Genomic DNA, 57,671 nt, shown 5'->3' with positions numbered 1-57,671 from the left:
CCGCCCAGCCGCTGGAAGATGTTCATGGCGCTGGAGGCGCGGGGCAGCGCGGCGGGGGCCAGGGAGCGGTAGGCGGCCGCGAGGCTGGGCAGGGTCACCACCCCGATGCCGATGCCGCGGGCCACCATGGCGGCGGCGAGCAGAACCGTGCCGGTGCTGTCGTCGAGGAGGGCGAAGGGCAGCGTGCCCAGCAGGGTGAGCAGGACACCGGCGACGGCGAGTGTGTTCGCCCCCGTCCTGTCGGTGGCCTTGCCGACCAGGACCATGGCGATGACGTAGCCGACGCCCTGCGGAGCGAGCATGAGTCCGGCTTCCAGGACGGTGGCGCCGCGGTCCAGCTGGAAGTACAGGGGCAGCAGGAACATCGCGCCGAACAGGCCGGCGTTGAGGGTGAACTGGGTGGCGACGGCGGCGCGGTAGCCGCGGTCCGCGAACAGCCTCAGGTCGATCAGCGGGGTGCCGGTGGTGCGCAGGGCGTGCACGGCGAAGCCGGTCAGCAGGGCCGCGCCGCCCAGAGTCCAGGACAGGCTGCCGGCGTCGGTGAAGCCGTTGCCGCCGGCCTCGGCCAGGCCGTACAGGAGCAGGGCGAGGCCGGGGGAGAGGAGCAGCAGGCCGAGGGTGTCCAGCCTGCGGTCGGTCTGCGGGCGGCCGGCGGGGAGCTTGATCCAGGCGAGGACGATGGCGGCCAGCCCGATCGGGATGTTGATGAAGAAGATAGAGCGCCAGTTCAGCTCGTCGACGAACACCCCTCCCAGCACCGGGCCGATGATCGGGGCGAGCATCGCGGGCACGGAGACCATGGCCATCACCCTGCCCAGCCGGGCGGGCCCCGCGGCGCGGGCGAGCATGGCTTGCGCCATGGGCATCACCATGCCGCCGCCGAGGCCCTGCACGGTGCGGAAGACCACCAGGCTCTCCACGGACCAGGCCAGTCCGGAGAGGGCTGAGCCGGCGAGGAAGAGAACTTGGGCGGCCAGCCATACCCGTTTGGCGCCGAAGCGTTCCATGGCCCAGCCGGCGAGCGGGACGACCAGGGAGAGGGCCAGTAGGTAGCCGGTGACGCTCCACTGGACGGAGTCGAGCGGGGCGTCCAGCTCGTGGGTGAGGGTGTCGACGGCGACGTTGACGATCGTGCTGTCGAGCAGGGTGGCCAGGGCTCCCAGGACCAGGACGCCGCACAGCCACCACAGCTCGCGGTCGACGCGGGTGTCCTGCTCCGCGGCGCCGGCCGCGGGCATGGGTGGGTTCATGGCAGGGGTGCCCTCCGTAGGCGTGGCGAAGCAGAAACATGGACTGGAGCGTCTAGTTTTGAATAGTAGACTAGGCCGTCCAGAAATCAAGGCGGTAACTCCGGCCCCCAGAAGGAGCAGCAGTGGCGAAGACCGATGAGGCGGGCCGGCCCCGCCCGCGCCGTGTGCACGGCGGGCGGAACCGCAGGGCACAGATCCTCCAGGCGGCGGCCGCGGTGTTCGTCCGCGACGGCTTCGCGCGAGCGAGCCTGGACACCATCGCCGCCGAGGCGAACGTCGCCAAGCAGACCCTCTACAACCACTTCGGAGACCGTGACTCCCTCGTGGCCGAAGTGGTGGCGGCGGCGATGGACCCGCTGGCCGGCCAGTTCGACACATTGGTGCGCGAGACCATCGCCGCCCATGACGGCACCGACCTGCCGGCCCAGTTTCTGGACTTCGGCCGGCGCTGGGTGCGGCTGATGCTGGGCGACACCGCCGCGCTGCGCTGGCGGATTCTGACGGAAGCCCAGGTGGAGGAGCCCCTGCGCAAGGCGCTGCGCGGCCTGGACCGGGACGCCGGTCTGCGCTCCGTGGCCGAACAGCTCGCGCTGCTCGCCCGGGCCGGCCACCTGGACATCGTCGACACCGAAGTGGCAGCCCGGCAGCTGCGGGCGCTACTGGTCGGCGAGGCGCAGCTGGAGTCGATGCTCGGTCAGGTCCCGTTGCGCGACGCCGAGATCGATGCCGTCGTGGAGCGTGGCATCGGCATGTTCATGAAGGCCTACGGCCCGCGCTGACCGACGGAGCGCCATAGGGGCAACGGTCGTCCGCCGCACTCGCTCGGTACGGGACAAGCGCGAGGCCCGCCATGCACTGCTGCGCGCAAGGCTGCTGACGTTCCTGCGCTGCTGGTGTGCACACCCCTGATGTGGACAGCGTGGGTGACCGTATGGGCGTGCGGGACCGTCGCCGACCGAGGTCGGCGGGTGCCGCCGCGGGGTCCGCCGGAGAGCGTGCACCTTTGGGAGGCTGTGGCGAAGATGTGTGCACCTCGGTGGAATGTTGCACAGCGAGGGGCGCATAGGGGAACGTTGCCGTGAGACAACATTTTTCTCTCCGCAGGAAGGTGGTGGGGTGCGCAGGACGCGTCCCCCCTGCAGTGACTCCTTCGCACGGAACACACGTTCAGTCGACCGGCGAGGTCGCCGGTACAGGCACGGCGGCTGACGCCCCCTACCCCGTCGTCGTCGTGGACCAGGACGGGATCCTGGTCGAGGCGAACGGCACGGCACGAGGTCTTGTGCCGCAGGCGCGGCCCGGTGCCCGGCTCGAGCAGACGGTGCCGTGGCTCGCCGGCGCCCATGCCGGTCTCGATCACAGCGCCCGCGCTCGCCACTCCGCCCCCGGCTCCGCCGCCTTGGACGGGCCGGCCTCGGGTGAGATCGCCGGTCGTTCCTTCGAGGCGCATCCGACTCCGGCCTCCGGCGGGAATGTCGTCTGGTGGCTGGTCGACAGCACGGATCTACGGCTGGCCGAGCAGGCCCTGGACAGTGAGCGGGAGCGGACGCGGCTGCTCGCGGACATCTCCAGCGCGCTGCTGTCGACCTTGAACGTCGAGCGCTGCACGGAGGTGACCGCCCGCATGGCCGCTGACCATCTGGCGGACGCGGCGGTCATCGTCGCCCCCGCCCACGGCCCGCGCCACCCGCTCACCTACGCCCAGGTCGGCGGGGACGTCTCGCAGACCAGCGCCCGGATCGACCCGGGCACCGTCCCCGGCCTGTCCGAGGCGCTGCAGGGCTTCCCGCCGGTGCCGACCCGCTGGATCAGCCCCGACGACATCCCCGCCTGGGCCGTCCCGCCGGGCTTCGAGGGCCCCATCGGCTCGGTCATCGTCACGCCGCTGCCCGGCCACGGCATCCCCGCGGGCGCGCTGATCCTGCTGCGCTCCAGCACCCGGCGCGCCTTCTCCGAGAGCGAGGAAGTCTTCGCCCGCCTGTTCGCGGCCCGCGCCGGGGCAGCCCTGTCCGCGGCCCGCCTGTACAGCGAGCAGGCGTCGATAACGGCCACCCTGATGCGGGAGCTGCTGCCGCCGAAGCTGAAGCGGGTGCACGGGGTGGAGTTCGCCGGGGCGTACCGCGCCGCGCAGGACCACGAGCGCGTCGGCGGCGACTTCTACGACGTCCATCCCGGCGCCGACCCGTCCCGGGAGACGTTCGTCGTGCTGGGTGACGTCGCCGGCAAGGGACTGGAGGCCGCGGTCCTGACCGGGAAGATCCGCAGCGTGCTGCAGGCCCTGCTGCCCCTGGCGGACGACCACCAGAGGGTCCTCACGCTCCTGAACGACGCGCTGCTCAACTCCCACCACACCCGATTCGCCACCCTGGTGCTGGCCTCCGTGCGACGCCAGGCCGGGCAGGTCCGTCTGCGGCTGACCAGCGCGGGCCACATGCCGCCGCTGATCGTGCGCCGCGACGGCCACGTGGAGGAAGCCGACACCGCCGGCCAGCTCGTGGGCGCCCTGCCGCAGGCACTGGCGCGTACAGCCGAGGTCGTGCTGGCCCCCGGTGAGACCTGCCTGCTGTACACGGACGGCATCACCGAGGCCCGCGGCGGGCCCTTCGGAGACGAACTCTTCGGCGAGGAGCGGTTGCTGCAGACCTTGCGGGAGTGCGGGCGGATGCCGGCCGAAGCGGTCGTGGAGCGGGTGCAGATGGTGGCCTCGCAGTGGCTCGGCAGCAACAACCATGACGACATGGCGGTCCTCGCCATCGCCAACCCCACCAGCGCCCACAGCCCTCTGCACCTGGTCGACCAATCCGACGAGCAGTCCTGACAGACCCTCACCCGTCAAAGACGGCGGCCCAAGGACCGCCGGGAAACCAAGAGAAGGTTCACTCACCCCATGAGCACCCGTACCACCGTGGCCTGCGATGCCGACGACGGGCCGGTTCGGCACGACCTCGGCGTCCGGTTCACCGCGCCGCACCGTGACAACCGGGCCGCCCCGTGGACGGACCTGATCCCCACCCGCCGGAGAAAGAACTCGTGACCACCTCTCCCGACGCCCAGCCCGTCGCAGCCACCCCGTCCGCCGGCGCGCACACCGTGTACCTGTCCTTCACGGGCGACCTGGACTACGACACCTACGGGGAGCTCCTCCAGCTGGTGCACGCCCGGCTCTGCGACCGCCCGGACGTGGAACACCTGCGCCTGGACTGCCGGGAGCTGGACGTCGTCGATTCCATGGGCCTGGCGGCCCTGCTGCAGATCCACCGCACCGCCCGCCAGAACGGCTTCGGCTTCCATCTGGACAACATCGGGCCCGTACTGCAGCGCCTGCTGGAGGTCACCGGCACCTACGAGTACCTGACCACCCCCGACTAGAGACCCGCACCACGGCCGGCCGGACTCCACCTGCCGCCCCGGTGTCCGCGATCCGGCCACCACGGTTCCCCGTGCGCGGGGTCAGGGTGCGCTTTCTCGGCCTCCCCGCCCCGGTCACCGGCCCGTCACAGGTTGTCCGCACGCCCCCCGACCCGCGACTGCCCGGCCACGCGGCCGGAACCGCCGCCCTGGCCGCGGCCGCCGGCGCCTTCGCCCAGTCACCGTCGGCACGCACTGACTGAGCGAGACCTCACCAGTTCCGCACTCTTCGCGAAACCTCAAGCGGCTCGCTTCACCGGTGGACGCTCATGTCGCACGACGCTTTCGGGTTCGTGCGGCTCGTGCGCGTTGGTCTGTTCGGGGGAGATCCGCGTCCGTCGTGGAACCGCCCTGGGCCGGGCGGTGTCACTGCGGGAGTCAGCGAGATCCGACTCCACTGGAGGGCCTGCCCATGACGGGAACGGCTGCCCCGGCCGGCCGCTGGACGAACCCGTACCGCCCGATGAGGCTCTGCACCTTCAGGCGGTAACTCTGCCCCGGGACAGACGGCCGTGCCGTCTCAGAGCCAGCCGTCTGTCCCGGCCCTCCCATCCCGTGCGGGATCAGAGGGAGATCATCAGTATGAGGTCCCGCACGTCAGAGCCGTTTAGTCGCGGGGGCGCGGTTCTTCATGGCACGAGTATCCCCGGCCTTCCCCCAACCTCCGCGCGACAGGGAGCCAGTCACAAAATCCACACATCTGCTTTCCGGCCCGGCTCTCGTCGCCAACGGCTTGTACGGATCCAGCCGCGTGGCCCACGAAGTCGTTCAGCTCAGGCACCGGCTGCCCGAGATGCCACTGCCGGCCGCCGCCCCGGCTGGTGCTTGACGGTGATGCCCTCTACGCGATGCGTTCCAGGACGAGGGCCATGCCCTGACCGCCGGCGGCGACGACACTGATGAGGGCGGTGGTGAGGTCGTCATGGCGCAGGGTGGTGAGGGCGGTGGTGGCCAGCCGGGCTCCGGCCGCGCCGTAGGGCTCGCCCAGCGCGATCGAGCCGCCATGCGGGTTCATCCTCTCGGGACCCAGGTCGAGTTCGGCGCAGTAGGCGAGGATCTGAGCGGCGAAGGGCTCGTTGCCGGCGACGGTGCCGATGTCGGTCAGGGACAGGCCGGCGCGGGTGAGGACGGTACGGGTCGCGGCGACCGGGACGGGGCCCTCGGTCTCCGGGGTGCCGGCCGAGACCGCGGTGGCCAGGATCCTGGCCAGGGGGGTGTGGCCGTGGGCGCGGGCGTAGTCCTCGGACATCACGACGAGCGCGGCGGCTCCGTCGGACAGCGGGGCGCTGTTGCCCGCGGTGACGCGTCCGTCCGGGCGGAAGCGCGGGGGCAGCTCGGCGAGGCTTTCGGTGGTGACCCCGGTGCGCGGGCAGTCGTCGGTGGTGGCGGTTGTCCCGTCCGAGAGCTTGATGGGGACGATGTCGCCGAAGTGGAAGCCCTCGCTGAGGGCGTGCTGGGTGAGCTGGTGGGAGCGGACAGCGTAGGCGTCCATGTCGGTTCGGGTGATGCCGTACAGGTCGGCGGTGTTCTCGGCGGCCAGCCCGACGGGGATGTAGGGGTCGGGGAGCTCACCTTTCTCGCGTGGATCGCCCCATGGCAGCCCCGCGCCTGGCCCCGACCGCTGCCTGGTGCGCTCTCCGGCCTGCCGGAAGGCGGGGTTCTCCGTCCCCGGCCAGGTGTCGGAACTGCCGTACGCCAGGCGGGACTGCGACTCGACGCCGGCCGCGACGACCACGTCGGCGTCGCCGCAGCGCACGGCCTGCGCGGCCATGCGAATGGCCTGGAGGGACGAGGTGCAGAAGCGGTTGACGGTCACCCCCGGCACGTGGTCCCAGCCGAGCAGGACGGCGGCGATCCGGGCGATGTTGAAGCCCTGCTCACCGCCGGGCAGGGCGCATCCGACGACCAGGTCATCGACGTCCGCCGGCTCCAGGCCGGGGGTGCGGGCGAGGGCTTCGGCGACGGTCCGGGCGAGCAGGTCATCGGGACGCACCGCGGCGAGCATGCCCTTGTGGGCGCGGCCGATCGGGGTGCGGACAGCGGAAGTGATCACGGCGTGCGGCATGACGGGACGTCCTGGGGGATGTGGTGACGAGGGGCGGGTGATCAGAGGTGCAGGGCGGGGCGGTGGGTGCGCAGCCACTGGTCCAGGTCCAGGACGAACTCCAGTCCCTCACGGGGAAAACGGTCCGGGCCACAGGGCTCCAGCAGCAGGCTGCGTACGGCCTCGGTGTCCAGGAGGTCGGTGGCAGGGCTGCCGCTGCCGGCCAGGAGGCGGCCGACCTGCTGGGTGAGGGTGGTGCGGTAGGCGGGATCGCGGACCATCGGATAGGGGCTCTTGCGGCGTTCCAGCACCGGTGCGGGGAGCAGGTCGGCGACGGCGGCGAGCGCTGTCGCGCGGACCGCGAACGCCTGGTCAGGCAGCCGATGGTCGCCCTGCTCAACGAGGTCGCGGACACCGATCCCCGATACGAGGACTTCTCCGTCTGGCATTACCGCACCGACTCCTGGTGGTGGCAGCACCAGAGCGCGGTGATCCGCCTCGGCCGCAAGATCGAGATCGGTCTCCGGTTCTCGCTGGACGGCCTGCGGATCCAGGGCGCCTGGTGGTACCCCGACCCCGGCCAGGTGGACATGTTCCGCAAAGCCGTGGCAGCCGAGGGGAGCGGCCGCGAACTGTCCGCCATTGTCGAGGACTTGAGGAAGAAGGGCTACGACATCCCCGGGGACGTGATGAAACGCCCCCCACGCGGCTATCCGGCGGACCACCCCCGTACGGACCTGCTGCGCCACCGTTCCCTGATCGCCGCCCGCTCCCTCGGCTGCGAGGAGTGGCTTCACACCCCCGAGGCAGTCGACCGGGTCCTCTCGGCCGCCGCGGACCTGGACGCTCTCCTGCTGTGGCTGGTCCGCCACGTGAAGCACGTCGCATGACGTCACGAGGGTGCTGTGCGGCACGGGGGGAGCCACACCTGTTCCGCCGACTTGGCGTCGCTGCACCGCGAGCCGAGACAACCGTACGAAGACGCGCTCCAGGAGCTGAGGGCAAGGGGAGCGCTCACGTAGCCCATTGGCCCTTTCCCGGGCAGCCGCTGTCCGGCCTTGGGATGGAGCGGCCGCAGCCCTGTCCAGACGCCGCCGCTCGGGCAGCAGCTTGCCGGAACACTCCGGGGGGAGAACTGCTGGACGCCTCCAGCGCCATCGTCACCGACGAGGAACGCGAATTCTCCGCCTTTCTGCCTAGACGGAAAGCCACGCCTGCCGAGGCGGTTGACGTGGCCGACCGCACGGCTGGCGACGGTCTGCGGATCTGCCAGGCCTGGACGGCAGACTGCCCAGCAAGGGGCACGAATGTGATACAGAGCGTGGCGATTATCCAGTCAGCGGGGACCGCGCCGTGGCGGGCGCGACAAGGCCCACATGGCAACTATCCGGGCGACGCCTTGAACCGTTCGACGAGTCGCTCGACGTGCGGGGCGGAGCAGCGCTCGTCGGGCTTGGTCGTAGAACCGGCTATGCCATCGGTTCCGCCGCGCTCGGCGGGAGCAACGACGACGACCGCACCGCTGCCTTCGAAAACGACCTGCTGTGGGGAGCTGTCGGAGCCACTCCGGCAGGAGGCTGGATCGCAGGTTTGATGCGGTAGGAGAACAGGCCGGGCAAGGGCTTGCGGGGCTCACCACTTCGCGGGCCCTCTCCAATTAAGGAATGTGTTGTGAGGAGAACGTGGCCCATGATGCGGCAGCGCTGGCGTGGTGCGTTCTTCACCGCCCTGTTCGGGTGCGTCGTGGCAGGCCCGATAGAACTTCTGGACTCTGGTGTCACCTGGGACGCTGTTCTGGTCATGCTGGTCGGGGGTGTCGCAGGAGCAGCCGTGGGTTTCGCATTCCCCTTCTTCCTGGCTCGCGGCCCGAGGAAACGTCCGGCTTCGCCTCCACCACCTCCGCCCCATCCGCCGCCTCCCCCACCGAAATGACGGTAGGGGACTGTTGCCTCGATCCCCCCCAGGTGCGCATCCGTCGGCGTCGGGCCTCAGGACTTCCTTGACGGTGTGAGCGGCTGACACCGTTGGCCGTGCAACTCCTCGTAGCGTGGACGGGCAGGTTCATGCAGCCGACCTACCTCGCTGGGGCCTCACACGCCGCGTGTCATCCAGCTCGTCCCACCGCTAGGCCGGTGCGTTGAATCACTTCCGTTGGCGCAGGGTGTCGTTGATGATGGCCGTGTGACTCACCGCATCAGCGCTCTGATCTCGGCCTTCGGCGTCCTTGCCGGCGCGATACTGCTCGTTGCTTTCGTTCGTGAGTACAGCTCTGGGGCGTCGGCCCTCTGGCTCGTGGCTGGAGCTGTGATCTTCCTCAGCGCTTCGTACACGCTCGTGCGGGACGTGCGACGGCTCCACGCTGGGCCGACGGCCTGATAGCGGCGCCGTTCCAACCAGCCCTGTCGGTCGTCGTTCGTGTGTGCCGGTGACTGACGCGTCATGGGTGTGAATCGAGCCGCAACTCCGAGATCTCTGCGCCGTTTCGGAGGATCCGCGCTGGGTGGCGTGGTGCCGCGGCCGCACTCACGCGTTCCACGCCGGCTGATCCCGTAGCCGACCGACAGTCTGTCGGGGCTCCAGTGGCGGCTGGGCCGCCGGGGACGGTCTTGCTCCGCACCCGTCGGTGCCAGCCCGGCGGCTGTCCAGGCCGGCTGGCGGGGTGACGTCACGCAGGGGCGCCCAGCGGCGGGTGCTCGAGCACGCGGGGCTTGTACTCGACCAGCTGGATGCGGCCGTCGAAGGTGCGGTGCTCGATCATGTCGAGGGCGACGTCCGGATAGCCGTCGTAGATGCGTTCTTCGCCCGTGGCCCCGGTGATCACGGGGAACATGACGACCCGAAGGCGGTCGACGAGTCCGGCTCGCAGCAGGGACCGGCACAGGCTGAGGCTGCCGATCGTGCTGAGAAGCCCCGAGCCACTAGACTTCATGGCGCGGACCGCCTCGACGGCGTCATTGCGGACGAGCGTGGAGTTGGCCCACGCCAATGGCTCCCCGAGTGAGGAGGAGAACACCACCTTGGACGCTTGCGTCAGCTCGTCGACGGACGCCTCTTCCTCGGGCCTGAACTCGTTCTGACCGCTCGGGACCTCGCCTGCGGCGAAGCCCGACATCAGCCGGTAGGTGTTCGCTCCCATGAGGTAGGTGGACTGGGGCTGCTCGCCGAGCCATGCGAGGTACTCGGGGCCCTCGAGGCCCCAGAACCCGGGCCATCCCTCTCCCGATGCGTAGCCGTCGAGGGAGGTGATGAAGTCGACGAGAAGCTCCGACATGGCGGTGTCCTTTCCTGAGGTCTCACGAGCTTGGACCGGCCGGGAGCCACCAACTCATCGGCCACGCTGTGGAGTGACGAAAAAACCCACGACGGTGCATCCGATCAGGTGGGCGGGCGCAACAACACCCACACCCGTAGCGCCGCGTATCCGCGCGGCACCCCCCGTCGCCTTCCCGGTCCGCCGACCGTGACGGATGCTTGACCCCGGTCGTGCGGCCCGACGAGGATCACGCCAGGGCACGGCGGACGAAGGAGCAGGTCATGACGGCGGGACGAAGTGTCACGGTCGACGGGGTGCTGCGGCGCAGCGCCCGGCGGACCCCTGAGCGCGTCGCGGTCCACTACCGCGACCGCTCCTGGACCTACGCCGAACTCGACGAGGCGGTGTCCCGCGCCGCGAGCGTCCTGCTCGGCGCCGGACTGGAGCGCGGCGACCGGGTGGGCGCCTACGGCCACAACTCCGACGCCTACCTGATCGGCTTCCTGGCCTGCGCGCGCTCCGGCCTCGTGCACGTACCCGTCAACCAGAACCTGACGGGCGACGACCTGGCCTACATCGTCGGCCAGTCCGGCTGCGGACTCGTGCTGGCCGACCAGGACCTCGCCGCGAACCTGCCCGACGGCACCCGGGTCCTCCCGCTGCGCGACACCGACGACTCGCTCCTCGCCCGGCTCCCGGCGGCCCGGCCGTACGAGGGCCCCGAGCCCCGCGGCGAGGACCTGACGCAGCTGCTCTACACCTCGGGCACCACCGCGCTCCCCAAGGGCGCGATGATGACCCACCGCGCCCTGGTGCACGAGTACCTGAGCGCGATCACCGCCCTGGACCTCCAGGCAGGGGACCGGCCCGTGCACTCCCTGCCGCTCTATCACTCGGCCCAGATGCACGTGTTCCTGCTGCCGTACCTCGCGGTCGGCGCGGAGAACGTCATCCTCGACGCGCCCGACGCCGAGCAGATCTTCGACCTGGTCGAGCGGGGCAGGGCCGACAGCCTGTTCGCGCCGCCCACGGTGTGGATCGGCCTGTCGAACCGCCCCGACTTCGCCACCCGTGACCTCAGCGGTCTGCGCAAGGCCTACTACGGGGCGTCGATCATGCCGGTGCCCGTGCTGGAACGGCTGCGGGAGCGACTGCCGAGGCTGGCGTTCTACAACTGCTTCGGGCAGAGCGAGATCGGCCCGCTCGCCATGGTCCTCGGGCCCGACGAGCACAAGGGCCGGATGGACTCCTGCGGGCGGCCGGTGCTCTTCGTCGAGGCGCGCGTCGTGGACGAGTCCGGCAAGGATGCGCCCGACGGCGAGGCGGGCGAAGTGGTGTACCGCTCACCGCAGTTGTGCGAGGGGTACTGGGACAAGCCCGAGGAGACGGCGGACGCCTTCCGGGACGGCTGGTTCCACTCCGGGGACCTCGCCGTGCGGGACGCCCACGGGTACTTCACGGTGGTCGACCGGGTGAAGGACGTCATCAACTCCGGTGGCGTGCTGGTCGCCTCGCGTCAGGTGGAGGACGCGCTGTACACGCACGAGAAGGTCGCCGAGGTGGCGGTGATCGGGCTGCCCGACGAGCGCTGGATCGAGGCCGTCACCGCGGTCGTCGTCCCGCGCGGCCAGGTCACCGAGGACGAACTCCTCACCCACGCCCGGGAGAAGCTCGCCCACTTCAAGGCCCCCAAGCGCGTGCTGTTCGTGGACGAGCTGCCGCGCAACGCCAGCGGCAAGATCCTCAAGCGGGAGCTGCGCGATCGGTTCGCCGACGCCTGACGTTCAACTCCCTTTCTGTGCGTCTCCTTTACGCTCATCGGTGGTCACCGGGCGGCCCGTGAACGCGTCCAGCAGCAGCCGGTCGCCCAGCGGCCGGTCCAGCTTCACCGTCACTGCCTGCAACCGCAGATCGGACGTGCAGGGACCGTCATCCGTTCCCTTGACGTACCCGGACAGCACCACACTGCCCTTCGTCTCCAGGACGTCCACGGCGGGTCCGTCGTCGCAGGAGCCGTGCCCGGCGGTCACGGTGACAGACCGCCCGTCCCGGGCCGTCCCCACCAGGCCGTGGAGCGGCGCGAGTTGATCGGTCGGCACCTCGCCGGCAGCGCCGATCGGGGGGCCGGGCGTCTTCGAGGAGTCCAGGGCGACCCGCCTGAGCGGAGTGTCGTACCCCTTCAGGGTGAACAGCCAGGCCGGGACGGTGGCCGGACCCCGGGTGGTGGCCACCGTCATCTCGCCCAGCCTCGCCCCGGTCACGGTGAGGTGCGGCTCCTCGTCGCCGCCGCGCGCCACCTGCTCGTAGGCCCTGCGCGCGCCCAGTACCGGCAGGGTGAGCGAGTCGCCGTTCTCCCATTCCACCCGCCCGGGCTCGCGCGGCGCGTCGGGCAGCTCGCCCTCCAGCACGAAGGTGCCGCTGCCGTACGCACGCTTGTCGGCGTCGCTGCGGAAGGCGTGGTCGGGCAGCTGGACGAGGTCCCCGACGGGGTGGTAGCCCGTCCTCCACACCCGCGCGGCATCGGACCCGTCCCAGGCCTCGGCGACCTCGCGGGCACGGGCCTCCGACGCGTGGGCCGGGTGGGACCCGGCGCGCGGTCCACCGCCGCAACCGGCGAGGGCACCGGCCGTGGCGGCGCCCAGGGCCAGCACGAGGAACAGGTCGACGGTGCGCCGGGTGTACGTACGCATGGATCCCCCAGGGACGACGGGACGGGCGCATCCTCCGCGAGGGACACGCCCGGAACACCACTTCGACGTGCCGGGCGCGCCGGACGTTCGCCCCAGTCGTCCTCCCGGCACGGTCGTTGCCGGTTCGTGATGGCGGTCAGCGGGGACGCAGATCGACGATCCGCTTGATCTTTCCCACCGACCGCTCCAGGGACTCCGGTTCGACGATCTCCACCGTCACCGAGACCCCGATCCCGTCCTTCACGGCCCGCGTGATGGCCCGGGCCGCGTCCTCGCGTGCCTCCGGCGAGGCGCCGGACCGGGCCTCGGCGCGTACCGTCAGCGCGTCGAGGCGGCCCTCACGGGTGAGGCGCAGCTGGAAGTGCGGTGCGACGCCGGGGGTGCGCAGCACGATCTCCTCGATCTGCGTGGGGAAGAGGTTGACCCCGCGCAGGATGACCATGTCGTCGCTGCGCCCCGTGATCTTCTCCATCCGGCGGAAGACCCGCGCCGTGCCGGGCAGCAGCCGTGTCAGGTCCCGGGTCCGGTAACGGATCACGGGCATGGCCTCCTTGGTGAGCGAGGTGAAGACCAGCTCGCCCTCCTCGCCGTCCGGCAGCACCTCGCCCGTCAGCGGATCGACGATCTCGGGGTAGAAGTGGTCCTCCCACACGTGCAGGCCGTCCTTGGTCTCCACGCACTCCTGGGCCACGCCGGGGCCGATCACCTCCGACAGGCCGTATATGTCGACCGCGTCGATGGCGAACCGCTCCTCGATCTCGCGCCGCATCGCCTCGGTCCACGGCTCGGCGCCGAAGACGCCCACCCGCAGCGAGGTGCTCCGCGGATCGACGCCCTGCCGCTCGAACTCGTCCAGGAGCGTCAACATGTACGAGGGCGTCACCATGATGATCCGCGGCTCCAGGTCCTGGATCAGCTGGACCTGACGTGTCGTCATGCCGCCGGACGCGGGGATCACCGTGCAGCCGAGCCGCTCGGCCCCGTAGTGCGCGCCGAGGCCCCCGGTGAACAGGCCGTAGCCGTACGCCACATGGACGACGTCCCCGGGGCGGGCACCCGCGGCCCGCAGTGAACGGGCCACCATGTCGGACCACATGGACAGGTCGTTCTCCGTGTAGCCGACGACCGTGGGGCGCCCGGTCGTGCCGCTCGACGCGTGGAGCCGGCGGACCCGGTCCCGCGGCACGGCGAACATGCCGTACGGATAGTGCTCGCGCAGGTCCGCCTTCGTGGTGAACGGGAAGCGGGCCAGGTCGGCGAGGGAGCGGCAGTCGTCGGGACGCAGGCCCGCCTTGTCGAAGGACTCCCGGTAGAAGGGCACGTTCTCGTACGCGTGCCGCAGCGACGCCCGCAGGCGCTCCGTCTGCAGGGCCCGCAGGGCCTGTGGGTCGAGCCGCTCGGCCTCGTCCAGCAGGCCCTCCGGGTCCGCCGGAACCCTGGAGTCCATGGAATCCGCCACGGGACCTCTCCCTCGACAACCGCGTCATTACGGGCGACCGATCATTCGGTCGTGCTGTTCGGGATCAGTAATTCAGGGGCCCGGGCGGATCGTCAAGGTGTGTGCGGCGCCGGCCACGGCACGCGTGCGCCGGTCAGGGCTTCGTGGCCGGGGCGGCAGAACCGGGATGAGGGCCGTACGCCGTCAGGAACCGGTCGCGGAACTTGTCCATGCCCCACCTCGGCGCGTCCTCGGCGGGCTTGAGGCCCTCCGTCCAGTTCCACCCGGAGATCTTCTCCAGCACCTTCGGGTCGTGGGCGACGACCGTGACCGGCACGTCCTTGCCCGCGCCGCTGCCGGTGACCGTCGGGTTCGGCTGGTGGTCGCCGAGGAAGACGAGCACGGTGTTCTCGTCGCCGTACCGCTCCACGAACTCGGTCAGGCTGTGCAGCGAGTACTCGATGGCCCGCCGGTACTCGGTGCGCACGTCCTCCGGGTTCTTCCAGACCTCCTTGGGGTCCTTGCCCTCCTTCTTGATCTGCTCGAAGAGCGATCCGTCGCCGAGGTCGTCCCAGTCGACCATGCGGGCGATGGGCGCCCACGGGTTGTGGCTGGAGGCCAGGATGATCTCCGCCATCATCGGCTTCCGGTCCTTCTTGCCGTGCTCCAGCCGCTCGAAGGCCTCCAGGCTGAACTGGTCCGGTACGGGCGTCCAGCTGAAGTATGGGCCCTTGTAGCCGAGGTGCTCCGAGTCGTAGATGTGGTCGAGGCCGAAGAACTTGCCCTCGGGCCAGGCGCGACGGACCCCGGGCACGATGCCGACCGTGCGCCAGGCGCCGGTCTTCTGGAAGTAGCTGGTCAGGGTGGCGCGGTCGCTGGAGGTGAGATTGCGGTAGCGCTGCTGGTTCTTGATCCAGAGACCGGACAGGAACGTGGAGTGGGCCAGCCAGCTGCCCGCGCCGGCGATCGGCGACTTCAGCCAGCCGCTGCGCGAGGAGAATCCGGCGGCCTTCAGCGACGCGGTGCCGTCCTTCAGTACGGCGTCGACCTGCTTGGCCATCGCCGGGTCCTCGATCGCCGAACGCCCGTAGCTCTCGATGAACGTGAACAGGACGTCCTTGCCGCGCAGTCCGGTCAGCAACTGGTCCGGCGGGGTGTCGGCGAAGGCGTCGACGCGGGCCTGCTCGGCGAACACGCGGCCGTCGCGGATACCGGCCCGCACCTGGTGCGCCCGGTTCTCCAGCAGGTTGGCGTTGAGCTTGGCGGCCACCGGCACGTCGGTGAACTGCACGCCGAGCGTCACGCAGGTGATCCACGCGGTGCCGAGGACGAGGGTGGTCCGGGCGGCGACCGTGCGGTGCGCGGCCATCAGTGTGCTGACCCGCACGACGGCGAGGGCCACCAGGACGAGCAGGACCACCACGAGGGCGACGACCGCGACCACGGCGAGCAGCGCGCCGGTCCGGCCGACGGACTCCTTCAGGAACTCCGCCGCGTCGTCGAACAGGATCCAGTCGAGGACCAGGTCGAACGGCCGGTCCAGCACCGAGTAGAAGCCCATGTCGATGAACTTCAGGACGGTCAGCAGGCCGAGGCCGATTCCCGCGCACCACGCGGTGATCCGCCGCGCCCGCGGCGGCAGCACGAGCAGCAGCCCGGCGAGGAGCACGCCCTCGGCCGGGATGCGGAGGAAGGCGCCGAAGCTGAGGCGGTCGAGGTGGTTCGGCACGAGGAGGGCGAACAGCACCAGGGCGCCGGCGAGGACGGTGGTGCCGACGGTCACGGTCCGGGCCGCCCGCGGGTACCTGCGACGCCAGCCCCACCAGCCGGCCCGGACGGCGTCCCCGTCCCCCTCCCCGGCACCGGCGGCCTCCTCGGGCGTGTCGCCTTCGGCGGGTTCCCGGAGGCCGGGGGTGTCGTCGCCGGCCTCGGCATCGGGGCCCTGGTCGGCGGCATCGCTTTCGCCGGGCTCCCCGGGTATCGCGCCGTCGTCGTCCGCTTCCACGGCGGAGGAGTGCGGGGTGGTGACGCCGTCGCCGGAGTCCGGGGCGCGGTCGCCTTCTGCGCCGGCGGCTTCGAGGTCCGGGGCGGCGTCGCCCCTCGCGCCGGCGGTTTCGCGGCGCGAGGTGCTGTGGCCCTCCGGGGTGGGGTCTTCGGGGTGCGGGGTGCCGTGGCCATCCGTGGCGAGGTCTTCGAGGCCCGAGGTGTTGTCGGCCTTCGTGGCGGCGTTCTCGGCACCCGGAACGCCATCGCCCGCCTCGCGGGCTACCCCGGCATCGCGGGTGTCATCGTCCGTCGCGGTGTCCGCGTCACCGCCAACGCCACCGCGGTCCGGCTCCTGCGTGCCGGGCCGTCCGTCACGCCCGGGCGCCCGCTGGGAGCCGACCCGGCCGGCGTCCGCCGGGGTGTCCGGTCCGGGGACGGCGTCCGCCGTCGCGCCGGGACCGGCGGCAGCCGCCTCCGCTCCGGTGTCCGGCTGTTGCGGCGAGCGCGTGATGTGCGACACGCGAAGGTCCTTCCGTACGAAGCCCGTGCTGACGCGGCGGAACCGCCCCGAGGCCGGGACCGCCACCCTCCGTACGGCCCGCCTTCACCCGCAGTTCAATCCGCACGGTCAACCGCGCGCAAAGACTACGCCGGGACCCGCCGACCACTCCGTACACGCGGCCCTAGATGTCCGCCCGCACCGCGACCCCGCGCGCCCACCGGTAGTCGGCCTTCCCGCTCGGCGAACGCTGGATGCTGTCCGTGATCACCAGCTGTCGCGGCACCTTGTACCCGGCGAGACGGGAACGGCAGTGCGTCTGGATGTCCTCCAGGGACGGTTCGGCCGCTCCCCGGCGCAACTGGACCACGGCTGCCACGTGATTGCCCCACGTGGCGTCGGGCACCCCGGCGACCAGTGCGTCGTAGACGTCCGGGTGGGCCTTGAGGGCCTGCTCGACCTCCTCCGGATAGACCTTCTCGCCCCCGGTGTTGATGCACTGGGAGCCCCGGCCGAGGACGGTGACGACGCCCTCCTCGTCGACCGTCGCCATGTCACCGAGGAGGACCCACCGCTCACCGTCCTTGTGGAAGAAGGTCTCGGCCGTCTTCTTCGGGTCGTTGTAGTAGCCGAGGGGCACGTGACCGCGCTGCGCGATGCGCCCGGGCTCGCCGACCGCGACCGGTTCGTGGGTGGCCGGATCCACCACCCGCGTACGGTCGTTGACGCGCACCCGGAAGCCCCTGTCCGGGCCCGAGTCCGGTGTCGCCGTGCCGTTGAAGCCGGACTCGGAGGAACCGAAGTTGTTCAGCAGCATCACGTTCGGGACGAGCGCCTGGAACTGCTCGCGGACCGTCTCCGACATGATCGCCCCGGACGAGGACACGCTGAACAGCGAGGAGCAGTCGGTGCCCTTGAGGGGGCCGCCGAGCGCGTCGATCAGTGGCCGCAGCATGGCGTCGCCGACCAGGGACACGCTGGTGACCCGCTCCCGCTCGATGGTGCGCAGCACCTCATCGGGCACGAACTTGCGGTGGATCACGACGCGTTGGCCGAAGTTGAACCCGATGAACGCGGTGAGCGTGGAGGTGCCGTGCATCAGCGGGGGAGTCGGGAAGAAGGTGATGCCGTCGCCGCCCGCCGCCACGCGCTCGGCCAGCTCCTGCGGGGAGGCGACCGGCTCTCCCGTCGGCGCGCCGCCGCCCAGCCCGGAGAAGAACAGGTCCTCCTGGCGCCACATCACGCCCTTGGGCATGCCGGTCGTGCCGCCCGTGTAGATGATGAACTGGTCGTCCGCCGACCGCGACGGGAATCCCCGTGCGGGAGAGCCCGCGGCCTCGGCGTCCCTGAAGTCCACCCCCGGCGCGGCGACGGCACCGGGCCCGGGGCTCCCGACGCGGACCAGGTGCCGCAGCGCGGGAGTACGCGGCAGGGCCGCCGCCACGCGGTCGGTGAACTCGGCGTCGTAGACCAGGGCCACCAGATCGGCGTCCCGGTAGAGGTAGACCAACTCCTTCTCGACATAGCGGTAGTTGACGTTGACCGGCACGATCCGCGCCTTCAGGCAGGCCAGCACGGTCTGCACGTACTCGACCCCGTTGTAGAGATGGAGTCCGAGGTGCTCGCCGGGACGGACACCGGCGTCGATCAGGTGGTGGGCGACGCGGTTCGCCGCCGTGTCGAGCTCGGCGTAGGTCAGACGGCGCTCGGCGCCGGTGCCGGGGTGGTCGATGTACACGAGTGCCTCGCGGTCGGGGACCACGTCGACGACCGACTCGAACAGGTCGGCAAGGTTGTACTCCACCGCTCCTCCTGACCCCGGGCAGGCCCGGTATCCCTCGGCTCGTCGGTCATCAGAGCAAAGCGGGACCCAACAGGGAAGGGCCCGGGGCGAAGAAATCTGACTGTCTGTCAGAAAACCCTTGTACTGGCCCGGCGCCTCCTGCAACCTGTTCTCGTTCCTGAGACGGGAGGACGGCAATGGGTGGGACGGAACACCTCACCGTGCAGCGCGAAGGCGCCACACTGGTGCTCACGCTCAACAGGCCCGAGGCCAAGAACGCGCTCTCGCTGCCGATGCTGGTCGGCCTGTACGACGGCTGGACCGAGGCCGACGAGGACGACACCGTCCGCTCGGTCGTCCTCACCGGAGCGGCCGGCACGTTCTGCGCCGGGATGGACCTCAAGGCGCTCGCGGGCGGCGGGATGGACGGGCAGCAGTACCGGGACCGGCTCAAGGAGGACCCGGACCTGCACTGGAAGGCGATGCTGCGCCACCACCGCCCCCGAAAGCCGGTGATCGCCGCAGTCGAGGGCCACTGCGTCGCGGGCGGCACGGAGATCCTCCAGGGCACCGACATCCGGGTGGCCGGGGAGTCGGCGACCTTCGGGCTCTTCGAGGTCAGGCGCGGCCTGTTCCCGATCGGCGGGTCCACGGTCCGCCTCCCGCGGCAGATCCCGCACACCCACGCCCTGGAGATGCTGCTCACGGGGCGCCCGTACAGCGCCGAGGAGGCCGCCGCCATAGGGCTGATCGGCCGGGTCGTCCCCGACGGCACCGCGCTCACCGAGGCGCTGCAGATCGCCGAACGGGTCAACGCCTGCGGCCCGTTGGCCGTCGAGGCCGTGAAGGCGTCCGTGTACGCGAACGCCGGCCTGAGCGAGACCGACGCACTGGCCGCCGAACTGGAGCGCGGCTGGCCGGTCTTCGACACCGCCGACGCCAAGGAGGGCTCCCGGGCCTTCGCCGAGAAGCGCCCGCCCGTCTTCCGGCGCGCCTGACCTCCGGCAGGAGACGCGGCGCTCGACCCCCGAAGGAGCCACCCGGGATGCCCGAAGTCCTCAAAGCCCCCCTGGTCCTCGAATTCCCCTTCACCCGCTCGCTCGGCCCCGTCCAGAGCGCCTTCCTCACCGGTCTGCGCGAGCGGGTCGTGCTCGGGGTGCGGACGACCGACGGCAGGACGCTCGTCCCGCCCGTCGAGTACGACCCCGTGACCGCCGAGGAGATACGCGACCTCGTCGAGGTCGCCCCCACCGGCACCGTCACCACCTGGGCGTGGAACCACGCGCCACGACGCGGCCAGCCCCTCGGCACCCCCTTCGCCTGGGTGCTCGTCCGCCTCGACGGAGCCGACACCGCCCTGCTGCACGCCCTCGACGCCCCCGGACCCGAGGCCGTCCGCACCGGCATGCGCGTCCGTGTGCGCTGGGCGGGGGAACGCTCCGGCGCCATCACGGACATCGCCTGCTTCGAACCGCACGAGGACCCGCCCGGCGTCAGCGCCCAGTCGCCCGGACGGGCGGGCGCGGCCGAACCGGCACCCCACGACGGGCGGTTCGACGACATGGTGACCGGCATCGTCGCCCCCGCCCGCCTCGACTACGTGTACTCGCCCGGCCGCGCCCAGACCGCCTTCATCAACGCCCTCGCCGACCGGCGCACGGTGGGCGAACGCTGCCCGTCCTGCCGCAAGGTGTACGTCCCGCCCCGGGGAGCGTGCCCGACCTGCGGGGTCGCCACGTCGGAGCAGGTCGAGGTCGGCCCGCGCGGCACGCTCACCACGTACTGCATCGTCAACATCAAGGCGAAGAACCTCGACATCGAAGTGCCCTACGTCTACGGGCACATCGCCCTCGACGGCGCCGACCTCGCCCTGCACGGCCGCATCGCGGGCATCCCCTACGACCAGGTGCGCATGGGGCTGCGGGTCGAACCGGTCTGGACGGACGGGGGCCGGTACCCCGACCACTACCGGCCCACCGGCGAACCCGACGCGGACTACGAGGCGTACAAGGAGCTGCTGTGATGCGGGACATCGCCGTCGTCGCCTTCGGGCAGACCGACCACCGGCGCACCAGCGACGAGCTCTCCGAGGTGGAGATGCTCCTCCCGGTCCTGCACGAGGTCCTTGACCGGACCGGCCTGCGGACCAGCGACATCGACTTCACCTGCTCGGGCTCCTCGGACTACCTCGCCGGCCGCGCCTTCTCCTTCACCATGGCGCTCGACGGGGTGGGTGCCTGGCCGCCGATCTCGGAGTCCCACGTGGAGATGGACGGCGCGTGGGCCCTGTACGAGGCGTGGACCAAGCTGCTGACCGGCGACGCCGACACCGCGCTCGTGTACGGCTACGGCAAGTCGTCGCCCGGCTCCGTACGGGACGTCCTGACCCGCCAGCTCGACCCGTACTACGTGGCGCCTCTGTGGCCGGACTCGGTCGCCCTCGCCGCGCTCCAGGCGCAGGCGCTCATCGACGCGGGTGAGACCGACGAGGGCGCCCTCGCCGCCGTCGCGTCCCGCAGCCGCGCCTCCGCGGCCCACAACCCCCATGCCCAGCTGCGGGGTTCCGTACCGCACGGCGACTACGCGGTGCGCCCGCTGCGCACCGGCGACTGCCCGCCCGTCGGGGACGGGGCCGCGGCGGTCGTCCTCGCGGCCGGCGACCGCGCCCGTGAGCTGTGCGAGCGGCCCGCCTGGATCCGCGGCATCGACCACCGCATCGAGGCGCACTCCCTCGGGGTACGCGACCTGACGGACTCGCCCTCCACGCGCCTCGCCGCCGAGAAGGCCGGCGCCTTCGAACGACCGGTCGACACAGCCGAGTTGCACGCCCCCTTCACCTCGCAGGAGGTGGTCCTGCGCAAGGCGCTGCGGCTCGGCGACGACGTCCGAGTGAACCTCTCCGGGGGCGCGCTCGCCGCCCACCCCGTCATGGCCGCCGGGCTCATCCGCATCGGCGAGGCCGCCGCCCGCGTCCACCGCGGGGAGTCGGACCGCGCGCTCGCCCACGCCACGTCCGGGCCCTGCCTCCAGCAGAACCTGGTCGCCGTACTCGAAGGGGACGCCCGATGAGCAAGGAGCCCGTGGCCGTCGTAGGCATCGGCCAGACCAAGCACGTGGCCGCCCGGCACGACGTGTCCGTCGCCGGCCTGGTCCGCGAGGCCGCCCGGCGGGCCCTCGACGACGCCGAGCTGACCTGGGCCGACGTCGACGCCGTCGTGATCGGCAAGGCGCCCGACTTCTTCGAGGGCGTCATGATGCCCGAGCTGTACCTGGCCGACGCGCTCGGCGCCGTCGGCAAGCCGATGCTCCGGGTCCACACCGCCGGTTCCGTCGGCGGCTCGACGGCACTCGTCGCCACGAACCTGATCGCCGCACGGGTCCACGGCACCGTCCTGACCCTGGCCTTCGAGAAGCAGTCGGAGTCGAACGCCATGTGGGGCCTGTCCCTGCCGGTCCCCTTCCAGCAGCCCCTGCTGGCCGGCGCGGGCGGCTTCTTCGCCCCGCACATACGTGCCTACATGCGGCGCACCGGCGCCCCCGACACCGTCGGCTCGCTGGTCGCGTACAAGGACCGCCGCAACGCGCTCAAGAACCCGTACGCGCATCTCCACGAACACGACATCACCCTGGAGAAGGTCCAGGCCTCGCCCATGCTGTGGGACCCGGTCCGCTACTCGGAGACCTGCCCGTCCTCGGACGGGGCCTGCGCGATGGTCCTCACCGACCGGGCCGGCGCGGCCCGTTCGCCGCGCCCGCCCGCCTGGCTGCACGGCGGGGCGATGCGCAGTGAGCCCACGCTCTTCGCAGGCAAGGACTTCGTGTCGCCGCAGGCCGGCAAGGACTGCGCCGCCGACGTCTACCGGCAGGCGGGCATCGCGGACCCGCGCCGGGAGATCGACGCCGTCGAGATGTACGTCCCCTTCTCCTGGTACGAGCCGATGTGGCTGGAGAACCTCGGCTTCGCCGCCGAGGGGGAGGGCTGGAAGCTCACCGAGTCCGGCGTGACGGAGCTGGACGGCGACCTGCCCGTCAACATGTCGGGCGGGGTCCTCTCCACCAATCCGATCGGGGCCTCCGGCATGATCCGCTTCGCGGAGGCCGCGCTCCAGGTGCGCGGACAGGCGGGAGAGCACCAGGTGGACGGGGCCCGCCGGGTGCTGGGGCACGCCTACGGCGGCGGATCCCAGTTCTTCTCGATGTGGCTGGTCGGCGCCGCGCCTCCGGTCTCCTGAACCCGTCCCCCTCACGTGGCCTGTCCGCCACCCGAACCGATCGCTAGGCTGGCGGCGGACGACGAACCGGGAGGAGCACGGACGTGGCCGAAAGCACCATCGAGCAGCACCCGCTCGCGGGCTGGGACAAGCCGGAGCTGGATCTCAGCAACGCCGAGTGGCAGTCCAGCAGCCGAGGACGGGGAGACGTCCAGATCGCCTTTGTCGAGGGCTTCATCGCGATGCGCAACAGCGGCCGCCCGCAGAGCCCTTCGCTGATCTTCACGCCCGCCGAATGGGGCGCGTTCGTGTCGGGGGCACGCGAAGGCGAGTTCGACCTCACCTGACAGCCCGGACTCCCACTAGAGAGCCCGGCCCTCACCTGAGAGCCTGCCCCGCCACCCCCTCCCGCCGGCCGGGAGGGGGTCGGCCGGCCCCCTCCCGCGCGCGACTGTCCGGCGCCACCGCCGCTCCACCGCGGACCGCGGCCGGCCGCCACGCCCGCCGCCGTCCTGCCCGCCCGCACACGGCGAGGGCATGTACGCGAAGACGTCCAGGGCCCCGAGGGTGCGCGTCGGCCGGACGGGAGTGACCGGCGGTGCGCCGTGGGCCGGGGTGACGTCCCGGCCGTGTTCCCGGCCGCCCGCCCCGGCGCCCCCAGGGCCCCGCACCCGCCCGGGCACGTACCATGGCGGCATGTCCTTCCTCCGCCGCCGCAGCGCCACACCCGCCGGCCCCGACTTCGACGTGCTGGCCATGGACCCGGGCGACTGGCCGGGCAATCTCGGCGCCGGCCTGCTCCCCGCCCCCGACGGCAGCTGCCAGGGCGTCTTCCTGCGCTACGACCTGTTCGGCGGACGCGGCCCCGCGATGATCATCGGCAATCTGCCGGAGGGCTCCCCGGCCCGTGACATCGAGGAGGACGAGGTCCCGTTCGAGGTGGCGCAGCTCCTGCTCGCGCTGGAGAACGAGGAGGAGGTCACGGTCGTCGGAGCCGAGGACATGCCGGTGATGCAGGGGGACAACCTGCTGATCGTGCGCCGCCTCAAGCTCTCCGAGAGCCGTATCTCGTGCGTCCAGTTCGACCGCAGTGACAACGTCCTGGTGACCATCGCCGCCTGGGACCGCCCCATCACCGACGACCTGTACGCGCTGCTGAAGCCGCTGCCGGCGGAACTGTTCCAGCAGGGCTGAGCCCAGGACGGGACTCCCGGTGCCGGAGCGCAGGCACCCCCGGAGACGACAGGGCCGGGCCCGCGGCGACGCGGACCCGGCCCTTTCCGTGCGCGGCGCTACGAGGCGGAGCCGGTGAGCTCCACGTCGGCGGCCCGGACGAAGGCCACCCGGTGGCCGAACTGGATCTCGTAGTACTTGTCCTTGCCGATCACGACCTTGTGCGGGGCCGTGTCGAAGGTCGGCGCGTAGAAGTACTCGCCGGCCACCGTGGCGCCGACCGCGTAGCGCTGGCCCGCGAGCAGCTTGTACGGCAGCGGGGAGACGGCCTGCACCGGCACGCCCGCCGGATACGCCTCCTTCTCGGGGTACGCGCGTCCGTACACCGGGACCTCGCTCAGACCGGCCTTCGGGGTCGCCACCCGGCCCGTGGCGTCCACCGCCGTGGGCTGCTTCCTCGGGTTCTTGAACCAGGCCTTCTGGCCCAGGTACCAGATCGCCGTCCAGTCGCCGTCACGCTCCGCCACCGCGTACCGCTGGCCGGTGGAGACGCGTGAGCCGATGTCGTTCACGTCGGTCGTGGAGTCGCCCCCGGAGGGCCGCAAACCGATGTCCTTGATCAGCGGCGAGCTCTCGTCGGGCAGGCTGTACAGCCGCACCTCGCTGGAACCGTGGGCCGCACAGGGCTCGCCCTTGGTGACGCAGCCCGTGTAGAGCGGCTTGTGCTCGGCGTACTTCGGCAGCACCGTCACCAGCCCGCCGTCGGCCTTGGCCGTGCGGTGGAAGGGACGGCCCATCAGCGCGAAGTAGTGCTGCCAGTCCCAGTAGGGGCCCGGGTCCGTGTGCATGCCGGGCACCGTCGACGCGGTCGGGCCCGGCACGTTGTCGTGCCCGAGGATGTGCTGGCGGTCCAGCGGGATGCCGTACTTCCTGGCCAGGTACGTCACCAGCCGCGCCGACGAGCGGTACATCGCCTCCGTGTACCAGGCGTCCGGAGAGGCGAGGAAGCCCTCGTGCTCCAGGCCGACCGACTTGGCGTTCACGTACCAGTTGCCCGCGTGCCAGGCGACGTCCTTGGCCTTCACGTGCTGCGCGATGTGGCCGTCGGTCGAGCGAAGCGTGTAGTTCCAGGACACGTACGTCGGGTCCTGGACCATGTTCAGGACGCCCTCCCAGGCGCCCTCGGTGTCGTGGACGACGATGTACTCGATGCGCTGTGCCGCGGGCCGGTCGCCCAGGTCGTGGTTGCCGTAGTCGCCGTCGCCGAATTCCTCGTAGGGCGCCGGGATCCACTCGCAGGACACGTTCGCCGGGCATTCGGTGCCCTCGGCGGAGGCCTGGCGCAGACCGGCGCGGCGCAGCTGCGCGGTGTCCGGCCGCAGCGCGGGCCGCGCGGCGAGCGTCACGCGCTCTCCGGTGTCGGTGGTGCGCCGCTCGCCCCCGCGGATGACGTCGTACACGTCGTCGGCGTACGCCGCCGCGGTGGCGCTGTCGTCGGCGGCCGAGAAGTGGGCCACCGCCCCGTACCAGTCGGCGGGGTCACCGCTCAGGGGTTCACCCAGCTGCCGCTGGGCGGCGGCGAGCAGCGCGGCGCCGCCCGCCACGTTGGCGGCGGCGTCCGTGCGCAGCCGCTCGGGCGAGAGCCCGGTCAGCTCGGACGCCTTCCTCAACGTCGTGAGCCGTGCGGGCAGTTCAGCGTTCCGCGGCACCTTCGTGCCGGGCAGCAGGGGCGCACGCGAGCCGTCGCCGCGGGCGTCCTCCGTGCCCTCGGAGTGGTGGCGCGCACCGCTCTCGGCGAGCGCGGTGCGGGCATCGGTGAGGTGCATCGGCCCGTAGCCGCCCGAGACGCTCGGCGCTCCGCCGTGCGTGTCCCAGCGGGACTGGAGGTAGGAGACGCCGAGCAGCACGCTCTGCGGGACCCGGTACTCGGCCGCCGCGGCGGCGAAGGCGCCCCGCAGGCTCCCGGCGGGCTCCGGTGCCGAGGTGCCGGACGGGGCGGCGCCGAGCAGCGGCAGCAGCAGAGCGGCCGAGGCGACCGCGACCGCCGTCCTGCGTACGCGTCCGGATGTGCCGGGGGCGTTGGGGTAGGTGGCGGTTCCTCGCAATGCGGCCTCCTGGGACGGTCGGGCGCGGTGGGTGGGGCGGGCCCGACGTGGGTCAGTGGTACCCGCTCTCCGACGATCCGTCAATCATGCCCAGCAGAGGCCGCTTTCCCATGTCAGAGGCGGTCGAAGGGAGTTTCGTGGCGGCGGCGTGGCGGCCTGCGGGGCGTCAGTGGCGTGGACCTCTGGACCCGGTTCGCGCCCGGACATGACGAAGGTCCGCGGTACGCCCCTGTCCCGGGCGTACCGCGGACCGCCATCCCCCGTCAGCGAGTGCCGACCGCCGCTCGGACGGCCTTGCGGGCCATCTGGCAGTCGTCGTGCAGCCGCCTCAGCAGCAGCCGCTGTTCCTCGCCGGACGGCGCAGCACCCGGATGGGCCGGTCCCGGTGCCGCCGGGGTCGTGTCGTGCATCGAACGCTGCACGGCCGTCTCGTAGGTACGGATCTCGCGGGTCAGTACCAGCATCAGGTTGACCAGGAAGGCGTCGCGTGCCGCCGGTCCCGCCGCCTGGGCGAGCTGACTGATCTGGCGCCGCGCCATGGGGGCGTCACCGAGGACCGCCCACAGCGTCGCCAGGTCGTAGCCCGGCAGGTACCAGCCCGCGTGCTCCCAGTCCACCAGCACCGGACCGGCCGGTGAGAGCAGGATGTTCGACAGGAGGGCGTCGCCGTGGCAGAACTGGCCCATGCCCTGACGGCCCGTGGAATGCGCGATGCCGTGCACGAGCTTCTGGAGATCACCCATGTCCCGGTCCGTGAGCAGACCCAGCTCATGGAAGCGGGAGATCCGCTCCGCGTAGTCCAGCGGGGCATGGAAGGTCCCCGCCGGCGGCCGCCACGCGTTCAGCCGGCAGATCGCGCTGAGTGCCGCCCGGATGTCCGCGCGCGGCGGCGTCTCCAGAGGGTGGCGCTGCAGCGCGGCGACCCGACCGGGCATCCGCTCGATCACCAGGGTGCAGTTGTCCGGGTCCGCCGCGATCAGCCGGGGCACCCGGACCGGCGGCCGGTGCCGGACGAACGAGCGGTAGGCAGCTATTTCGTGCCGGATCCGCTCCGCCCAGATGGGGGAGTGGTCCAGTAAGCACTTGGCGACGGCGGTGCTGCGGCCGGTGGTGCCGACCAGGAGCACGGAGCGTCCGCTGCGGCGCAGTACCTGCACCGGAGCGAACTCCGGACAGATCCGGTGCACCGACGCGATCGCCGTGCGCAGCTGCGCGCCCTGGGGGCCGGACAAGTCGAGTCTCCCGCTGAGCGGTTGGGCACCTGGCCCCGGAACACGCCGCGTCCTGCCGGCGCCGAGCACGGGGCCCGCCGCCTGGCGCGCGGGGTCGAGGTAGGGGCCGCTGCCCGCCGGGCGGGAGTGGAGCGACCGGGGCGGAGCGGACACGGAGGACGATGCTGTGTACATGGGCGATACAGATCCCTTCGTGTGCCTGCGAATTGCGGCGTCAACCCGCCCGGTCGCCCTGATGCACCCTGGGGAGTGCCCCAGCGGCAACCGGGTCGGGGTGGCGCGTTCCTACCTGACACCCGGGGGTCACTGGCACACCATCTGGCGCACCCTGGCGAACCCTGGCGAATAGTCGCTCAGCAACTGACAGGCGGTTACTGTCGATTTCAGCCGAGAACCTGGGGGCTTGACGTGAACGGACAACCCAACACCCGCCTGTCGGACCTGTTCGGCCTGGCCGGCTGGTCCAAGGGTGAACTCGCGAGGATGGTCAACAGGCAGGCGGCGGCCATGGGCCACCCCCAGCTGGCGACCGACACCTCACGGGTGCGGCGTTGGATCGACATGGGAGAGATCCCGCGCGATCCGGTGCCGCGGGTGCTGGCGGCGCTGTTCACCGAGCGACTCGGCCGTGTCGTGACCATTGAGGACCTCGGCCTGGTCCGGCACGGGCGCGCGGGGAAGCGGCAAGGCGACGGGAACGTGGAACATCCCGACGGAGTGCCGTGGGCGCCCGACCGTACGGCTGCGGTCCTCACCGAATTCACGGGAATGGACCTCATGCTCAACCGACGCGGCTTGGTGGGCGCGGGTGCCGCGCTCGCCGCGGGATCAGCACTCAGCAGTGCCATGCATGACTGGCTGCACACCGATCCGGCCCTGACCGCCGACGCTCCGGAACTCGACAACCCCCTGCACGCCGACCCCGCTGGGTTCGACCGCTATGAGGCCGCCCCCATCGGGTCGCAGGAGATCGAGGAACTGGAGCGCTCGGTCGAGGTGTTCCGGGCCTGGGACGCCGCCCGCGGTGGCGGCCTCCAGCGCAAGGCTGTGGTGGGCCAGCTCAACGAAGTAGGGGGCATGCTCTCCTACCGGCACCCCGACCATCTGCAGCGGCGCCTGTGGGGCGTCGCCGCCAACCTCGCCGTCCTCGCGGGCTGGATGTCGCACGACGTCGGCCTGGAGCCCACGGCTCAGAAGTACTTCATCATCGCCACCCACGCGGCCCGCGAGGGCGGAGACCGGCCCCGTGCCGGCGAGGCGCTCTCCCGGGCGGCCCGCCAGATGGTGCACCTGGGCCGGCCCGACGACGCACTCGACCTCATGAAGCTCGCCAAGTCCGGCTCGGGCGACGAGATGCTGCCCCGGACGCAGGCCATGCTCTACACCATCGAGGCCTGGGCACAGGCGTCGATGGGCAAGGGCCAGGCCATGCGGCGCACCCTCGGCGAGGCGGAGGACCTGTTCGTCTCCGACCGTGGGGACGTGCCGCCGCCGAGCTGGATGCAGATGTTCGACGAGGCCGACATGCACGGGATGCAGGCGCTCGCCTACCGCACCCTCGCCGAGCACGAGCCGTCGGCGGCCGCCACCGCGCAGCGTCACGCGAAGGAGGCACTCAAGCTGCGCGGGTCCGGACGGGAGCGCTCCAAGATCTTCGACCACATCTCCCTGGCGTCCGCCTGCTTCATCGCCGACGACCCGGAACAGGCCGACCGCTACGCGCGACTGGCGCTGACGTCGATGGGGGCCAACTCCTCCCAGCGCACCTGGGACCGACTGCGCGAGATGTACCGGCTCACCGGGCAGTACTCCAGCTACCCGAAGATCCACGACCTGCGTGAGGAGATCAAACTGTCGCTGCCCAAGGGCGCGTTGAAGCCCAGGGGAGGCAACAGCTCCCGGGCGTGAGGGGCCGGGTCAGGACATCACCCTGGCGACGAGCACGCAGGCGTCGGCCTCGCGCTCCGTCTCGCCGCACTCCTCGACGACCGTTCGTACGCAGTCCAGGGCCGTGCGTGCCGCGCACAGGCGCGGGGCCAGGCCGAGCAGTCGCCGCACGGCGGCCGTCCCGGTGCGTCGCGGGACCAGTCCGTCGGTGCGCAGGAGCAGCACGTCGCCCTCTTCGAGGGTTTCCTCGGCCTGCCCGTACGCGGCGCCGGGGGTCGCTCCGAGCAGCACACCCTCGGGCGCCGTCAGGGCGCGTCCCGTCCCGCCGCGGAACAGCAGCGGGGCGGGATGTCCTGCCCGCGCCCAGGTCAGGGTGCGGGTCTCGGGGCGGTAGCGGCAGCAGACGGCGCTGCCCAGCGCGGGCTGGCCGGTGGCGTCCATCAACTGGTTGAGCCAGGACAAGAGTTGCCCGGGCCGGGTGCCCGCCATGGCCATGCCGCGCAGGGCGCCGAGCAGTGTGGCCATGCCCGAGGCCGCGGCGACCCCGTGGCCCGTGAGGTCGCCGACGCTGAGCAGCGTCTCGTCCCCGGGCAGCTCCATGGCGTCGTACCAGTCGCCGCCGATCAGGGTCCCCGTGGCGGAGGTCAGGTGGCGGCCGGCGAGGTCGAGCGCCCCGGGTCCCTCGTGCAGGGGGCGCGGGGAGCCGCGCAGGGAGGGCAGCACGGATTCCTGCAACTCGGCCGCGAGCCGGCGTTCGGTCTGCGCGAAGTGCCGCTGGCGTTGCAGCGAGTCCCGGGTCTCGCTCACGGTGCGCTGGCTGCGGCGGAGTTCGCTGACGTCGCGCAGGACGGCCCACATGGAGGCGGTGCTGCCGTCGGTGTGCAGGACGGGCTCGCCCATCATGTGCACGGTCCGCACCCCGCCGTCGGGACGCCGGATGCGGAACTCCCCGTCGATGGGTTTGGCGTCGATGAGGCAGTCGGTCACCATCGCCGTGAGCATCGACCGGTCCTCGTCGTGCACGAGGGCCGGGAGCTCGTCGAGGGTGAGCGGGGGAGCGGCGGGGTCGCGGCCGAGGATCTGGTAGAGCTCCCCGGACCAGCTGGCCTCGTCCGTCAGCAGGTTCCATTCGGCGCTGCCCACCCGGCTGAGGAGGGAGCCGTGCAGGGGTGTGTCGGGCTCGGCCCGCTCGGGGCGGACCGTTGGGGGCGCGGGCACGGGCGGCGGCCCGTCGCGCAATTGCGCCAAGTGTGCGTCGAGGTCGTTGAGTTGGTGCATCGCCAGGTCGCAGAGGGCGCGCTGCCAGCGGCCCTGCGGATCGGTGCCGTCGGCGGGAGCGTCACGTCGTACCGCGTCCATCTCTCCGCGCAGCCGCCGCGTCTGCGAGATGAGCGCGTCGACCGTGCCGCTCGGCGGCGGCTGGGCGGCGGGGCTGTCCGCAGAGAGATGGGGGGACATGACGTACTCCGATGCGGGGACGGTGCGACCCGGGAAGTCGGAAGGACCATCACGACTGTGGCACAGCGCACGACGCCCTGTAAGGGATTTGGCGACACCCGACGCGGTCGTGCATCTGGCATATGCCGCAGTCCTCCCGGCCGATGCGGCTCGACCCGATCGCGTACGCTCGTACCGGATCAAGTCGTAGACAGAGTACGCGACTTGACGGCTCATCGGGAGACGTCGGACCCTCGTCCAATCTGTTGTTCGAGGGTCATCTGTGCGACTGCCTTCGGGCGGGTTCCGCGTCCTTACGCCCGCACGGGACGGGACCCGCCCGAAGACGTCCGCGGGCTCCCCTCGGCTCAGGCGTACAGGCCGGGGCGCGGGGCCGCTTCGACGGCCGTCCGCGCGCCGCTCTCCTGCGCGCGGACACCCGCCTCGGCGACGACGGCCGCCGCGTAGCCGTCCAGGCGCTCGGTCCTGCCACCCGGCCCTCACGGGTCGCGTCCACCCACGCCTGGACCTCGCGGTCGTAGGCGTCCGCGAACCGCACGAGGTAGTCCCGCGCCACGTCCTCCCGCGCACCGCCGGCGTCGGTCACGACCATCGTGTGCTCGTCGCCGATCCGCGCGCTCCCCGTCTCGCAGACCGCCTCGCAGCGCACCTGGTAGCCGAATCCGCAGTTCACGAAGATCTCCACGTCCACCAGGGCGCCTTCCGAGGTCTCGAACAGCACCAGCTGGGGATCGCCCAGCCCCTCGGGCGCCCCCGACGAGGGCCGCGGCCGCAGCACGGTCACGGCCGTCAGCTCCTGGCCCAGCAGCCAGCGTGCCGCGTCGATCTCGTGCGACACGGAGCTGTTGATCAGCATCGCGGTCGTGAAGCCGGGCGGCGACGCCACATTGCGGTGCGTGCAGTGCAGCATGAGGGGCCGGCCCAGACGGCCGCTGTCCAGCAGGGACTTCAGGCGCAGGTACTCGGCGTCGTAGCGCCGCATGAACCCGACCTGCGTCAGCCGCCGCCCGAGCCGCGCCTCCGCCTCCACCACCCGCAGCGCTCCCGCCGACTCCGGCGTCAGCGGCTTCTCGCACAGCACCGGCAGCCCGCGTCCGAGCGCGGCCAGCACGGCCTCCTCGTGGGCGGGACCGGGTGAGGCGATCAGTACCGCGCCGACTCCCGGCGCGTCCAGCGCGGCGGCGACGTCCGCGTGCACCGACACCCCGTCGATGCCCGCGACGGCCTCCTTGGCCCGGTCGGTGTCCGGGTCCGCCACCGCGGCGACCCGGGCACCGCTCACCGTCCGGTCCAGGCGCCTTATGTGGTCCGCCCCCATGTGTCCCGCACCCAGAACCGCCACACCCAGTAGTCCGCTCACGCGCTCCGCACCTCTCACGCCGACAGTCCGGTCTTCCGCTCAGATTGTCGGCCGTGGATCAGTAGCGCAGAACCCCCGCGATGCGGTCGGCGTCCGTCAGCGCGCCGTCGGCGAGGAAGCGGACCTCGGCTCCGGTCTCCAGGCACTGCTCGACGATCTCGTCCACGATGTCCTCGCGGGCGTCCAGATCACCGCTCTCGGCGGGCACGAGGTGGTCGCCGTCGTCGCGCACCGTAGCGCGGTAGTTCTCCTCGACGGCGAGCAGCCGGACCCGGCCCTCGGTCGCGCTGCGCCACAGCTCGTCCAGCCCGGCGGCGAACTCCTTGCGCCCCCGCGCGTTCTCGAGTTCCTCCGCCACACCGTCGGCCGTCTTGCGGTCGTGGGCGTCGACGAGGGGGCGGATCGCCTGCCACACGGCGTCGGGCGTCGCCTGGGCGAGCCCGCCGTGGGAGAGGTGTTCGGCGTCCTTGGTGACGGTGCCGATCTCGTCGACGAGGGAGAGCGCGGCGGTCTCCCCGGTGACGTACAGCGTGCGCGGACGCTCGCGCAGGACGGCGCTCATGGCGCTGTCGGCCTCGCGCAGGAAGTGCCGGGTGTCCTCGTCGCGGAAGATGCTGGGCTGGTCGCCGATCCGCTCCTGGCGCTCGGCGTCGAAGTTCTCGCGGTCGCGGGTCATCGGGAAACCATCGCCGTGGTGCTGGGTGACGCGGTCCGTGCCGCCGTTCCACAGCGTGACGTGGTCCGCGGAGAGGGACAGCACCCAGAACGGCCGCTGTGCGGCATGGGCGGCGACGAGGTTGCGGGTCAGGAAGGTGTCCGAGAGCACCACCCGCTCCGGCACGCTGCGGGCCAGTGTCCACACCTGGTGCTCGCCCGGCGCCGCGAAGATCGCGAGTCCGTCCTCCGTGTGTGCCAGGTCGACCTCGGCGAGCGCCTGGTCGAGCTGCTCGACGACGTCGAGGCGGCGTTCGCGGGTGACGGCGGGATCGGCCTCCAGCTGCTTCTTCGCCTCGGCCACCACATTGCGCAGCCGGACGGCGTCCTGGGCGTTGTCGGGTCTGCGGCGGTGGGTCGGCGTCAGCACCGACACGGCCGGGTAGGGCCGCGGCCGGCGCAGCTCGGCAAGGGTCGCGGGACTGAGAGCATGCTCCATATCTGCACGATAGGACCGATTCATCCGGCGGGCATTCGGTACGGGGCCGCCTGGATGCCGGACCGGACGAGACGGGCCGACCCGGTACCGAGGTGGTGCGGCCGCCTCGGACCGTGGCTCCCCGTCAGGGGCCGAAGGAGTCGGGGTGGGCCGCCGCCCAGTCCGCGGCCCAGGAGGCGGGCGGCTCGTGGAGCAGGATGCCGGGCGCCAGCCACTCGTGCAGCCGCGTGTACGGCACGACGGTCGCGGAGTCGGTGCGCCGCACCAGATGGGCGGGCGTCAGCTCGCCCGGGTCGCGCACGCCCATGGCGGCCATCAGCTGCGCCGCGCTCTTGACCGTGGCCCGCTGGTAGCGGTGGACGCGCTCCGCCTTGTCACCGACGTCCAGGGCGCGGACCCGGCGCGGGTCCTGCGTGGTGACCCCGACCGGGCAGGTGTTGGTATGGCAGCGCTGGGCCTGGATGCAGCCGACCGCGAACATCATCGCGCGGGCGGCGTTGGTGTAGTCCGCGCCCTGGATCAGCCGCTTGACGATGTCGGCCCCGGTGGCGATCTTGCCGCTCGCGCCGATCCGGACGCGGTCGCGCAGCCCGGTGCCCACGAGGGCGTTGTGCACGGTGATCAGGCCCTCGGTGAGCGGCATCCCCAGATGGTCGGCGAACTCCAGGGGCGCGGCTCCCGTACCGCCCTCCGACCCGTCGACGACGATGAAGTCCGGGGTGACGTCCTCCGCGAGCATGGCCTGGCACACCGCGAGGAACTGGCGCCGGGACCCCACGCAGAGCTTGAAACCGGTGGGCTTGCCGTCCGCGAGTTCCCTCATGTGCGCCAGGAACAGCACCAGTTCGCGCGGCGTCGAGAACTCCCGGTGATACGGCGGCGAGATCACCGTCTCGCCCTGCGGGACGTCCCGCGTCCTCGCGATCTCGGCGTTCACCTTGGCGCCGGGCAGCACCCCGCCGATGCCCGCCTTCGCCCCCTGCGAGAGCTTCAGCGACACGCACTTGACCTCGGGCAGCGCGGCCTTGTCCGCGAACTCCCGTTCGTCGAAGCCCCCGTCGGAGGTCCGGCAGCCGAAGTACCCCGTCCCGATCTCCCAGACGAGGTCGCCGCCGCCGCGCAGGTGGTACTCCGACAGACCGCCCTCGCCGGTGTCGTGGGCGAAACCGCCCATGGCCGCGCCCTTGTTGAGCGCCAGGATCGCGTTCGAGGACAGCGAACCGAAGCTCATCGCGGACACGTTGAGCAGCGCCATGTCGTACGGCCGGGTGCAGCCGGGCCCGCCGATCCGCACCACCGCCGGCTCCTCTGGCGGCTCCACCGGGCGCATCGACGGCACCAGGAACTCGTGCCCCTCCGCGTACACGTCCAGTTCCGTGCCGAAGGGCTCCTCGGCCTCGACGCCCTTCGCCCGCTCGTACACGATGCTGCGCACGTCGCGGTCGTACGGGCGGCCGTCGTAGTTCCGCTCGATGAAGTACTGCTGCAGCTCCGGACGCAGCGCCTCCATGAGGAAGCGGAGATGACCGAGCAGGGGGTAGTTCCGCAGCACCGAGTGCCGGCGCTGCGCCAGGTCCCACACCCCGAGCCCGGTCAGGGCCAGCAGCGCGCCGGCCGCGATCCACCACCACGGCGACAGGGCGAGGGCCAGGACGGTCGCCCCGGCCGAGGCGAGGGCGACCACGAGGAGCGGGAGGAGTCGGCGCACACCACGAGTCAAACGCACGGGAGGGGAGTCGGCGACGTCAGGCATGCCTCCCGGGTGCCCCCGACGCGGGGTGCCGCCGCGTTCTTGGCGGAATCTTGATCGAATCCATGCCGTGCGGGGAGGATCACCGCCGGTCCCGTCCCGTCCGGGTCGGTCCGGCGCCCGACAGTCCGGGGCCGAGCCCACCCGGAGCCGGAGCCGGAGCCGGAGCCCGTCGGGCCGGGACGGCGTCCCGGTGTCTGCGTCCGACGGCCATCGTCCCGTCCTCCGGAGTGGGCCGGCCTCCCCGGCGTCAGGCCGTCCGGTCGCCCTGCCGGCGGGACCCGTGTTCAGTCGCGGGTGTCGGAACCGCAGGAGCTGCCGTCGTCCGGCAGGGAGCCGTACAGCAGGAAGTCGTCGACCTTCTGGTGCACGCACTTGGAGGACGCGTAGCCCGTGTGCCCGTCCCCCTTGTTGTCGAGCACGACGGCCGAGGAGCCCAGCCGGTCGGCGGTCTCCTGGGTCCAGCGGTACGGGGTGGCCGGGTCGCCGCGGGTGCCGACGAGCAGCATCTTCGAGGTGCCGACGTCCCGGACCTCGTCGCGGATGAAGTCGGTGCCCGGCGGACGGCCGTAGCACATCAGCACCTGGGTGAGCCGGTAGCGGCCGAACACCGGTGACGCGTCCTCGTACTCGTCGCGCAGCCTGCCGATCTCCCGGGTGACCTGCTCGGCGGTGGGCCGGTCGGGGTCGTCCGCGCAGTTGATCGCGATGAGCGCGGCCGGGAGGTTGTCGAAGGGGACCTCCATCGCGTCCACGAGGTCGCCGTCCCGGCGCGGGCCCGCCGCACGGCCGTCGCGGCGCGTGTCCGGCAGGGCGGCGCCGCCCGACAGCTGCATGAGCCCCTGGCTGTCGCCGTCCTGGACGAGGGAGGACAGCGCCTGTTCGAGTGTCGGCCACAGCTGTCGGCTGTACAGCGCCTGACTTATCGCGCCGACGAGGTCCTGACCGGAGAACGCCTGCCCGAAGTCCGTCGGCACCGGGTCCTGGTCCAGCGAACGGATCAGGTCCACGACGTCCTCGCGCGCCGACCGCGTGTCCTCCCCGAAGGGGCAGGTCATGTGCGCGGTGCACCACTCGAGGAAGTCCTCCAGCGCCGTCTGCTGTCCCTCGGCGCCCACCACGCCCTGTTCGGCCAGCGGCTCGGTGAGCGTGTCGACCCCGTCGAGCACCATCCGGCCGACCTTCTTCGGGAACTGCGCCGAGTACACCGCGCCCAGGCGCGTTCCGTAGGAGAAGCCGAGGTAGTTGAGCTTCTTGTCGCCGAGCGCGTCCCGCATCACGTCCAGGTCGCGCGAGGCGTTGACGGTGCCTATGTGCGGCAGGACGGGGCCGGAGTGCTTCGCGCACGCGTCCGCCATCTTCCGCAGGTCCTCCAGGGTTTCGAGCGGATCGCTCTCCTCGGAGCTCGCGGCCTCGGCCTCGGCGGCGCCCTCGCCGCAGCTGACGGGGGAGGACCGGCCGACCCCGCGGGGGTCGAAGGTCACCACGTCGTAGCCGTTCGTCAGACCCATGAAGTCCTTGCCGCCGGCCGCGAGTTCGCTGACGCCCGAACCGCCGGGACCGCCGAAGTTCAGCAGCACCGAACCCCGTTTCGGGCCGGTCGCGCGATAGCGGGCCAGCGCCAGGTCCAGCGTGCCCGCGCCGGGGCGCGCGTAGTCGAGGGGGACGGTGACCTTCCCGCACTGGAGGTCCTCGGGTGCCTCCTCGTCCTCGCAGGCGGACCACTTGATCCTCTGGTCGTAGAAACGCGTCAGGTCGGGGCCGTCGGCGGCGCCCGCCGCGGACGGCAGCTCCACCGCCAGCAGGGCCAGGGTCGCGGTCGCGGCTCCGGCGAAAACGCAGCGTTGGTGCACGGACAGCATGCAAGCCTCCAGGGACGCCCGGCTGCGGACCGGGGGGACCCCACGACCATGTGCCGGGGGCACCCCCTGGATCACGATAAGCGGGCCCCCGCGAGCGTGCCTCCGGACGAGCGGGGCGGGCCGGCCTGTCGTACCCTGCCCGCCTTCTCCTCCGCTCCCGCGCCGCCCGCCCGGCGCGAACGGGCCGGTCGGAGGGGCGGGCGCGACCGGACACGGGGGCGCGCGGCTCCGCGCGCACGGCGGGTCGCGCCGACCGGTCCCGGACAACAGGAGTGAGCGAGTGGCTGGTTGCCGACCCGGGAGCCGCGCCGGGCGTGCCCGGGGCCGTCCCGATCGGCGAGGATGCCCCGGTGCGGCCGACCACCGCGCACCACACGACCCCCACGAAGTGGAGCGCTTCGATGACCTCTTCCGTCTCCCACGACCTCGCCGTGAGCCGGGCCTCGCTGGACGACTGGACGGTGATCACCGAATGGGCGGCGGCCGAGGGGTGGAATCCCGGGCTGTCGGACGCCCCGAGCTTCTTCGCCCAGGATCCCGAGGGCTTCTTCGTCGGGAGGATCGACGGGGAACCCGTCTCGGCGGTCTCGGTGGTCACCTACGGCGCCGACTACGCCTTCCTGGGCTTCTACCTGGTGCGCCCCGATCAGCGGGGCCGCGGCCACGGGATCGCCACCTGGAGGACGGCGCTCGCCCACGCCGGGGACCGCACCGTCGGCCTGGACGGCGTGGTGGCGCAGCAGGACAACTACCGCAGGTCCGGCTTCGCCCCCGCCCACCGGACCGTCCGCCACAGCGGCGTCGCACCGCAACTGCCCGTCCCGCACGGCGTACGGCCCCTCACGGACCCCGCCGTCGTCGCCGCGTACGACAGCGCGTGCTTCCCGGCGGACCGCCCGCGCTTCCTGCGCCACTGGCTCGCCGAGGACGGGCACCGCGCCGTGGCCCGTGTCGTCGACGGGCGGCTCACCGGCTACGGCGTGATCCGCCCCGGCCGGGACGCCCTGCGCGTCGGCCCGCTCTTCGCCGACACCGCCGAGGACGCCCGCGCCCTGTTCGCCGGACTGACCGCCACGGCCCCCGGCCGCGAGGTGGCGATCGACGTGCCCGAGAACAACGCGCCCGCCGTCGCCCTCGCCGAGGACCTGGGCCTCACCCCCTCCTTCGAGACGGCCCGCATGTACACCGGCCCGGTCCGGCCCTTCGCGGCCGAGCGCGTCTTCGGCGTCACCACCCTGGAGCTCGGCTGACCGTACGGCGAGGCCCCCGGGGTTCCGGTCGACGGCACCGTGGCCCCCGGACCCCGGCGGGCTTAGGCTGGAAGTACGGCGATGTGCACGACGGCGTGATCTCGATCATGAACAGACCCATCGAGGATTACGCCCTTCTCAGCGACCTGGAGACGGCCGCGATGCTCGGCACGGACGGGTCCGTCGACTGGCTCTGTCTGCCGCGCTTCGACTCGCCGGCCTGTCTGGCCGCGCTGCTCGGCGGGGCGGACAACGGATTCTGGCGGGTCGCACCCGTCGGTGCCGCAGGACGGTCGTGCACCCGCCGGGCCTACCGGCAGGACACCCTGGTCCTGGACTCGGAGTGGGAGACCCCGGCCGGGACGGTACGCGTCACCGACTTCATGCCGCCGCGCACCCGCTTCCCCTGCATGGTCCGCATGATCGAAGGCCTGTCCGGTGCTGTGGACATGCGCAGCGAACTGCGGCTGAGATTCCACCACGGCCGGGTCGTACCCTGGACCCGGCCCACCGACAGATGCACGGTCGCGGTCGCCGGGCCCGACGCCGTCTGGCTGAGCGCCGACGGCCCCGTCGAGACACTCCGCGACGAGACGTCCACCGTCACCGGCTTCACCGTCACGGCGGGCCGGCGGCTGTCCCTCACCCTGGCCTGGGCGCCCTCGCACCAGGCCGGCCTGCCCGACGTGCTCGGCGTCCCCGCGGAAACGGCGCTGAAGGAGACCGGCGACTTCTGGCGGCGGTGGACCGGCCGATGCCGCTACCGGGGCCCGAGGCGCGACGCGGTGACGCGGTCGCTCATCACACTCAAGGCCCTCACGTACGCGCCCACGGGCGGCATCGTCGCCGCTCCCACCACGTCCCTGCCCGGACATATCGGGGGTGTCCGCAACTGGGACCACCGGTACTGCTGGCTGCGCGACTCCACGCTCACCCTGTCCTGCCTGCTGCGCAGCGGCTACCGGGAGGAGGCGGCGGCCTGGGTCGAGTGGCTCGTGCGCGCCATAGCAGGGGACCCCGCCGAACTCCAGGCGGTGTACGGCGTCGCGGGACAGCGGCTCCTGCCGGAGACGGAGGCCCCCTGGCTGCCCGGGTACGCGCAGTCGCAGCCCGTGCGCTTCGGGAACGCCGCGATGGGCCAGTTCCAGCTCGATGTGTACGGGGAGGTCCTGGACGCCCTGTGGCTGTCCCAGCGGGCGGGCATCGAGCTGCCACCGCACGTGTGGAGCCTGGTGAAGTCCCTGATGCGCCACCTGCGACGGCACTGGGGCGAAGCCGACCAGGGGCTGTGGCAGGTGCGCGGCCCGGCCCGGCAGTTCGTCCACTCCAAGGTCATGGCGTGGGTGGCGGCCGATCGCGCGCTGCGGCTCGGCGGCCTGCTCGGCGTCGAGGTGCCCGACGCCTGGCGGGTCATGCGCGACGACGTGGCGCGCCAGGTGTGCCGGTACGGATGGGACGGCCGCCAGGGGTCGTTCGTCCAGGCCTACGGGTCGTCCGCGCTCGACGCCTCGGCGCTGCTGTTGCCGGGATCGGGATTCCTGCCCGCCGGCGACCCACGGGTACGGGACACCGTACGGGCGCTGAGATCCCTGATGCGGGGCGGATTCATGCACCGCTACACGCGCGGTGACGGCGTACCGGGCGAAGAGGGCGCCTTCGTGTCCTGTTCGCTGTGGTACGCCAACGCGCTGGCGGCCGTGGGGGAGACGGCGGAGGCGTACGCCGTCTTCGAGCGGGTGCTCTCGGTCCGCAACGACGTCGGCCTGCTGTCGGAGCAGTGGGACCCCGTCGAACGGCGCCAACTGGGTAACGCCCCGCAGGCGTTCAGCCACATCGCCCTGGTGGAGACGGCGCTCAGGCTTCAGCCCGGGAGCGCCGACACCGCGCTGAGCAGCACCATCCCCGAATCGCCGTAGTCCGGCAGGGTCGGGTCGGTGTCGATGCGCCCGACGCGCAGCCGCCGGGTCAGCGGAGCGAACACCGAGGTCACCACGTCCGGGTCCACCGGGCAGCCCGGCCACCGCGAGGCGGGCCCGATCCGGTAGGTCGGCATGTTCTCCATGAACGCCGCGACGAGCCAACCCCCCGGAACGACGGAGCGTACGAACAGCCGGCAGAAGTCCCTGAACTCGTCGAAGTCCTCGGTGACTCCCTCGGCGACGAAGTTCATCGAGGCCAGGTCGTAGCCGCCGGGCGGGAGCGCGCGCACGTCCTGGTGCACCACGCGCACCCGCGACAGGGCCTGCGCGGGGTCCGCGGGCAGACCGGGATTGAGCCGCCTGCACAGCGCGTGGAAGGGCAGCCAGCTGGCGTCGGGCCCGCCGTCGAGCTGCCGGCTGAGATAGGCGACGTTCGCCGTCCCGGCCTCCACGGCGTCGATACGGCGGCTCGCGGCCCCCGCGAGCATCAGTGGATAGAGGTTCGGCCCCGCCCCGAACTCCACCGAGCACGCGAGGCTGCCGGGGGCGAACCGGCGGTAGACCGCGGAGTGGTGGGCGATGACTGCCGCGTCGGAGGGGTGCAGCTCGCGGTAGTTCTCGGCGAGGTAGTCCTCGACGGGCCAACTGTCCCAGTTCACGTCGTCGTTGAGGGTGGACATGCGGGATCAGCTCCTGGGCCGCAGCGGGTGGCGCTCGGTCAGCCGGGTCAGCGTGCCGATGAGCCGGCCGATGTCGTCGTCGGAGTTGAGCGCGGTGATCTGCACGCGGAAACCGACCCGGTCACGCGGGACGAGCGGATAGGCCGCGAGCGTCACGTAGATGCCCTCGTCCCACAGGAATTCGGCGACCGCTTCGAGATCGCCGGCGTCCGCGAGCGGGATCTCCACGATCGGCAGCCCGTCGGTGTTGAGCGTGTCCACTCCGAGGGCCGCCAGATGGTCGAGCACCCGGGCGGTCTTGCGGTGCAGGTCAGCGCGGACGGCGTCGCCGCGCCGGTCGTTGACGTCCAAGCCCGCCATCGTCGTGGCGAGGGAGGCGGTCGGCGAAGGACCCGAGTAGAGGTAGGGCGCCGCGGCCGTCTTGAGCCGGTCCTTGAGGTCCGAAGGCAGGGCGAGGAAGGCCAGCAGCGACGAGTACGCCTTGGAGAACCCGCCGACGAGCACGATCCCCTCGTAGGTTTCGCCGGTGTGCCGGACCACGCTGTTGCCGCGCAGGCCGTACGGGCAGGGCTCGCTCGGACCCCGTTCCCCGATGACACCGAAGCCGTGCGTGTCGTCGACGTACAGCGTCGCGTCCCGGCGGCGGCAGACGGCGGCCAGCGCGGGCAGGTCGACGACGTCGCCACTCATGCTGTTGACGCCGTCGACGCAGACCAGCCGCGGCAACCCGCTCGGTACGGAGCACAGTTGGGCCTCCAGCTCGTCGGGCCGCTCGGCGTGGAAGCGCCGCAGCGTCGCCCCGTGCCCGCGCGCGAAGACGCACCCGTCGTACACGGTCCGGTGCGCGGTCGCCTCGACGAACACGTGTCCCCGGTCGGCGAGTACGGGGATCACCGAGGTGTGGATGAGGGTCGCCGTAGGCAGCAGCAGCGTGTCAGGTGCGCCGAGCAGGGCGGTGAGCCGTTCCTCGATGTCCGGATAGAGGCGCGGGCTGCCGATCAGCCGGGACCAGCTCGGGTGCGTTCCCCACCGGCGTACGGAAGGCTCGATCGCCGCGATGATCTCCGGGTCGAAGTCGAAACCGAGGTAGTTGCAGGAGGCGAAGTCGATCAGCCAGTGGTCCCCGCTGCGGATGTGCCGCCCGCGCACCTCGTCGAGGACGGCGTCGCTCATGCGACTGGTCCGTCGCAGGCGTTCGAGGTCGTCCCCGCCGGGCCGCCACGGCGCCTCGGCGGAAGCGGGCCGGGAGGCGGGGGACCGCGAGGGGCGGAGCGCGGCGGGGGCGGTGTCGTCCGCGTGACGGGAGGCGGGTGGGGCGGGGTCGAGCGGATGGCGGCGGGTGGCCGGTGCCACCGGCCCGGCCATGGGCGTGTCGGCCGCGGTGCGCTGCGGCCCGGGTGTGCTGCGGTCGGCCACGGTGTCTCCCATGTCATGTGTGCGGCGGCCGGTCGCGGGGGTCCCCGGACCGGAGGTGCGGGGTGCCGGACGCGGCCCGGGTTCGTCCGCACGGCGGGCGGTCGGGCGGGTGGGGGGCTGCGTGTCCGGGAGGGGCCGCCCGCCTGGGGGCGCCGGGGTCGCCGCCGTCGCCCGGCCGTCCCGGTTTCCGTTCGCCGCCGGGCCGTACACCGACGCGGGCGTCCGCTTCCCGTCTCGGCGCCGTAGCAGGAACTCGCTCTGTTCCAGAGTCATCGGCCGCGCGAACAGGTACCCCTGCCCGAACCCGCACCCCATCCCGGCGAGCAGATCACGCTGGGCGGAGTCCTCGATCCCCTCGGCGACGACGTCCAGGCCCAGTGTCCCGGCGAGGTTCACGATCCCCTGGACCAGCGCGACTTGACGGGGGTCCACGGCGATGTCGTCGATGAACGTCTTGTCAATCTTGAGCGCGTCGACGGGGAACTCCCGCAGATAGCGCAGCGAGGAGAACCCGGTGCCGAAGTCGTCGACGGCTATCTGCACGCCCATGTCCTTGAGGGACCGCAGCATCGCCTGCATCTGGGCGTCCTGCCGCATCAGCACCGTCTCGGTCAGTTCGAGCTGGAGTGTGCCGGGGGCGAGGTCCCGCAGCGCCCCACGCACCACGTCCAGGAAGCCGTTGTCCCCGAGCTGGCGGGCGGACACGTTGACGCTCACGTACGGCGGACGCTCCGTCTCCCCGGCCAGGCGTTGCAGGCCGGCCATGTCGGCGGCGGCGTTCTCCAGGACCCAGGCACCCAGCGGCGCGATGTGCCCGGTCTCCTCGGCCAGCGCGATGAAGTGCTCCGGCGGGACCGGCGCACCCCGGCCACGCGGCCAGCGCGCCAGCGCCTCGAACCCGACGACCTCACCCGCCTCGATGCCCACCACCGGCTGGTAGCGCAGGGCGAACTCGGCGTCGTCGATCGCCCGGTCGAGGCGCGCCCGTATGTCGTGCCGCTCCACCATCCGCACCCGCAGCCGGGGCTGGAACCGGCGCCACTGACGCTTGCCGGCCCCCTTCGCCGCGTACAGCGCCAGATCGGCGTGGGTGAGCAGTTCCTCGGCGTCCGTGCTGTCCCGGGCGGTGGCGACGCCCACGCTGGCGGACACGCTCAGCGGACCCCCCGGCAGGCTGAACGGCCTGCCGAGGGTCTGGATCACCTGCGCGGCGAGCAGCTCGGCGTCGAGTGGCTGCCGCGCGTCCTCCATCAGCACCGCGAACTCGTCACCGCCGAGGCGGGCCGCCGTGTCGCTGCGCCGCAACGCGCCCGAGAGCCGTTCGCCGACGTCCGTGAGCAGCCGGTCACCCGTCGCGTGCCCCATCGTGTCGTTGACCATCTTGAAGTCGTCGAGGTCGACGAAGAGCAGGCAGGTCAGCGTCGACTCCCGCCGGCCGCGCAGGAGCGCGCGTTCGATGCGCTCCAGCAGCAGGGTCCGGTTGGGCAGGCCGGTCAGCGGGTCGTGGAAGGCGCGCTCCGTCAGTTCGTGCTCCAGTCGGCGCTGCTCCGTGACGTCCCGCAGCGTGATGACGAGCCCTCGCACCGTGGGGTCCTCGCGCAGGTCGCTGCACCGGACCTCGACCTCGATGCGGTCCCCGTCGCGCAGCACCCACCAGTGGTCGTGGGTCTCGGGCGACCCGCCGCGGCGCATGGCCGTGAGCCCTTCGGTCACCCGCCGCCGGTCGCGGGAGCCCACCAGCTCCGGCAGGGCGGCGCCCGTCAGCGGCGCCCCGCCGAACACGGCCCGCGCGGACGGGCTCGCGTACCGCACCGTGTCGTCGTCCTCGACGATGAGGATGACGTCGGAGGCGTTGCGGACCAGCGTCCGGAAGTACGCCTCGCTCTCCGTGCGGATGATCTCCCGGCGCAGCGCGGTCCGTTCGAGGGTCAGGGCCGCGTGCGAGGCGAGGATCTGCAGGGAACCGCGGATCTCCGCGAGCTTGTGCTCCGGGCCCGCGGCCAGCAGGGCGCCGGGCAGCTCTCCGGCGGGCCGGTCGGGCGGGACCATCGGACACACCAGGGTCGTCGGCAGATCGCCCAGGGCGGCGGCGATCTCGGGGCCGAGCCGGCCGGTGGGCACCAGGTGCGTCCGGTTCGTCGCCAGGCCGACGGCGCGCTCGGCGGGCAGCAGGAGGGTCCCGTGGGCGACTCCCGGCCCGAACAGCGTGCTGACGGCCCGGTCGCAGGCGGCCGTGACCTCCTGGGGCCGGGTGGCCTCCATCAGCGAGGCCGCCGCGGTGCGCAGGGCCAGCTCGCGTGCCACCGCCTCGCGGTGGGCCACGACCATGCCCGCGAGGCGGAGGATCACCAGCAGGAACAGCACCCCGGAGAAGGCGGCGATCGCGGCCGCGTCCTCCGGGTGCCCGGCGAGTCCCTCGTAGAGCAGGATCCCCGGTGCGACCAGCGTCGCGAGGGCGAGGCTCAGCAGGCGCCGGGGCCGGGGCAGCAGGGACTCCCGCTGGGGGACGGACGCCGTCAGTTCCGCCATCGAGGGGTGCAGCGCGGCCAGCCCCCACGCCGTGTAGAAGACGATCCAGCCGGTGTCGACCAGCGTCCCGGCCTGCCACATGCCCTTGAGCTGGAGGATCCCGTACGCGATGTCGAAGATGAGCAGCGTCGCCGTCCCGGCGACGAGGAGCCGCACGGCGCGGTTGCGCTCCCATGCGGGACGCGGCGCCAGCAGACAGGCCAGCAGGGCCAGGACCAGCACGTCGCCCAGCGGGTAGGCGATGCTGATCGCGCGCTGCTGCCAGGTGATGCCGGTGACGTGCGTGAGGGGCTGCACCAGCAGCACCCACACGGGCAGGGCGAGGCCGGCGGTGAGGATCAGGGCGTCCAGCAGGCTCGGCAGGTCGCGGCCGGCCCACCGGTAGCGCACGAGGCCGAACAAGCCGGCGGCGAACAGCGGATACGTCGCGAGGTAGCAGGCGTCCGCGGGGGACGGGAAGGGGTTGGAGGCGTCGAAGTACGCCTCCAGCACGTTGTAGTACGTGTCGCCGGTGGCGAAGGCGAGCAGACCGGTGGCGAGCAGCAGCCACGGCCAGCGGTGGGCGGGGCGGTGCACGAGGACGCCGGTGACCACGGCGGCGGAACCGCCGAGCCCGATCACGGCCCACAGCGGGGTGCGCAGGACCGGGACGGACAGGTAGACACCGGTGACGATCAGCACCAGCGCGGCGTATCCGGCCATCAGCCGGTGTGCCTGCAGCAAGGGCAAGCGCCTCCCAGCGTCGCGGGACACGGAGTGCTTCACCTGGATCCGGGGCACCTTCGATCGTAGGCACGGGGGCGGTGGAGGTGCATCTCGTCCCGGGCGCGTCAGGGCTCGACGGCCCCGACGGCCGGCGGGTCTCCGGCGTCCCGGCCGAAGTAGTCGACGCCGCCCGCGTCGGTGCCGAAGAGGGCGTGCAGGTCGAGTCCGTCCCGCGGGCAGCCGGGGACGACCAGCCCGGCGTCCTCGGGCGTACGGAGACCCGGCAGCGCGCCTCCCGCGAAGCAGGGGTCGGCCACCGCTCCGGTCGCCTTCCCGCCGACCCGCTCCTGTCCGGTGCCGGCCCGCCAGGCGGCCAGGTCCGAGTAGGTGCGGTCGCCCCACTTCACCGCCCACTCGCCCTTGGTCGTGTGGTAGACGTTGCCCTGCAGCACGACCTGGTCCGTGGACAGCGCCGCGTCCGCCGAGACCAGCGGATCGCCCTCGGTGACGAGGATGTTGTTGCGGATGCTCACCCCGGAGTTGCCGTCCCGCAGGAGCACCGCTGGCCCGCGGCCCCCCGGGGAGTGGGACATGACCACCGTGTTCTGGTAGACGGCCAGATCCTGGATGCGCTTGCCGTAGACGGTCAGCGCGCCGTGCAGGGGCAGTTTGCGGGCGTCGTCGGTGCTGATGTTGTAGCGGATGGTGTTGCCCGTGTGGGTGCCGTCGCGGTTGCGGGAGAACACGTAGTAGCCCGAACCGTCGTTCTCGTACGACACGTTGTACTGGATCTTGGAGTCGGAGACGTTCGAGTCGAAGCCGAATCCGGAGCCGTCCACGGTGGAACGGGTGTGATTGCGGTAGGAGGAGCTGTGCTCGATGAGCACGCGGGTGGAGTCGTACGCCCACAGCCCCACCGGCCCGGCCGTCGCGTGGGTGGCCGAACGGCCGCCGTTGTCGTGCGCACTGGAGTTGCGCAGGGTGGCCCCGCGGACCCCGCCCAGGATGATGCCGTCACCGGTGTGCCGGTCGACCGCCGCCGGGTCGCCGTGGTTCTCGTAAGCCTCCACGTCCTCGATGTCCACGTTCTCGTGGGCGTAGGCGCGGCGGGCCGGGTCGAAGTCCGCTCCGTAGGTGAGCAGCCCGGCGTCCCTGTTGTCGTGCAGGTGGGTCTGGCGCACCGACACGTCCTTGAAGCCGTTGTCGTCCTCGGTGGCGCCGACGGCGATGCCGACCCGGAAACCGGAGACGTCGACACCCGAGACACTCACGTGCTCCCGCCGGCCGTCCGAGCGGCGGTCGGAGTAGAGGTTGACCCCGGCGTCCTTGCCGGCGGCCGCCCCCCGGCCCCGCAGGGTGAGGTCACGGATGTCCACGCCCGCCGTGTTGTGCACGGAGACGCCGGGGGAGTCGGCGGAGTCGATACGGGCCCTGCCGGTGCCGTACGACCCGATCACCACCGGCCGCCCGGCCTCACCGGCCTCGTCGGCGCCGACGGTGACGGTCCCGGGGAAGCGGGCACCGCCTTGGAGCAGCAGCTTGTCGCCGGGCCGCAGCTTCACTTGGTCGGCCCGTGCCAGGGACCGCCAGGCCTTGCCGGGCGACGAGCCGTCGGCGGAGTCGTCACCCCCGGGACTGACGTAGTAGGTGCCGGCGGCGGCAGCGGAAGGGGCGTAGTGGGGTGTGGCCGCGCAGGCGCCGCCCGCGGACACGAGCAGCGTGGCGGCGAGGGCGGCGAGCACGGTGCGGGGCATCGATCAGGCCTCCACCGGATCGTCGAGGAGCCGCCGCGGCTCGGGCGACTGCGCCCTGAACCAGGCGACCGTGTGGCGCAGGCCTTCTTCGATCGGGACCCTGGGGGCCCAGCCGAGCAGGTCGCGGGCGCGGGTGACGACCGGCCGGCGGCGGACCGGGTCGTCCACGGGCAGCGGGCGGTGCTCGACCGGCGACGTCGACCCGGTGGCCTCGATCACCAGCCGCGCCAGCTCCCGCACGGTGTGCTCGGCCGGGTTGCCCAGGTTCACCGGCCCGGCGTGGCCGCTGTCCAGCATGGCGACGAGGCCCCGGACGAGGTCGTCGACGTAGCAGAAACTGCGCGTCTGGCTGCCGTCCCCGAAGAGCGTGAGCGGACTGCCCGCCAGCGCCTGCCGCACGAAGGTCGACACCACCCGCCCGTCGTGCGGGCGCATCCGGGGACCGTAGGTGTTGAAGATCCGCACGATGCCGGTGTCCACGCCGAGGCTGCGCCGGTACGCCATGGTGAGGGCCTCCGCGTACCGTTTGGCCTCGTCGTAGACGCTGCGCGGCCCCACCGGGTTGACGTTGCCCCAGTAGTCCTCGGGCTGCGGGTGCAGCACCGGGTCGCCGTACACCTCGCTCGTGGAGGTCAGCAGGAAGCGGGCCCCGCGCCGCTCGGCCAGCCGCAGGGCGTTCTCCGTGCCCCGGCTGCCCACCGACAGCGTCTGGAGCGGCAGCCGATCGTAGTCGGGCGGCGAGGCGGGGCTCGCGAGGTGGGCCACCGCGTCGACGCCGCCGGGCACGTCGAACGCCGAGGTGACGTCGGCGTGCACGAGCCGGAAGTGCCGGTGGCCGGTCAGCCGGGTCACGTTCAGGGGCTCGCCGGTGCAGAAGTTGTCCAGGCACCAGACCGTGTCGCCCCGGCGCAGCAGGGCCTCGCACAGATGGGATCCGAGGAATCCGCCGCCGCCCGTCACCACCACCTTCATGACGCGCCTCCTCGGGCGGACACGGCCGCTGACCGATCCGGGCGGCCCAGGGCGTGCACCGACCATCCGGCGGCCCGCCAGGACGGCTCGTCGAGTCCGCCGCGGGCGTCCAGCAGCAGCGGCTCGTGCACCACGGCGGCCAGGCCGGCCGGATCGATCCGCCCGTACTCCGGCCAGCGGGTCAGGTGCAGGACCAGGTCGGCGTCCTCGCAGGCCTTGGGGACGTCCAGGGTGTAGGCGAGGGCGGGATGCGCGGCCCGCGCGTTGTCCAGGGCCTCCGGGTCGTGTACGCGGACGGCGGCGCCCCCTTCCTGAAGCGCCGACGCGACGGCGAGGGCCGGCGAGTCGCGCACGTCGTCGCTGCCGGGTTTGAAGGCGGCGCCGAGCACCCCGACGCGGCGGCCGGCGAGGGACCCGCCGAGCAGCCGCCGCGACAAATCGACGGTGCGCCGCCGCTGCCGGGTGTTGATCCGGTCGACCTCGTGCAGGAACACCACCGAGGCGCCGGCTCCGAGTTCCTCGGCGCGGGCCGCGAAGGCGCGGATGTCCTTGGGGAAGCAGCTTCCGCCGAAGCCGAGTCCGGGCTCCAGGAAGCGGTCGCCGATCCGCGAGTCCGCCCCGATGGCGCGGGCCAGGACCGTGGCGTCCGCTCCGGCCGCCTCGCACACCTCGGACATCGCGTTGATGAACGAGACCTTGGTCGCCAGGAAGGAGTTGGCCGCCACCTTCACGAGTTCGGCCGTGGCCGGGTCCGTGCTGAACCACGGCACCCCGGCGCGGAGCAGGGGCCGGTACACCTCCCGCAGCACGTTGTCCGCCCGCTCGGACACGACACCCACGACGATCCGCTCCGGGTGCATGGTGTCCTGGACCGCCGAGCCCTCGCGCAGGAACTCGGGGTTCCACGCGACCTCGCAGTCGCGGGTGCTCACGGCGAGCCGCCGGGCGAGCCGGGCGGCCGTGCCGACCGGGACCGTGGACTTGCCCACGACCAGGCTCCCCGGGCGCAGGTGCGGGGCGAGCCCGTCGATCACGGCGTCCACGAAACGCAGGTCGGCGGCCTGGCCGTCGGGGCGCTGCGGGGTGCCCACGCACACGAAGTGGGTACGGGCGAACGCGGCGCCCTCGGCGAGCGACGTGGAGAACCTGAGCCGTCCCGAGGAGACGGTGCGCGCGAGCACTTCCCCGAGTCCGGCCTCGTGCAGCGGGGCGCGACCGGCCGAGAGGGACGCGATCCGCTCCTCGTCGATGTCGATGCCGAGCACCTCGTGGCCGAGGTCGGCCATGCACGCGGCGTGCACCGTCCCGACGTATCCGGTACCGATGACTGTGATCCGCATGGCGTCACTCCTTAGGGGCCGACCGCCGGGCGGAACCGGCGTACCCGTGGGGGTTGAGTTGCTGGAAGTGCCAGGAGTCCCGGCACATCGCGGCGAGGTCGCGGGTGGGGCGCCAGCCCCAGGCACGGGCCACCGCGCTCGCGTCGGCGACGAGTTCGGGCACGTCCCCCGCCCGGCGGCCCACGACCTCGTACGGGATCGGCCGGCCGCAGGCGGCACTGAAGGCGCTGACGACGTCCAGCACCGAACTGCCCCTGCCCAAGCCGAGGTTGAACACCCGCATGCCGGGTCCGTCGGTGAAGTGGTCGAGGGCGACGCGGTGCGCCTCGACGGTGTCCATGACGTGGAGGTAGTCGCGGATCGCCGTCCCGTCGGGTGTCCCGTAGTCGTCGCCGAACACGTGCAGCCGCTCCCTGCGGCCCACGGCCACCTGCGCCACGTACGGCATCAGGTTGTCCGGTGTGCCGTGCGGGTCCTCGCCGAGCAGTCCGCTGGCGTGGGCGCCCGCCGGATTGAAGTAGCGCAGGCACAGCACCGCGAACTCGGGTGTGCGGCGGCAGACGTCGGCGAGTATCTGCTCGCACAGCCACTTGGAGGTCGCGTAGGGGTTGGTGGGACGGGCCGGGGTCGTCTCGTCCAGGGGGCCGCGCCCGGCGTCGCCGTAGACGGAGCAGGAGGAGGAGAACACCAGCTGGTGCACCCCGTGTTCGCGCATGACGGACAGCAGAGCGGTCGTGCCGCCGACGTTGGTGTCGTAGTACTGGATGGGCATCCGTGTCGACTCGCCCACGGCCTTGTGCGCGGCGAAGTGCACGACGGCGTCCACGGAGTGTCGGTCGAAGACGGCCGAGAGGGCGCGCCGATCACGGATGTCCAGCTCATAGACGGCACCGACGAAGCGTCCGGCGATCCTCTCCACGCGCGCGAACACTTGCGGGGTGCTGTTGGAGTAGTCGTCGACGACGATCAACTCATAGCCGTGGTCCAGGAGTTCCACGCAGGCATGGCTGCCGATGAAGCCCGCCCCGCCGGTGACGAGGACGGTCGACGGCGTGCCCGACGCCGGGATTCCCTTGTGGTTCGGCCTCGTTCGCACTGTGTTCACCAGCCCAGGACGGCGGCGGCGTACGCCGGGTAGAAGACGATGGCCACCGCCGCGGGCAGCGCCGAGAGAAGGCCGAGCGCCAGCGGCAGCCGTGCCGTGGGCAGGGCCGAGGTGAAGCGGGTACCCGTGGCCCGGGCGGACTCGTGGACGTGCAGCAGTGGTATGGCGACGGCGACCACGGCGTAGGTCACCCCGGCGAGCAGGCAAAGGAAGACGTATCCGGCCGACGGCCCGGTCAGTTCGCCCAGCAGGGCGACCGAGGAGAGCACCACGGCCAGCGTCGCGAAGGGCAGGACCAGCCGCGCGAGCAGCGGTTGCGGTCCGCCGGGGTCGCCCTTGGGGGTGACCTTGAACGTGACCGGGCGCGGGCTCACCCGCTGGGCGGCCGCCCCGAACAGGCCCCAGATGACGAACGGCCAGCGGGCCAGCGCGAACAGCCAGGTCTCCCAGCTGATGAGCGGTGCCGTGCGCGGACGCAGCAGCCCGCGGCGACGCATCAGGAACAGGGTCAGGATCAGCCAGACCGGCATCGACCAGAAATGGACGAGGAAGTCGAAGTAGTTGACGTTCATCCACGGGAGCCCGGTGAGCACGGCGATCGGCGGCAGTGACAGGCCTGCGACGATCATCAGTCCCAGCAGCGGGTAGTACGCCAGCGCGTAGGTGAACCGCAGCTGGAGCAGGAACGGCAGTCGTCCCACGTGGCGCGGCAGCAGACCCGTCAGCATGGTCGTCAGGCTCCGGGACCACTGGTACTCCTGCGTCACCATGTCGGGGAAGTTCAGCGGCCCGTCCCCGTGCGCCTCCGCATCGATGGCGAAAGCCCCGTGCCAGCCCGCCGAGTTGAGCAGATAGGTGGTGGAGAAATCCTCGGCCAGCTCGGGGCCGAGCCCTCCGATGTCGCGCAGGGCGCGGGTGCGGACGGCGTAGTGGGACCCGATGCACATGGGCGCCAGTCCGTCGCTGTGGCCGAGCTGGACGGCGCCGTGCCAGACGGCCTCACGGTGCAGCCGGCCGCGGGCCGCCCATGAGGTGTCGCCGTTCGCGTCGCAGATGCTCGGCGCGGCGACGTACCCGATGGCGGGGTCGGCGAACGGGCGGACCACCTCGGCGAGATAGGTCGCGGCGGGCACGTGGTCGCAGTCGAGCTGCGCCACGACCTCGTAGAGCTCGTAGCCCCAATGGTCGTAGAAGTAGGCGAGGTTGCCTTCCTTGCAGCGCGTGCGCCGGGGCCAGCCGGCCCGCTGGTAGGCGGCGTCCCCCTGCCGGGAGGACATCCGCACGTGGTGCGCAAGGCACCACAGCGCCGTCTCCTCGGTCGGCACCTCCTCGCACAGCCAGACGTCGTAGGGGTGCGGGAAGTCCTGGGCGAGCATCGCCTCCAGCGTCCGCCGCACGGTCGCCCAGGGTTCCGAGGGCGCCCGCGTCACGGCGAAGGCGACCGGAACGGCGGGGACGGCCAGCGCGGGGTCGACCCGGCGCAGCCGCAGGGCGGTGACGAAGAAGTACGCGGGCAGTGCCGTGAGGTACAGCAGCAGGGCGCTGTTCACGATCAGGCCCACCCAGCCCGCCCGGTGCTCGGGCTGGAGCCACCAGGACCAGAACCAGACGAAGCTCACCAGCCACGCCGCGGCGATCACCGCGAGGAGGGCACGGTCCCGTGCGGGGAGCAGGGGGACGAAGGTGCCGGGGTGGACGCTGCGGCCGGGATACGTGTGCCCGAAAACGGGACCGCTCGCGGCCACTCGGACGACGTTGCCGTCCGAGATCCGCTCCAGATGACGCTCCACCTGGATGAGGTCCGGGGGGTCGGTTACCGGCTTGCTCTGCGCCATGGGGCGACGCCTCCGCCCTGGAAGTGCGGGGGTTTCCGTACACTGATGGCGTACGTTTACGACGTATATGTACGACTTTGCGCCTATTGTTTCCTTACGTCAAACGGTTCCGCCGGGAGCGAGGAGCAGGCAGCCATGCCGAACGGGACAGAAGGCGGCGGGGGCCGCCGGGCCAGTGACCGCGGGCGCTACGGACGGCTGACCAGGGAGCGTGTGCTGGCCTCCGCCCTGGAGATCGTCGACCGCGACGGGCTCTCGGGGCTCAGCATGCGCAAGCTCGGCGCGGAGCTGGGGGTGGAGGCGATGGCCCTCTACCGGTACGCGTCGGGGAAGGACGCCCTGCTCGACGGGCTGGTCGAGGGCTTCTGCCTCGAACTGGAGGCGGAACTCGCGACCGGGCGGCGCCGGACCGGAGGGGAACGCGGCAACCCACCCGCGACGGACGGCCCCGCCGCTCCCGGGCGCCCCGGCGACGTACCCGGCGCGGATGGCCCCGCGAATTCCGCGGGCCCGGGCAAGGAGCCCCCGACGCTCGGACCCGTCGCTCCCGAGGCCCCCGACGAGGGGCCTTTCCCGGGCGGCCCGGACGTGAGTCACCCGGCGGACGGGGGCGGGCCCTCAGGCGCGAGCCTGCCGGCGGACGAGGGCGGTCCCTTGGACAGGAGTGGTCCGGCGGACGGGAGGGGGCCCTCGGACGCGAGCGGCCCGGCCGGGGACGGGTGGGTCCGTGAGTTGCACCGGATCGCGCTCGCCGCCCACCGGGTCGCGATGCGCCATCCCCACGTCGTCCCGCTGCTGGCCACCCGGCTCCTGTCCACGCCGCTGGCCCGCCGCCCCGCCGCGGTCCTGCGCAGCGACGAGCGCGTGCTGGCCCTGCTGCACGACGCGGGCTTCGACGAGGAGCGCACGGTCGCGTTGCACCGGGCCTTCACCGCGTGGCTGCTGGGCTACCTGCTGGTCGAACTGCGCGCCATGGACGACGATCCCGCCGAACCCGACCCCGCGTTCCGGCTGGGACTGCACCGCATCTCCGCACGGGAGCTGCCCCGGCTGCGTGCCGTCGCCGTCGTTCTCGCCGAGCGGGGCGGGCCCTCCGGTCTGGCGGCGGGACTGGACGCGCTGCTCGACCGCTTCCGCTGAACCGCCCGTTGCCCGGGCGGAGTTCAGACGGCGCCGGACGCGCCCGACGGGATGCCGAACCCCGGGTCCGGCACCGCCGCGGGCTCCACCAGCACCGAGGGGCGTCCGTCCACACCGACGGGCACGTCACCGTCGACGGTGACGCGGCGCAGCCTGCGCTCGTGGTCGTCGGAGTCGTCCACGCCGTAGTGCTGGGTCGCCCGGTTGTCCCAGATCGCCACGTCACCGGCCTGCCACTGCCAGCGCACGGTGTTCTCCGGGCGTTCGACGTGCGACTGGAACAACTGGAGCAGCGCCCGCGAGTCGGCGGCGGCGAGGCCGACCAGGCGCTGCACGAAACTGCCGAGCAGCAGCACCCGTTCACCCGTCTCGGGGTGGACACGCACGACCGGGTGCTCGGTGCGGAACGTGGTCGACGTGAACACCCGCTGGTACTTCTCCAGTTGCTCCGGCACGGCGTCGGGGCGCAGCGCCGCGTAGTCGTAGTCGTTGGTGTGCAGGGCACGCAGCGAGTCGGCGAGGGCGCGCAGCGGCGCGGGCAGGTTCTCGTACGCCGTGGCCGTGTTGGCCCACAGGGTGTTGCCGCCGTAGGGCGGGACCACGACCGCGCGCAGGACCGAGAACGCCGGGTACGCGGGCACGAAGGTGACATCGGTGTGCCACTGGTTGGCGCGGCCGCCGTGGTCGGAGTCGATCCCCAGGGCGTAACGCCCGTCCGCGGACGGCACCGTGGGATGGGCGACGGGGGTGCCGAGCAGCCGTCCGAACGCCTCGTGACTCTCCTCGTCGAGGTGGTCCTGGCCGCGCAGGAAGACCACCTTGTGCCGGAGCAGGGCCGCCCGGACGGCCGCCACGGTGCCGGGCGCGAGGTCGCCCCCGAGCCGGATCCCGGAGAGCACGGCACCGAGCCGCCCGCCGAGCCGCTGGACGGTGACCTGCCGGCCGGGGGAGGCGTCGAGCGCGGGTGCGGAGGCCATGGCTGGTTTCCCTTCGGGGACGCGCGAAGACGGAGCGGTCTCGCGGAGGAGGAAGGAGGAGCTGAGGAGCCGCGGAACCGGAGGTGGGGGCGCGGGCTCGGCCCCGAGCGTCGCAGCGCCCGCGAAGACCCGTCAAGGACGGACCGGCCGCCCGACAGGGGCCGCCCCGCGGACGGCTCGGTCCCCCGGAGCCGTCCGTCCCGCACCCGTACATGCCCGCTGACCTGCTGTTTTCTGGATGTCAGGGTGAGGGGCCGGGAAGCGGGCCGACGGCCCGGACGGCGTGCGCGATGTTCACACCGCCGCAACGATGCCGCCGGATCCGGCCCCTCGGTGGGACGTCTCAAGCGGCCCGCCGCCCGGAAACGCCCGCCGGCGCCCCAGCGCGACGACGGCCGGCGCGGCCGCGACCAGCGGCAGCGACCTCCACGGCACGAACGCGGCGGCCGGGCCTTCCCGTGACACCGGCGGCGAGCCGGGCCGCGAACCGCCTCCTAGCCGAGTTCCCGGGCCCGTTGCACCGCCGCGTGCACCGGCCCGCGGTGCACCGGACCGTGCCCCGGCAGCAGCACGTCGGCGGCGAGACCCTCGATGTCCCCCAGCGCCGCGAGACCCTGTTCGCGCTCGGCGTCGAACATGGCGGGCAGCAGCTGCGGACCGCTGACCCGGGACGTGGGGTGCCCGCTGACCAGCGCGTCACCGGAGATCACGACGCCGGCGTCCGGGAGGTGGAAGACACAGTGACCGGCCGTGTGGCCGGGGGTGTGGACCGGCACGGGGCGGCCCGGCAGGTCGAGCGGGCCCGGGGCCGGGAACGGTAGCGGCCGCGTCACGCGGACGTCCGCCTTGCCGCCCGCCCGCAGGGCCCGCACCGACCAGGGCAGCACGCCCGGCCGCCACGCCTGCCGCATCACCTGTCCCACGGACACCTGATGCAGGAACTCGCGCCGCGCGTGCGGGAGTTCGGCCTCGTGCAGATGGACCGGGACGCCGAAGGCGCGGTTCAGGTACTCGGCCGAGCCGAGGTGGTCGTTGTGTGCGTGCGTGATCAGTACGGCGGTCAGTGCCTCCGGCGCGTGGCCCAGGGCCCGCAGTGAGGCGAGGACGGCCGCCCGGTCACCCGGGTAGCCGGTGTCGACCAGCGTGACCGCGTCGCCGTCGGACAGGACGACCCAGTTCGTGTCGCTTCCGTGCACCAGGTGGACTCCGGATGCCACCTGGACGATCGCGTCCTCGCGCATGGCTCTCCCGCGGCTGTGGACCTCGCACGGCCGGGCCGGCCGCGTCAGGGCGAAGCTATCGCGCGCGGATGACGAGCCGATGCGGACCCCGGGCGAGTTCGCGGCGCACGCGCCGACCGCCACCGGTTCCGCGCGCCGATGGCGACTCGACCGTGCGTCGGAGGGACCTGCCGGAGGAGGGACAGGGTCTTGCACGGGCTGATCGCCATGGGCCTGCTCCGGCAGGTTCCCGACCCCGACTCCGCCCGCAGACGGCTGATCCGCACCACCACCGAGGGCCGCCGCGTCCACGAGCGGGCGCAGGCGGCCATCGCCGTCGTCGAGTCGGTCCTCGCCGACCGCATCGGCAGGGCCGGCGCCGACGCGCTGCGGCAGGCCCTGACCGCCGACTGGGGCCGGCCGCCGTTCGACCCGGCACCCTGACACGGGGGCGGACGTCAGCCGGCCTCCGCCAGCCACGTCCGCCACACGTGCCGCGAGTTCGGCACCCCGGGGCGGTCGAGGATCCACAGGAGGTACCCGGCGTGCAGCCGGGCCCAGGGGTCGTCCGACTCCCGTGCCCCGGCGAGGCGCCCGCGCAGCTCCTCGCCGTCGACGGCCCTGGCCACCCGCACGTACTCCCGGTCCTTGCAGCGGTACGCCCGCCCGACCACGGTCGCGGTCAGGTCCACGAGTTTCGCCCGCACCGTCTCGTCCCCGGCCGCGGCGGCCACGTCCCGGATCAGGGCCTGCTTCGTGCCCCAGGCCTTCGCGTACCGCGTCCACTCCTGCGGGTACCGCGCCTCCCACTCCAGGAACAGCAACGCGTACGGCAGCCCCGGCCACCCCGCGATCTCCGCGCGGTGCGGGCCGTCCCACAGCCCGTCGGGCAGCGACCGCCGCTGGACCGCGACGTACTTGTCGTGCGCCCGCCGCACCGCGGGAGCGTCGAGTGGCGACCGCACTCCCTGCCCCGAGGCCAGCCGCCACGCCTCGTCGAAGCGCCGGCGGGCGAGGCCGGTGCTGCGCCGGGCGGCGGCCAACCGCTCCTGCGCCGCGTCCCGTTCGGCCGGGTCGGCGGCTATCAGCCCGTACGCCCAGCCCAGACGTTCCTCCCACGCCCGGGCATCGTCGACGCCCGGACCCATCACCTCTGCCATGGCCCGATCATCCCCGAGCCCGGGCCGCAAGGCGACAGTCAGTACGCGGCCGGTGGCGCGGGCTGTACGAGGCCGGACTGGTGGGCGATGACGACCAGTTGCACGCGGTCGCGGGCGTTGAGCTTGGCCATGGTGCGCCGCACGTGCGTGCGCACGGTCAGCGGGCTGACGACGAGCTGGTCGGCGATCTCGGCGTTGGACAGGCCCTCGGCGGCCAGCGCGAGCACCTCCCGCTCGTGGGCGGTGAGCGAGTCCAGCGCCTCGGGGTGTGCGAGCGGGCTCCCCGGCGCCGGGGTGGCGAGGTAGCGGGTGATGAGGGCGCGGGTGGCCAGCGGGGAGAGCAGCGCGTCGCCCCCGGCCACCGTGCGCAGGGCGCTGAGCAGCGCGTCGGCGCCGGCGTCCTTGCCGAGGAAGCCGCTTGCGCCCGCCCGCAGGGCGTGGGCCACGTACTCGTCGATCTCCAGGGTGGTGAGGATGAGCACGCGCGTCGTGGCCAGTTCGGGGTCGGCGCAGATGGTGGTGGTCGCGGTCAGGCCGTCGGTGCCGGGCATGCGGATGTCCATGAGGACGACGTCGGGGTGGTGGGCGCGCGCGAGGTCCACGGCCTCCCTGCCGTCGGTGGCCTCGGCGACCACGTCCATGTCGGCGCAGGACTCGATCAGGATGCGGAACGTGGCCCGGAGGAGGGCCTGGTCGTCGGCGAGCAGGACGCGGATGGTCATCGGGTTCGTTCCTCTTCCGATTCCGTGGGGGGTGGGTGCAGCGGGGGCCGGGTGACGCCGCCCGCGCGTTCGGGCGTGCCGACGACTACGCAGCCGCGGTCCGGCGGGGTCCGCGCGAAGTCCGGCGACGTGCGGGTGGTGCGCGGGCGGGTGTCCGGGTACGGCTCCGGCGTCGTGGCCATGGGGTTCTCCGGTCTGGGACTGAGTCCATGGTGGACGACGCCGTGTCCGAACGGCCGCCGACGACCGCCCGTGTCGGCCGGTGTCGTGGGGGGGGGGGGGGGCCCCCGCGCGGGGCGGCCCCCCCCCCCCCCGGGGGCGCCCCCCCCCCCCCCCCCCCCCCCCCCCCCGCGGGGCCCCCCGCCCCCCCCCCCCCCCGCCCCCCGGCGCGCCGCCGGGGGGGGC

General features: G+C 72.4%; 41 protein-coding genes and 2 pseudogenes (1 of these 43 only partly in view). 17 read left to right on the top strand and 26 right to left on the bottom strand.

Annotated elements, in window-relative coordinates; all coding sequences use genetic code 11:
- On the bottom strand, window positions 1–1,250 hold the 5' portion of the coding sequence (locus tag ACZ4VA_RS11635) for an MDR family MFS transporter (RefSeq protein WP_468080987.1). The gene continues 211 nt to the left of window position 1, outside the view; only the first 1,250 of its 1,461 coding nucleotides appear in the window; the start codon lies at window positions 1,248–1,250; the stop codon falls past the left edge of the window.
- A 122-nt stretch (window positions 1,251–1,372) separates the two neighbouring features.
- On the opposite strand from ACZ4VA_RS11635, the gene ACZ4VA_RS11630 reads away from it, so the two are divergent.
- The 4 genes from ACZ4VA_RS11630 to ACZ4VA_RS11615 all read left to right on the top strand — a co-directional run bounded on the left by ACZ4VA_RS11630 (window position 1,373) and on the right by ACZ4VA_RS11615 (window position 4,619).
- A complete protein-coding gene (locus ACZ4VA_RS11630; RefSeq protein WP_355788243.1) occupies window positions 1,373–2,029 on the top strand; it encodes a TetR/AcrR family transcriptional regulator in 657 nt (218 codons plus the stop codon).
- A gap of 362 nt (window positions 2,030–2,391) precedes the next feature.
- Window positions 2,392–4,068 carry a PP2C family protein-serine/threonine phosphatase gene (locus tag ACZ4VA_RS11625; protein WP_468080985.1) on the top strand — a complete coding sequence of 559 codons (1,677 nt, stop codon included), beginning with the start codon at window positions 2,392–2,394 and terminating at the stop codon, window positions 4,066–4,068.
- Between the two features lie 69 nt (window positions 4,069–4,137).
- Complete coding sequence (locus ACZ4VA_RS11620; protein ID WP_355788238.1) at window positions 4,138–4,284, top strand: hypothetical protein; 147 nt, start codon at window positions 4,138–4,140, stop codon at window positions 4,282–4,284.
- Window positions 4,281–4,619 (top strand): STAS domain-containing protein, encoded by a 339-nt coding sequence (locus ACZ4VA_RS11615; protein WP_356164358.1) that lies wholly within the window; start codon window positions 4,281–4,283, stop codon window positions 4,617–4,619. Before ACZ4VA_RS11620 ends, ACZ4VA_RS11615 begins: the two co-directional genes overlap by 4 nt.
- Window positions 4,620–5,499: 880 nt before the next feature.
- On the opposite strand, the gene ACZ4VA_RS11610 is transcribed toward ACZ4VA_RS11615, so the two are convergent.
- Both ACZ4VA_RS11610 and ACZ4VA_RS11605 read right to left on the bottom strand, forming a co-directional pair.
- Window positions 5,500–6,723, bottom strand: a complete 1,224-nt coding sequence (locus ACZ4VA_RS11610) for an acetyl-CoA C-acyltransferase (RefSeq protein WP_355794228.1) — start codon at window positions 6,721–6,723, stop codon at window positions 5,500–5,502.
- A gap of 41 nt (window positions 6,724–6,764) precedes the next feature.
- Complete coding sequence (locus ACZ4VA_RS11605) at window positions 6,765–7,151, bottom strand: asparagine synthase-related protein (RefSeq protein WP_355794229.1); 387 nt, start codon at window positions 7,149–7,151, stop codon at window positions 6,765–6,767.
- A gap of 39 nt (window positions 7,152–7,190) precedes the next feature.
- Here ACZ4VA_RS11605 and ACZ4VA_RS11600 point away from each other — a divergent pair, with 39 nt between their 5' ends.
- Window positions 7,191–7,592, top strand: a complete 402-nt coding sequence (locus tag ACZ4VA_RS11600; RefSeq protein ID WP_356164355.1) for a DUF2461 family protein — start codon at window positions 7,191–7,193, stop codon at window positions 7,590–7,592.
- A gap of 1,775 nt (window positions 7,593–9,367) precedes the next feature.
- Here ACZ4VA_RS11600 and ACZ4VA_RS11595 read toward each other — a convergent pair.
- The gene (locus ACZ4VA_RS11595) at window positions 9,368–9,973 is read right to left on the bottom strand and encodes a dihydrofolate reductase family protein (RefSeq protein WP_468080981.1); all 606 of its coding nucleotides are present in this window, start codon (window positions 9,971–9,973) and stop codon (window positions 9,368–9,370) included.
- Window positions 9,974–10,236: 263 nt separating this feature from the next.
- On the opposite strand from ACZ4VA_RS11595, the gene ACZ4VA_RS11590 reads away from it, so the two are divergent.
- Window positions 10,237–11,736, top strand: a complete 1,500-nt coding sequence (locus tag ACZ4VA_RS11590; protein WP_468080979.1) for an acyl-CoA synthetase — start codon at window positions 10,237–10,239, stop codon at window positions 11,734–11,736.
- 3 nt (window positions 11,737–11,739) lie between these two features.
- Here the strand turns inward: ACZ4VA_RS11590 and ACZ4VA_RS11585 are convergent, their stop codons facing one another.
- From ACZ4VA_RS11585 to ACZ4VA_RS11570, 4 genes are all read right to left on the bottom strand, one after another.
- Window positions 11,740–12,645, bottom strand: a complete 906-nt coding sequence (locus ACZ4VA_RS11585; protein ID WP_468080977.1) for a hypothetical protein — start codon at window positions 12,643–12,645, stop codon at window positions 11,740–11,742.
- 136 nt (window positions 12,646–12,781) lie between these two features.
- The gene (gene paaK, locus ACZ4VA_RS11580; RefSeq protein ID WP_452923347.1) at window positions 12,782–14,092 is read right to left on the bottom strand and encodes a phenylacetate--CoA ligase PaaK; all 1,311 of its coding nucleotides are present in this window, start codon (window positions 14,090–14,092) and stop codon (window positions 12,782–12,784) included.
- Window positions 14,093–14,237: 145 nt separating this feature from the next.
- A complete protein-coding gene (locus ACZ4VA_RS11575; protein WP_468081117.1) occupies window positions 14,238–16,088 on the bottom strand; it encodes an alkaline phosphatase family protein in 1,851 nt (616 codons plus the stop codon).
- Window positions 16,089–16,752: 664 nt separating this feature from the next.
- Window positions 16,753–18,372, bottom strand: a complete 1,620-nt coding sequence (locus ACZ4VA_RS11570) for an acyl-CoA synthetase (RefSeq protein ID WP_468080975.1) — start codon at window positions 18,370–18,372, stop codon at window positions 16,753–16,755.
- Between the two features lie 176 nt (window positions 18,373–18,548).
- Between ACZ4VA_RS11570 and ACZ4VA_RS11565 the strand changes: the two genes are divergently transcribed.
- From ACZ4VA_RS11565 to ACZ4VA_RS11540, 6 genes are all read left to right on the top strand, one after another.
- Window positions 18,549–19,349: a crotonase/enoyl-CoA hydratase family protein gene (locus ACZ4VA_RS11565; protein WP_355793417.1), complete on the top strand. Its 801-nt coding sequence runs from the start codon at window positions 18,549–18,551 to the stop codon at window positions 19,347–19,349.
- 47 nt (window positions 19,350–19,396) lie between these two features.
- The gene (locus tag ACZ4VA_RS11560) at window positions 19,397–20,374 is read left to right on the top strand and encodes a Zn-ribbon domain-containing OB-fold protein (protein ID WP_356164345.1); all 978 of its coding nucleotides are present in this window, start codon (window positions 19,397–19,399) and stop codon (window positions 20,372–20,374) included.
- Window positions 20,374–21,420 carry a thiolase domain-containing protein gene (locus ACZ4VA_RS11555; RefSeq protein ID WP_468080972.1) on the top strand — a complete coding sequence of 349 codons (1,047 nt, stop codon included), beginning with the start codon at window positions 20,374–20,376 and terminating at the stop codon, window positions 21,418–21,420. The genes ACZ4VA_RS11560 and ACZ4VA_RS11555 overlap by 1 nt, the downstream gene beginning before the upstream one ends.
- Window positions 21,417–22,583 (top strand): thiolase domain-containing protein, encoded by a 1,167-nt coding sequence (locus ACZ4VA_RS11550; RefSeq protein WP_356164341.1) that lies wholly within the window; start codon window positions 21,417–21,419, stop codon window positions 22,581–22,583. The genes ACZ4VA_RS11555 and ACZ4VA_RS11550 overlap by 4 nt, the downstream gene beginning before the upstream one ends.
- 83 nt (window positions 22,584–22,666) lie before the next feature.
- On the top strand, window positions 22,667–22,909 hold the full coding sequence (locus ACZ4VA_RS11545) for a DUF397 domain-containing protein (RefSeq protein ID WP_028799506.1): 243 nt from the start codon (window positions 22,667–22,669) through the stop codon (window positions 22,907–22,909).
- A gap of 349 nt (window positions 22,910–23,258) precedes the next feature.
- The gene (locus ACZ4VA_RS11540; protein ID WP_356164339.1) at window positions 23,259–23,756 is read left to right on the top strand and encodes a hypothetical protein; all 498 of its coding nucleotides are present in this window, start codon (window positions 23,259–23,261) and stop codon (window positions 23,754–23,756) included.
- A gap of 98 nt (window positions 23,757–23,854) precedes the next feature.
- Here the strand turns inward: ACZ4VA_RS11540 and ACZ4VA_RS11535 are convergent, their stop codons facing one another.
- Both ACZ4VA_RS11535 and ACZ4VA_RS11530 read right to left on the bottom strand, forming a co-directional pair.
- On the bottom strand, window positions 23,855–25,840 hold the full coding sequence (locus ACZ4VA_RS11535) for an N-acetylmuramoyl-L-alanine amidase (protein WP_468080969.1): 1,986 nt from the start codon (window positions 25,838–25,840) through the stop codon (window positions 23,855–23,857).
- Window positions 25,841–26,103: 263 nt separating this feature from the next.
- The gene (locus tag ACZ4VA_RS11530) at window positions 26,104–27,246 is read right to left on the bottom strand and encodes an aminoglycoside phosphotransferase family protein (RefSeq protein WP_356164335.1); all 1,143 of its coding nucleotides are present in this window, start codon (window positions 27,244–27,246) and stop codon (window positions 26,104–26,106) included.
- A 234-nt stretch (window positions 27,247–27,480) separates the two neighbouring features.
- Here ACZ4VA_RS11530 and ACZ4VA_RS11525 point away from each other — a divergent pair, with 234 nt between their 5' ends.
- Window positions 27,481–28,980, top strand: a complete 1,500-nt coding sequence (locus ACZ4VA_RS11525; RefSeq protein WP_356164333.1) for a DNA-binding protein NsdB — start codon at window positions 27,481–27,483, stop codon at window positions 28,978–28,980.
- A 9-nt stretch (window positions 28,981–28,989) separates the two neighbouring features.
- On the opposite strand, the gene ACZ4VA_RS11520 is transcribed toward ACZ4VA_RS11525, so the two are convergent.
- From ACZ4VA_RS11520 to ACZ4VA_RS11500, 5 genes and pseudogenes are all read right to left on the bottom strand, one after another.
- Entirely contained in the window at window positions 28,990–30,417 is a 1,428-nt protein-coding gene (locus ACZ4VA_RS11520; protein ID WP_468080966.1) for a PP2C family protein-serine/threonine phosphatase, read from the bottom strand.
- Between the two features lie 347 nt (window positions 30,418–30,764).
- A pseudogene (locus ACZ4VA_RS11515) lies at window positions 30,765–31,777 on the bottom strand (Gfo/Idh/MocA family protein).
- Between the two features lie 58 nt (window positions 31,778–31,835).
- The gene (locus tag ACZ4VA_RS11510; RefSeq protein WP_356164327.1) at window positions 31,836–32,930 is read right to left on the bottom strand and encodes a baeRF3 domain-containing protein; all 1,095 of its coding nucleotides are present in this window, start codon (window positions 32,928–32,930) and stop codon (window positions 31,836–31,838) included.
- Between the two features lie 124 nt (window positions 32,931–33,054).
- On the bottom strand, window positions 33,055–34,683 hold the full coding sequence (locus ACZ4VA_RS11505; RefSeq protein WP_468080963.1) for an FMN-binding glutamate synthase family protein: 1,629 nt from the start codon (window positions 34,681–34,683) through the stop codon (window positions 33,055–33,057).
- A gap of 284 nt (window positions 34,684–34,967) precedes the next feature.
- Window positions 34,968–36,542, bottom strand: a complete 1,575-nt coding sequence (locus tag ACZ4VA_RS11500; RefSeq protein ID WP_389389296.1) for an alpha/beta hydrolase — start codon at window positions 36,540–36,542, stop codon at window positions 34,968–34,970.
- A 401-nt stretch (window positions 36,543–36,943) separates the two neighbouring features.
- On the opposite strand from ACZ4VA_RS11500, the gene ACZ4VA_RS11495 reads away from it, so the two are divergent.
- Window positions 36,944–37,792, top strand: a complete 849-nt coding sequence (locus ACZ4VA_RS11495; protein WP_356164325.1) for a GNAT family N-acetyltransferase — start codon at window positions 36,944–36,946, stop codon at window positions 37,790–37,792.
- 107 nt (window positions 37,793–37,899) lie between these two features.
- Window positions 37,900–39,708, top strand: a complete 1,809-nt coding sequence (locus ACZ4VA_RS11490; RefSeq protein ID WP_468080960.1) for a glycoside hydrolase family 15 protein — start codon at window positions 37,900–37,902, stop codon at window positions 39,706–39,708.
- Here the strand turns inward: ACZ4VA_RS11490 and ACZ4VA_RS11485 are convergent.
- The 7 genes from ACZ4VA_RS11485 to ACZ4VA_RS11455 all read right to left on the bottom strand — a co-directional run bounded on the left by ACZ4VA_RS11485 (window position 39,654) and on the right by ACZ4VA_RS11455 (window position 52,047).
- Window positions 39,654–40,391 carry a class I SAM-dependent methyltransferase gene (locus ACZ4VA_RS11485; RefSeq protein ID WP_356164321.1) on the bottom strand — a complete coding sequence of 246 codons (738 nt, stop codon included), beginning with the start codon at window positions 40,389–40,391 and terminating at the stop codon, window positions 39,654–39,656. The two genes, ACZ4VA_RS11490 and ACZ4VA_RS11485, sit on opposite strands and share 55 nt — an antisense overlap.
- A gap of 6 nt (window positions 40,392–40,397) precedes the next feature.
- Window positions 40,398–45,038, bottom strand: a complete 4,641-nt coding sequence (locus ACZ4VA_RS11480) for an aminotransferase class I/II-fold pyridoxal phosphate-dependent enzyme (protein WP_356164398.1) — start codon at window positions 45,036–45,038, stop codon at window positions 40,398–40,400.
- A gap of 128 nt (window positions 45,039–45,166) precedes the next feature.
- The gene (locus ACZ4VA_RS11475; protein ID WP_356242741.1) at window positions 45,167–46,795 is read right to left on the bottom strand and encodes a right-handed parallel beta-helix repeat-containing protein; all 1,629 of its coding nucleotides are present in this window, start codon (window positions 46,793–46,795) and stop codon (window positions 45,167–45,169) included.
- Window positions 46,796–46,798: 3 nt separating this feature from the next.
- On the bottom strand, window positions 46,799–47,767 hold the full coding sequence (locus ACZ4VA_RS11470; protein WP_356164317.1) for a UDP-glucuronic acid decarboxylase family protein: 969 nt from the start codon (window positions 47,765–47,767) through the stop codon (window positions 46,799–46,801).
- On the bottom strand, window positions 47,764–49,107 hold the full coding sequence (locus ACZ4VA_RS11465; protein WP_356242745.1) for a UDP-glucose dehydrogenase family protein: 1,344 nt from the start codon (window positions 49,105–49,107) through the stop codon (window positions 47,764–47,766). The genes ACZ4VA_RS11470 and ACZ4VA_RS11465 overlap by 4 nt, the downstream gene beginning before the upstream one ends.
- A gap of 4 nt (window positions 49,108–49,111) precedes the next feature.
- Window positions 49,112–50,203 (bottom strand): UDP-glucose 4-epimerase GalE, encoded by a 1,092-nt coding sequence (gene galE, locus ACZ4VA_RS11460; protein ID WP_356164396.1) that lies wholly within the window; start codon window positions 50,201–50,203, stop codon window positions 49,112–49,114.
- A 5-nt stretch (window positions 50,204–50,208) separates the two neighbouring features.
- Entirely contained in the window at window positions 50,209–52,047 is a 1,839-nt protein-coding gene (locus ACZ4VA_RS11455; protein WP_468080956.1) for a glycosyltransferase family 2 protein, read from the bottom strand.
- Between the two features lie 135 nt (window positions 52,048–52,182).
- On the opposite strand from ACZ4VA_RS11455, the pseudogene ACZ4VA_RS11450 reads away from it, so the two are divergent.
- Window positions 52,183–52,440: pseudogene (locus tag ACZ4VA_RS11450) on the top strand (TetR family transcriptional regulator); the annotation flags it as partial.
- 770 nt (window positions 52,441–53,210) lie between these two features.
- Here the strand turns inward: ACZ4VA_RS11450 and ACZ4VA_RS11445 are convergent.
- Window positions 53,211–54,164 (bottom strand): TauD/TfdA dioxygenase family protein, encoded by a 954-nt coding sequence (locus ACZ4VA_RS11445; protein ID WP_356242748.1) that lies wholly within the window; start codon window positions 54,162–54,164, stop codon window positions 53,211–53,213.
- 494 nt (window positions 54,165–54,658) lie between these two features.
- Entirely contained in the window at window positions 54,659–55,405 is a 747-nt protein-coding gene (locus tag ACZ4VA_RS11440) for an MBL fold metallo-hydrolase (protein ID WP_356164311.1), read from the bottom strand.
- Between the two features lie 189 nt (window positions 55,406–55,594).
- Between ACZ4VA_RS11440 and ACZ4VA_RS11435 the strand changes: the two genes are divergently transcribed.
- Window positions 55,595–55,828, top strand: a complete 234-nt coding sequence (locus tag ACZ4VA_RS11435; protein ID WP_468080953.1) for a hypothetical protein — start codon at window positions 55,595–55,597, stop codon at window positions 55,826–55,828.
- Between the two features lie 14 nt (window positions 55,829–55,842).
- On the opposite strand, the gene ACZ4VA_RS11430 is transcribed toward ACZ4VA_RS11435, so the two are convergent.
- Window positions 55,843–56,544 (bottom strand): hypothetical protein, encoded by a 702-nt coding sequence (locus tag ACZ4VA_RS11430; RefSeq protein ID WP_468080951.1) that lies wholly within the window; start codon window positions 56,542–56,544, stop codon window positions 55,843–55,845.
- Window positions 56,545–56,582: 38 nt separating this feature from the next.
- Window positions 56,583–57,266, bottom strand: coding sequence for a response regulator (locus ACZ4VA_RS11425; protein WP_468080949.1), 684 nt, complete (start codon window positions 57,264–57,266; stop codon window positions 56,583–56,585).
- Window positions 57,267–57,671: the final 405 nt, after the last annotated feature.

This window comes from Streptomyces sp. NPDC028308 (assembly GCF_055565855.1).
This window is presented reverse-complemented; position numbering and strand designations above follow the sequence as displayed.

Bases quoted from the DNA above. Each gene is read 5' to 3' on its own strand.
- ACZ4VA_RS11610 (WP_355794228.1), bottom strand. From the start codon at position 6,723: ATGCCGCACGCCGTGATCACTTCCGCTGTCCGCACCCCGATCGGCCGC.
- ACZ4VA_RS11480 (WP_356164398.1), bottom strand. From the start codon at position 45,038: ATGGCCGGATACGCCGCGCTGGTGCTGATCGTCACCGGTGTCTACCTG.
- ACZ4VA_RS11555 (WP_468080972.1), top strand. From the start codon at position 20,374: ATGCGGGACATCGCCGTCGTCGCCTTCGGGCAGACCGACCACCGGCGC.
- ACZ4VA_RS11505 (WP_468080963.1), bottom strand. From the start codon at position 34,683: ATGCCTGACGTCGCCGACTCCCCTCCCGTGCGTTTGACTCGTGGTGTG.
- ACZ4VA_RS11530 (WP_356164335.1), bottom strand. From the start codon at position 27,246: ATGTACACAGCATCGTCCTCCGTGTCCGCTCCGCCCCGGTCGCTCCAC.
- ACZ4VA_RS11540 (WP_356164339.1), top strand. From the start codon at position 23,259: ATGTCCTTCCTCCGCCGCCGCAGCGCCACACCCGCCGGCCCCGACTTC.
- ACZ4VA_RS11585 (WP_468080977.1), bottom strand. From the start codon at position 12,645: ATGCGTACGTACACCCGGCGCACCGTCGACCTGTTCCTCGTGCTGGCC.
- ACZ4VA_RS11500 (WP_389389296.1), bottom strand. From the start codon at position 36,542: ATGCTGTCCGTGCACCAACGCTGCGTTTTCGCCGGAGCCGCGACCGCG.
- ACZ4VA_RS11520 (WP_468080966.1), bottom strand. From the start codon at position 30,417: ATGTCCCCCCATCTCTCTGCGGACAGCCCCGCCGCCCAGCCGCCGCCG.
- ACZ4VA_RS11510 (WP_356164327.1), bottom strand. From the start codon at position 32,930: ATGGAGCATGCTCTCAGTCCCGCGACCCTTGCCGAGCTGCGCCGGCCG.
- ACZ4VA_RS11425 (WP_468080949.1), bottom strand. From the start codon at position 57,266: ATGACCATCCGCGTCCTGCTCGCCGACGACCAGGCCCTCCTCCGGGCC.
- ACZ4VA_RS11485 (WP_356164321.1), bottom strand. From the start codon at position 40,391: ATGTCCACCCTCAACGACGACGTGAACTGGGACAGTTGGCCCGTCGAG.
- ACZ4VA_RS11470 (WP_356164317.1), bottom strand. From the start codon at position 47,767: ATGAAGGTGGTGGTGACGGGCGGCGGCGGATTCCTCGGATCCCATCTG.
- ACZ4VA_RS11550 (WP_356164341.1), top strand. From the start codon at position 21,417: ATGAGCAAGGAGCCCGTGGCCGTCGTAGGCATCGGCCAGACCAAGCAC.
- ACZ4VA_RS11445 (WP_356242748.1), bottom strand. From the start codon at position 54,164: ATGGCCTCCGCACCCGCGCTCGACGCCTCCCCCGGCCGGCAGGTCACC.
- ACZ4VA_RS11620 (WP_355788238.1), top strand. From the start codon at position 4,138: ATGAGCACCCGTACCACCGTGGCCTGCGATGCCGACGACGGGCCGGTT.
- ACZ4VA_RS11430 (WP_468080951.1), bottom strand. From the start codon at position 56,544: ATGGCAGAGGTGATGGGTCCGGGCGTCGACGATGCCCGGGCGTGGGAG.
- ACZ4VA_RS11590 (WP_468080979.1), top strand. From the start codon at position 10,237: ATGACGGCGGGACGAAGTGTCACGGTCGACGGGGTGCTGCGGCGCAGC.
- ACZ4VA_RS11595 (WP_468080981.1), bottom strand. From the start codon at position 9,973: ATGTCGGAGCTTCTCGTCGACTTCATCACCTCCCTCGACGGCTACGCA.
- ACZ4VA_RS11565 (WP_355793417.1), top strand. From the start codon at position 18,549: ATGGGTGGGACGGAACACCTCACCGTGCAGCGCGAAGGCGCCACACTG.
- ACZ4VA_RS11560 (WP_356164345.1), top strand. From the start codon at position 19,397: ATGCCCGAAGTCCTCAAAGCCCCCCTGGTCCTCGAATTCCCCTTCACC.
- ACZ4VA_RS11490 (WP_468080960.1), top strand. From the start codon at position 37,900: ATGAACAGACCCATCGAGGATTACGCCCTTCTCAGCGACCTGGAGACG.
- paaK (WP_452923347.1), bottom strand. From the start codon at position 14,092: ATGGACTCCAGGGTTCCGGCGGACCCGGAGGGCCTGCTGGACGAGGCC.
- ACZ4VA_RS11455 (WP_468080956.1), bottom strand. From the start codon at position 52,047: ATGGCGCAGAGCAAGCCGGTAACCGACCCCCCGGACCTCATCCAGGTG.
- ACZ4VA_RS11605 (WP_355794229.1), bottom strand. From the start codon at position 7,151: ATGCCAGACGGAGAAGTCCTCGTATCGGGGATCGGTGTCCGCGACCTC.
- ACZ4VA_RS11440 (WP_356164311.1), bottom strand. From the start codon at position 55,405: ATGCGCGAGGACGCGATCGTCCAGGTGGCATCCGGAGTCCACCTGGTG.
- ACZ4VA_RS11465 (WP_356242745.1), bottom strand. From the start codon at position 49,107: ATGCGGATCACAGTCATCGGTACCGGATACGTCGGGACGGTGCACGCC.
- ACZ4VA_RS11495 (WP_356164325.1), top strand. From the start codon at position 36,944: ATGACCTCTTCCGTCTCCCACGACCTCGCCGTGAGCCGGGCCTCGCTG.
- ACZ4VA_RS11475 (WP_356242741.1), bottom strand. From the start codon at position 46,795: ATGCCCCGCACCGTGCTCGCCGCCCTCGCCGCCACGCTGCTCGTGTCC.